Source organism: Qipengyuania sp. (genome assembly GCF_048550555.1).
GTDB lineage: Bacteria > Pseudomonadota > Alphaproteobacteria > Sphingomonadales > Sphingomonadaceae > Qipengyuania.
On the sequence record NZ_JBLYYF010000015.1, the window covers coordinates 53,134 to 107,041 of the forward strand.

Sequence of the window (53,908 nt, forward strand, 5' to 3'; positions counted from 1 at the left end):
CCCAGTGCCAGCCGTCGCCGCGCTTCTCGCGCTTCCACAGCCAGGCAGCCGACTTGAGGTGGTCCATCAGATAGTCGGCCGCCGCGAAAGCGCCGCGGCGATGGCGCGCGGCAGCGGCGACCAGCACGATCGCCTCGCCCGGCACCATGACCCCCACGCGGTGCCAGACGAGCGCCCCGTCCAGCGCGAAGCGCACCTGCGCGGATTTGGCCAGTTCCTCCATGCCGGGCAAAGTCAGCGGCTCGTAATGCGTCAGTTCGAGCGCCCTGACATCGCCTTCGGGCCTCACCTTGCCGAGGAAGGAGACGATCCCGCCCGCCTCGCCATGCGCGGCATTGAAAGCCGCCAGTGCCTCCCCGACCGACAGCCCCCGGTCGAGCAGCCGGACGTCGAGCGGGGTCGAGAGGGCTAGCCTAGCCACCGCTGACCGGGGGCAGCAGCGCGACTTCGTCGCCATCGCGCGCGTCGAGCCGGGTCTTGTCTGCGAGGACCTTGCCGCCGCAGGCGACATGAACGCGGGAGTCATCCAGGTGCTCGGCTATCTCGGGGCCGACCGCCGCGAGCAGGCCTCTCCAGTCGAGCGGGGCCGGTACCTCGCGCTCCTGCTCGCCCGCGAGATCGCGCAGCGGCCCGAGGAAGAGGATGCGCACGCCCACGGCTCAGGTCTCGAGATACTGGCCGGTGACGCCGGAGGCCCGGGCGAGATAGATTTCGGTCGCATCCACCGCGTCGCCTTCGCCCGCGACCATGTTGATCCGTCGCGGCGCATGCTTGCGCGCCAACCCGGCGACCACGGCGAGACGCCATTCGCGATGGGTGTGATCGGCGGTGCCGACTTGCACCATCACGTCTTCGCCACGGCCCAGCACGCTCTCGACATGCGCCAGCCAGTGCTGGTGGAAGACGCCCGCGGCGGCGAGCGGGTCGTCGGGCAATCCGTCGACCGCGATGCGCTTCATTCGGGCCGCTCGCGATGCAGCGTGATGCCGATCTTCTCGTCCGCTTCGGCGATGGCGAGCTTGACGATCTTGACCGTCACCGCCTCGATCCGCTTGTCCTGCAGGAACAGCGTCTCGCAGACATGATCGGCGACCGCCTCGATCAGCTTGAAGTGCACGCCTTCGGGCAGCGCCTCCGATGCGGCGAATTTCAGATCCATGTAGTTCTTCGAATGATCGAGCGAGGTCTCCGGATCGTAGCGGTGCAGCGGCTTCATCCGTACCTGGATGGTGAAGCGCAGCGGCTGCGGGCGGCCGGTCTCTTCCGAATAGATGCCGGTGAGCACGTCGTGCTCGAAATCGGCCACCTCAAGGATCAGCGAATCGGTCATGGCGGGCGCCTTAGCGCGGATTGGACCAGCGCGCGAAGATCGCGGTGGGCAGAAGCCGGCCCGAGCCGTCCTCTTCCACCGCGAGATCGCCGTGTTGGATCGACCCGGGCATGCCGGCGAAAACCTCTTCCAGCAACCCGCCAAGCGCAAGGCTGCTCATCCGCACGGCGTAGACGGTGAGGAAGAGGAAGCGGCTGTTTTCGTCGAGCAATTGGCGGCAATCGGAAACGAGGCCGGGCAGCCCCTCTTCGAGGCGCCAGACCTCGCCATCGGGGCCGCGCCCGAATTTGGGTGGATCGAGGATGATCCCGTCGTAGCGTCGCCCGCGGCGCACTTCGCGCGCGGTGTATTTCATCGCATCCTCGACGAGCCAGCGGATCGGGCGGTCGTCAAGCCCGGCGAGCGTGGCATTGGCGCGCGCCTGCGCGACCGATTTCTTGCTCGCATCGACATGGGTGACCCGCCCGAAGCGGCTCAGTGCCTGCGTGCCGACGCCGGTATAGCCGAACAGGTTCATCGTCTCTGCATCACTGGCATCGCCCAGTTGGGCGCCCATCCACTCCCACACGGGAGCCATGTCGGGGAAGAAGCCGAGGTGACGAAACGGAGTGCATTGCGCGGTAAAACGGGCGTCCTCGCCCCAGCCGAGCTCCCAGCCTTCGTCGGGCACCGCCTTCGCATACTGCCAGCGCCCGCCGCCGTCCTCGTCGCTGCCGGGGACGAACTCGCCATGCGCGTCCCACGTTTCGAGCCGTGGCGACCACATCGCTTGCGGTTCGGGCCGGATGAAGCGATAGGAGCCGTAGGACTCGAACTTGCGGCCGTGCCCGCTGTCGAGCAGGCGATAGGCATCCCAGCCCTTGCCCACCATCAGAACGGGATCGCGAACCAGCTCCGCCATCAGGCGGCATGCCCCAGGATATGCTCGCGCACCGCCTCGTAAGTGCCGGGAAGCTCGGTATAGGCTTCCTCGCGCGCGAACAGGTCGCCCACCCGCGCGGGCAGCGCGGGTCGCGTGCCGGTCGCACGTTCGACCGCATCGGGGAACTTGGCCGGATGCGCGGTCGCCAGCGTGACGACCGGAACATCGGAGGGCACATCGGCCTGGAGCGCGGCGTGGAGCCCGATCGCGGTGTGCGGGTCGATCGTCTCGCAGCAGGATTCATAGGCCCAGCGAATCGCCTGCGCGGTTTCGGCCTCGTCGGCGCGCGCGCTGGTGAAGAGCGCCGCTGCGCCCTCGCGCTGGGCATTGGTCAGCTGCATTGCCCGGCTCGCCTCGAAGCCGCGCATCTGCTCGGCCAGCGCCGCGCCGTCGCGGCCGCCGACATCGAACAGCAGCCGCTCGAAGTTCGAGCTAACTTGAATATCCATGCTCGGCGCGGCGGTAGGGGTGACGCTGCCGGTCGAATAATCGCCGCTCGACAGTGCGCGGTGGAGGATATCGTTGATATTGGTGGCGACGATCAGTTGCTCGATCGGCAGGCCCATCCGCGCCGCCACATGGCCGGCGAAGATGTCGCCGAAATTGCCTGTCGGCACGCTGAAGGCGAGCTTGCGTTCGGGCCCGCCCAACCGCAGCGAGGCGGCGAAATAATAGACCACCTGCGCCATCAGCCGCGCCCAGTTGATCGAATTGACCGCGCCGATGCGATGCTTGGCGGTCACACTCTCGTCGGCGAAGATGCGCTTCACCATCGCCTGCGCGTCATCGAACGATCCGTCGATCGCGATGTTGTGGACGTTGGGCGCGCGCACCGTGGTCATCTGGCGACGCTGGACATCGCTCACCCGCCCCTTGGGGTGGAGCATGAAGATTTCGACCCGGTCGAGCCCCGCCACCGCATCGATCGCCGCGCTGCCGGTATCGCCGCTGGTCGCCCCGACGATCGTCAGCGTGCCGTTCTCGCGCGACAGGAATTCCTCGAACAGCAGGCCGAGCAATTGCAGCGCCACATCCTTGAAGGCGAGCGTCGGCCCGTGGAACAATTCGAGCAGCCACTGCTGTTCGGTCAATTGTACCAGCGGTGTGACCGCCTTGTGGGCAAAGCGGGCATAGGCTTCGGAGGTCAGTTCGCGCAGCTTTTCGGGTGTCAGGCAGTCGCCGACGAAGGGCTGCATCACGCGCGCGGCGAGCTCGGGATAAGGGAGGCCGCGCATCGCCGCGATCTCCTCGGCCGAGAAATGCGGCCATTCCTGAGGCACATAGAGGCCGCCATCGCTGGCCAGCCCGGCGAGCGTGACGCCGGCGAAATCGAGCGCAGGCGCGCTGCCGCGGGTGGAGAGGTATTTCATCGCGACACGCGGTTAGCGGGCGACGTCCGTGCGGGCAAGCAAGCCGGCCTAGTCGGTGGGTTGCTTTTCCTTGTCGTCGGCCGTTTCGAGGCCGCGCTTGAGGCGCGCCAGCCCCTGCACCGCCTGCGCCGCATGGGGGCCGATCCAGCGCTCGTGAATATGGTGGATCGGCATGGCGTCGAGGTGATTGAAGCGCTCGCGCCCCTTGCGCACCGGGACCACCAGCCCCGCTTCCTCGAGCACCCGCAAGTGCATCATCACCGTGGTCCGGTCGAGCGCGGGAAATTCCACGCAGAGCTGCTTGGTGGTCAGCGGGCGCGGGCGGATCGCGTCGCAGATCGCCCGCCTGACCGGATTGGCCAGCGCCTTGAACACTCGGTCGAACTGCTCTTCGGTTGACATGTTAGCTTTTTATAACATAAAGAATCGCTCGGCAAGAGGAGCCGCCCATGGAACTCAGATATTGCGTCTTCGCCCACATCGCCAAACCCGCTCACGAGGTGTTCGAGGCAGTCGCCGACCCGGAAAAGCTGTCCTGCTACTTCACCACCGGAGGCGCCCAGGGGCGGCTGGAGGAAGGTGCGACGGTGATGTGGGATTTCCAGGATTTTCCAGGCGCTTTTCCAGTGGATGTGATCGAGGTCGTGGCCGACGAACGGATCGTGCTCGAATGGAAGGCCAACGAACCCGACGCGGACTACAATGTCACGGTCACGATGACTTTCAAGCCGGTCGATGGCGACGCCGGGCGAACGCTGGTGGAGATCGCCGAGGAAGGCTGGCGCGAGACCGAGAGCGGCCTCAAGGGCAGCTATGGCAATTGCATGGGCTGGAGCCAGATGCTCGCGGCGCTCAAGGCCTGGGTCGAATACGGCATCAACCTGCGCGAGGGCATGTACAGATAGCCTAGCCTCGACTCCTGCGACGCAGCGCGAGGAGGTAGATCACCAGCGCGGTCAAGGCGAAGAAGAACCACTGACCGGCGTAGGCGAGGTGATTGTTCGGCAGGTCGCGCGGGTCCGGCGGCGCGAGCGGTTCGAGCCCCTCCGGCGGATCGGTCGCGACGATCCGGCCATTGGGCGCGATGATCCCGCGAACCTGCCCGCCGCTCCAGGCGATCGGCGCCGGATCAAGCGAAAATCCGAGGTCGACGGTGGCCGTCTCCCCACCGGCAAGCGCGCAGGATACGCGCTGGGCCACCCCCTTCTCTCCCCGCTGGCTGGTGCCCGCCACGGTGGTCGCTCCGCTGGCGGAAAGGCAGGTGACCGACGTGCGGCGATAAAGCACCGCGTCGCGCCGGGCGGGATCGCGCGGATAGTCGACCTCGGTCGGGATCGTCAGCGCCCGTTCGGCATGCGCGATCAGCGCTTCCTTTTCATCCTTGCGGCCCAGCTGCCAGATGCCGAGCGCGATCATTGTGGCCACCGCGCCGGCGACGAAGACGCTGGCTATGAGCGGAAAGCGCATCACAGGTCCTTACTGCCCGCCTCGCGGGCATCGTTGCGATATTCGCTCGCGAGCAGCCACGCCTTGGTCACGCGCAAGCCGCCGATCACCAATGCGACGGTCAACGGTACCCACAGCAGCGCATGCACCCACCACGGCGGCTCGAACGACAATTGCACCCAGATTGCCAGCCCCACGGTGATCGTACCCACGACGAGCGTTACCAGCGCGGCAGGACCGTCGCCGACGTTGAAGCGCGTATAGTCGAGCCCGCAGGCGTCGCACTTGTCAGAAAAGGCGAGCATGCCGCCGAACATCGTCTTGGCCCCGCAGCGGGGGCACGAACCGAGAAGGGCAGCCTCGGCCAGAGAAGTCTCGGTGCCGGGCTGCCCTTCGCGTGTTTCGGGATTGTCCGAAGACATCAGTGGATGGCTGCGCCCCACCCGCCCCAGACATAGACGGTGACGAAGAGGAACAGCCACACCACGTCGACGAAGTGCCAGTACCACGCAGCCGCTTCGAAGCCGAAGTGCTGGCGCGGGGTGAAGTGGCCCTTGTAGGTGCGCACGAGGCAGACGATCAGGAAGATCGTGCCGACCAGCACATGGAAGCCATGGAACCCGGTCGCCATGTAGAAGGCCGAGCTGTAGGTGTTGCCGCCGAAGCCGAACGGCGCATGGGCGTATTCATAGGCCTGGATGGCGGTGAACAGCGCGCCGAGCACGATGGTCAGCCACAGGCCCTTCTTGAGACCTTCGCGATCGCCGTGGATCAGGCTGTGGTGCGCCCAGGTCACGGTGGTGCCCGAGCACAGCAGGATCAGCGTGTTGAGCAGCGGCAGGCTGAACGGATCCATCACCGCTTCGATCGCCTTGGGCGGGAACACCCCGCCGACGACGTCGGACAGCTCGCTCGGGAACAGTGCGAAATCGAACCAGCTCCAGAACCAGCCGACGAAGAACATCACTTCCGAAGCGATGAACAGGATCATGCCGTAGCGCATGTGCAGCTGCACCACCGGGGTGTGATCGCCGCGCTGCGCTTCCTTCACGATGTTCGAGAACCAGCTGAAGAAGGTCGCGATGAGGCCGGCGATGCCGAGGCCGAGCACGAGATGCGCGCTCGCCATCTCGTGCATGAACAGAACCATGCCGCTGGTGAAGGTCAGCGCCGAAATCGAGCCGATCAGCGGCCAGATATCGGGTTCGAGGATGTGATATTCGTGATTGACGTTGCCAGCCATTGTACTCGCGTCCTGGGTTTCGCTTTGCGGGTGCCCTTAATGCGCCATTGCGCGCGGGTCTAGGGGCTACTCGGCTAAATCCAGCGCCCGGTGAAAAGTATAGGAGAGGGTGATCTGCTCCACCCCTTCCATATTGGGGTCGTCGAGCGCCTTGGGATCGACGTAGTAGAGCACCGGCATGCGCACCTGCTGCCCCGGCTCGAGCACCTGCTCGGTGAAGCAGAAGCACTGGATCTTGTTGAAATAGGGACCGGCCTGTTCGGGCTCGACATTGAAGGTCGCGGTGCCGGTGATGCGTTGGTCCGAATTGTTCTTCGCGATATAGATCGCCATGTCGCGCTGGCCGATGGTGACCGTGTCGGTGGGGTGCTCCGGATGGAAGGTCCAGGGCATGTCCGAGGCGGTGTTGCCATCGAAGCGGATCGAGATGGTGCGGGCACCTGCGCTGTCGGCGAAGCGGGCGGCCTCGGCCGCGTCGCTTTCGCTGGCGACCTGGGTCGTACCGGCAAAGCCGGTTACCTGGCAGAACATGCGATAGAGCGGGACGGCGGCAAAGCCGAGCGCGAGCATGCCGAGCGCCATCAGCACGGCGAACACGGCGGTGCGGTTCTTGCGCATGTCGAGGGTCGATACACTCATGTCGGGCCTCACATCCGTGCGATGGTAATCACGTAGAACAGGACCGCCAGAAACAGCAGGATGCCGCCGACCACGAGGTTGCGGCTCTTCTGGCGACGGCGGTATTCGGCTTCTTCTTCGGGGGTCATGCGATCCATCCGTTGTGGGCCAGCGCCCGGTCCACCACCAATGCGGCGAACAGGGCGAAAAGGTAGATGATGCTGAAGCCGAACAGGCGCTTCTCGGGCTTCATCGTGTCGGTCTCCCCGGTCTGCCGGAAAGCGACCGGAAGCGAAAGCGCAAGGAAGGCAAGCGACAGTGCGAGCGCCGCAATGCCGTAGACATAGCTCGTCCCGCCGATGAACCATGGCGCGGCGGCGACCGGGACCAGCAGCACGGCATAGGCGAAGATCTGGCGGCGGGTCGATTTCTCGCCCTTGACCACCGGCATCATCGGGATGCCGACGTTGGCGTAATCGGTCTTCACGAACAGCGCGAGCGCCCAGAAATGTGGCGGCGTCCACATGAAGATGATCAGGAACAGCAGCACCGGCATCAGCGTGATGTGGCCGGTCACCGCGACCCAACCGATCAGCGGGGGAAAGGCCCCCGCCCCACCGCCGATCACGATATTCTGCGGCGTGCGCGGCTTGAGCCAGATGGTGTAGACGACCGCGTAATAGAGGATCGACAGGGCCAGGATCCCGGCCGAGAGCCAGTTGACGCCCAGCCCCATGATCACGACCGAGGCGGCCGAGATCAGCACGCCGAAATCGCGCGCATCGGTGCGCTGCAGCCGTCCGGCAGGAAGCGGCCGCTTGCTGGTCCGCTTCATGCCGGCGTCGAGGTCGGCTTCCCACCACTGGTTGAGCGCCGCCGCCCCGCCCGCCCCCAGGGCGATACACAGGATGGCGGTGAAGCCGAGCACGGGATGGATGCTGCCGGGTGCGGCGAGCAGGCCGCACAGGCCGGTGAAGATCACCAGGCTCATCACGCGCGGCTTGGTCAGCGCGAAGAAATCGCGCCAGTCGGCAGGCAGGGCTAAGGAGGTGGTGGAATCGCTCATCGGGGAATGGCCGCGCCTATAGCCACGGCGGCGTCAAAGGGGAAGCGGGCGCGAAAGGTGACACGAAGTATACGCCAAAACGGCAGACGGTCGCTGCGCTTTCCGTGATCGGAGCGCACGCGCGGTGTTGACGCTCCCGAGCATGAGGCGGGAGAAGGGGCATGGTTGCTGCCATCGACGGGAGCCTACCACATCACCGGGCATGTAGGAAAATGCGAAGGGTGTGCCGCCCTTTCATCGAAGTCCGCTAACGACCCGATAGCGGACGTTCCGCTAAGGCTCTGATTGCTGATATTTTGATGCAGCGCTGGCTCGCACTTCGTAGCCCGAGGGTGTGCGCACAAGGTCCTGAGTCAGAGGGATTGTGCCACTCGGCATGATTGGCAATGAGGCGGTTGCGGGCCAATCAAGATTGATCCTCTGCATCAACGTTTCACGAAATTGATTTGAGCGACTTGGGTCTTGGCCCCTCGGAAATGAAATCCAAACGCGTCCGATCCGATCCTGAAAGTCCATGGCCGATGCCATTAGTTCCTCGTCATCGCCTCGCCATACTGATGCGTTGAACGTAATAGGTGACACTTCGGACATGGCCTCTAGTTCGGTCCGAGTTGCCGCGTCGACGTGGTAGCCTTCGGCCTCTCCGACCTCCGCCAGCAACGCCAAAAATTGCTCTTTGTCCTCAGAAGTAGGGAGCGGAACTTCATATGCTGCGACCGTTCGATTGCTCTCCGGTTGCGCGACCGGACCACAAGCAGCCAAAGCGGCCAACGCGTGGAGAACCAGGGTGGCGAAGCGGAACATAGCCAGCACTTTCCGCGAAATGCTCAACCAAAGCAATGTCCGCTTTCCACCCCAATAGCAGACATCAAGCGCGTTAAGCGGGCAACCGTAGCCGCGCCAGCCAATCGATCAGGATGCGATTGACCTCGTCCGGGCGCTCCTGCTGGGTCCAGTGGCCGACGCCCTCGAGGATATGGCCCTCAACCTGCGGCGCGAACAGTCGCATCATTCCCACAGGGTCGGTAACCGCGCCGAACAGGAAGGTCGCCGGATCGCGCGTCCCGCCGATGAACAGGGCAGGCTGTTCGATCAGCTTGCCCGCCCAGCCCTGCAACCAGGCATAATCCGCCTCGTGATTGCGATAGCGGTTGAGCGGGCCGCGGAAGCCCGATGCCTTGAACTCGGCTTCGTAGAAATCGAGGTCGTCCTCGGTGAGCCAGGAAACGGGTTCGGGATCGGGCAGCCCTTCGAGGAAACTCGCGCCGTGCGGCTTGTTCCAATAATCGCCCGGCGGCACGTCGCCGCTGATCGAGTACATCATCCGCTCGACGAAATCCCGCGGGTCCTTCTCCGCCTCGGCCTCGGCGACGCCGGGTTCCTGGAAATATTCCTGGTAGAAGAACCGCCCTTGGCTGGTGAAATGCTCGCGAAAGACCTCGGTGAAGGGCCTGGAGGGCACACCCGCGAAGGGGACCGAGAGCCCGGCCACCGCGCGAAAATCCTCCGGATGGGTGAGCGCCGAATTCCACACGATCGGCGCCCCCCAATCGTGCCCTATGAGGATCGCCTTGTCGTCGGGGGAAAGCGCCCGGCGCAGGCCGACGAGGTCGCCGACGATGTGCTCCATTGCATAGGCGTCGACCGGTTCGGGCTTGTCCGAGCCGCCATAGCCGCGCACGTCGATGGCGCAGGCGGTGAAACCGGCGTCCGCGACGGGGCCGATCTGGTGCCGCCAGCTGTACCAGCTTTCGGGAAAGCCATGGACCATGATGGCGAGCGGCCCTTCGCCCTCCACGGCGCAGCGCAGGCTGACCTCGCCCGTATCGATCGTGCGCATTCGCGGCATTGGCTCATTCCCCTCGGACATGAAAAAACGGCCGGTCCACCATGGGACCGGCCGCTCTTTTCTGTCCAGTCTTTCGACCGCTCGCGTTACGCGGGCTTGGGATCGCTCAGGTGATCGTGAGCCGTATGATGATCTTCGATCACCGGCAGGGTCGAGAACTGGTGGAACGGCGGCGGGCTCGACAGGCTCCATTCGAGCGTCGTTGCACCGGCACCCCACGGGTTGTCGCCGACCTTCTTGCCCGCCGTGAAGGCGTAGACGAGGTTGATGAAGAAAAAGATCATCGATCCCGCCATGATGACGTAGCCGAGCGAGCTGATCTCGTTCCAGTAGGCATAGGCATCGGCATAGTCCGGATAGCGGCGCGGCATGCCCTGCAGACCGAGGAAGTGCTGCGGGAAGAAGATCACGTTCACGCCGATGAAGAAGCCCCAGAAGTGCAGGTGGGCCAGCAGCTCGGAGTGCATCTTGCCGCTCATCTTCGGGAACCAGTAATAGAAGCCCGCGAAGAGCGAGAACACCGCACCCATCGACAGCACGTAGTGGAAGTGCGCCACCACGAAGTAGGTGTCGTGGACCACGTCGTCGACGCCGCCATTGGCGAGGTAGACGCCAGTCACGCCGCCGACGGTAAACAGGAAGATCATGCCGATCGCCCAGACCATCGGGCTCTTGAACTCGATCGAGCCGCCCCACATCGTCGCGATCCAGCTGAAGATCTTCACGCCGGTCGGGACTGCGATGACCATGGTCGCCGCGGTGAAGTACATCTTCGTGTTCACGTCGAGACCGACGGTGTACATGTGGTGCGCCCACACGACGAAGCCGACGACACCGATCGCGACCATGGCATAGGCCATGCCGAGGTAGCCGAAGACCGGCTTGCGGCTGAAGGTCGAGACGATCTGCGAGATCATGCCGAAGCCCGGCAGGATCATGATGTAGACTTCGGGGTGGCCGAAGAACCAGAACAGATGCTGGTAGAGGATCGGGTCACCGCCGCCCGCCGGATCGAAGAAGGTCGTGCCGAAGTTGCGGTCGGTGATCAGCATGGTGATCGCGGCCGCGAGAACCGGCAGGGCCAGCAGCAGGAGGAAGGCGGTAACCAGCACCGACCACACGAACAGCGGCATCTTGTGCAGGGTCATGCCCGGCGCGCGCATGTTGAAGATGGTGGTGATGAAGTTGGTCGCCCCGAGGATCGAGCCGGCACCGGCAAGGTGGAGCGAGAAGATCGCGAAATCGACCGCCGGGCCCTGGCTGCCGGTGGTCGAGAGCGGGGCGTAGACGGTCCAGCCGGTACCCGCGCCCGGACCCGTGCCGCCGGGCACGAAGAGCGAGAACAGCAGCGAGCAGAAACCGGCAACGGTCAGCCAGAAGCTGATGTTGTTCATCCGCGGGAAGGCCATGTCGGGCGCGCCGATCATCAGCGGCACGAACCAGTTGCCGAACCCGCCGATCATCGCGGGCATGACCATGAAGAAGACCATGATCAGGCCGTGGGCGGTGATGAACACGTTCCACATGTGGAGGTTCTGGTCCATCTGCGAGGGATCGGCACCGAAGAAGGGCGCGACCTGGTTGAGGACCTGGAGACCCGGCTCGGCGAGCTCCCAGCGCATGATGCCCGAAATCGCGCCACCGACGATGCCGGCGATGATCGCGAAGATCAGGTAGAGCGTGCCGATATCCTTGTGGTTGGTCGACATGAACCAGCGCGCGAAGAAGCCGGGCTTGTGATCGGCGTCGTGCGCATGGACCTCGTGGTGGGCCTCGAAGTGGTCGGCGGTGGTTGCCATCGTGCTGTACTCTCGAGCTAAACGATTATCTTAAGCGGCCGGCGCGGCGGGGGCCGCATCGGCTTCGGCGCCTGCCGGTTCCTCGGCCGGTGCAGCCGCGGGAGCCGCGTCCGCGGCGCCGGCGACCGTGCCGCCCTGCGCCAGGACCCAGGCGTTGTACTGATCCATCGGCAGCGCCTCGACCGCGATCGGCATGTAGCCGTGGCGCGCGCCGCACAGTTCCGAACACTGGCCGTAATAGACGCCGGGCTCGTCGATCAAGAGCAGCTTTTCGTTCAGACGGCCGGGAACGGCGTCGAGCTTGAACCACAGGCTCGGCACGGCGAAGGAGTGGATCACGTCGGCAGCGGTGGTCTGCAGACGGATCGGCACGCCGGCGGGCACGACCATGCGATTGTCGACCGCCAGCTGGTGCGGCTCGCCCCTGGCGTCGGCCTCGTCCTTGCTCAGCATGTTCGAGACGACTTCGAAGTCGCCGTTGTCGGGGTAGGAATAGCCCCAGTACCACTGATAGCCGGTCGCCTTGATGGTGATCGCATCCTTGGGCGGCGTCTTGTACTGCGCGCTCAGCAGGCCGATCGACGGAATCGCGATGCCCAGCAGCACCAGCGCCGGCACCACGGTCCAGATCACCTCGATGAGCGTGTTGTGGCTCGTCTTCGAAGGCACCGGATTGGCGCGCTTGTTGAACTTGACCACGACGATCACGAACAGGATCAGGACGAACAGGCTGATGATCGCCATGACCCAGACGAGACCATGGTGCAGCGCATTGGCCTGGTGGCCGATCGGCGAGAACTGCGGCTGGACATTGATACCGCCGTCGACCGGCATGCCCTTGCCCGGAGTCGATTTCATCGGCGTGTAGGAACCGGCTGCAGCAGCGGGGGCCGCATTCTCGCTCGATGCTTCGGCGTCGGCGGCCGGCGCGGTCTGTTCGAGCTGCGCGGTCGCCGTCGCGTCGGCGGCATCCTGCGCCATCGCGCCCGGTGCGCCGAAAGCCAGCATCGCGGCCATCGCCAGGCTGGCTACAATCCGGTGGAACCCGTTGAGGGAGCCGAGAATTTTCATCGTCTTGGCACTCTTTCGTGTCGTGTCTCGATCCGGGCGTCCCGCATTTGCGAATCCCGCGTCCACGGCGGAACACGCCCCTGTGGCAGGGCCCGATTGCGCCCGCCCTATAGGCAGGGATTGCGCCAGCCTCAAGCGGGTGGCGGATAAAAATGTGCAAGCGCCTTTGCCTCTTGCGCAAACGCGCGCGAGGCGCTTTGGACGCAAGCACCATGACCGACGAAGAAATCCTCCACGAGTTCCGTGCCAGCGAAGCGCTGCTCGAAGGCCACTTCAAGCTCTCGAGCGGGCGCCACAGCGGCCACTACCTGCAATGCGCAAGGGTCTTGATGAACCCCGAGCGCGCCGGACGCCTCGCCTTCGCGCTCGCCCAGAAGATCCCACGCGACATCCGCAGCCAGATCGACGTGGTCGTCAGCCCGGCGATGGGCGGGATCATCATCGGCCAGGAAATGGGCCGCGCGCTGGGCAAGGATGCGATGTTCCTCGAACGGCCCGAGGGGACATTCCACCTTCGCCGCGGTTTCCGGCTGGAAGCGGGCGCCAAGGTCCTGATGGTCGAAGACGTGGTCACCACCGGCCTCTCCAGCCGCGAGGCGATCGCGGCCGTCGGGCGCGAAGGCGGCGAAGTGATCGCCGAAGTCGCACTGGTCGACCGCTCGAACGGCGAGGCCGACCTCGGCGTGCCCTTCTTCCCGCTGGTCGACATCAACTTCCCGACCTACGCCGAAGGCGAGATACCGGACGAACTAGCGGCCATCGACGTGACCAAGCCCGGGAGCCGCAAGGCTTGAAGTGGGCTCATGCCCTGCTGGCCGCCACTGCGGTGGCGAGCTGCGCCCAGCAGGTGCCGGATAGTCGCAATCTGTCGGCTCCGCTTCCCGACCCGCTCGAGGCGCGTCTCCGCTCCGTCGAGCATGTTCTTGAGAATGCCGGTTTTAGTGGCGAGTACGCGGTCACCAAGTCGGGTCTGGGCACGGCCACGAGGTCGATCGGGATGGCGGATGGCGCAGAACGGCCATGGCCATGGGCTTCGGTCACCAAGCAGGTGGTCGCGGTAATGGTCATGCAGCAGGTCGAAGCCGGGCAGCTGGGGCTGGACGAGCCGGTCGCGCGCTACATCGCCGAGGCCGAAGGGAACGTCGCTTCTCCGACGATCCGGCAGTTGCTCCAGCATCGTTCGGGCCTGCGAAATTCCGATGATTCCGAGCCGGACAAGGACGGCGTACCATCGTTCTATACGGACGGGCCGACCGGTCTGTCGTGGTGTCTGCAGGGCCGCGCCTCGCCGCCCGAAGAGGGCTGGCGCTACAACAATTGCGATTACGTCCTGCTCGGCACGGTGCTCGAGAGGGTCGGCGGACAGACGCTGGACGATCTGTTCCGCAATGCGATTGCCGAGCCTGCCGGGTTGCGCGGAACGCGTTTCCTAGGTGCAGACGAAATGCGCGAGATTGCCGCCATGTCGGATGATTTCACGCAGCAACTGCCCCGATACGGTGCGGCAGGCGCGCTGGTCGGGCCGGTTTCGGACATCATCCGCTTCGATGCGGCCCTGCTCGACGGAACTCTCCTGAGCGAAAGGTCGCGGGCCGTCTTGTGGAACGGCGAGCCGCAGCTTGGCTACATGGCGCTGGGACAATGGGTGTTCGAAGCACCGCTGGGTTGCGACGTGCCCTTGCAGATCGTCGAGCGACGCGGCAATATCGGCAAGTATCAGGTTCGAAACATAATTCTCCCTCAGAACGGCACAATGTTCGCCCTGGTCACGGCAAACGGCGAATTCGATTTTGGGGAGATCTGGACAGGCAGCGGGCCCATGTACGATGTGCTCGGCGTGGTGGCTTGCCGATGAGCCACCCCCTGCGCCTGGGCGTGAATATCGACCACGTTGCCACCATCCGCAACGCGCGCGGCGGCGATCATCCCGACCCGGTGCGCGCGGCGGAAATCGTCGCGGCGGTCGGCGGCGACGGGATCACCGCCCATCTGCGCGAAGACCGGCGGCACATCCGCGACGATGACCTCAAGCGCATCCAGGCGGCGACCGACCTGCCGCTAAACCTCGAAATGGCCGCAACCGAGGAAATGCTCGCGATTGCGCTGGCGCACCAGCCGCATGCCGCCTGCATCGTCCCCGAAAAGCGCGAGGAGCGCACCACCGAGGGTGGGCTCGATGCCGCTGGCCTCCACAACCAACTCGCGCCGATCGTGGCGAAGCTGGCGGACAATGGCATCCGCGTCTCGCTGTTCATCGAGGCCAGCGAGCGGCAACTCGACGCCGCCGAGCGCCTGCGCGTGCCGGTGGTAGAATTCCACACCGGCGAATATGCCCATGCCGGTCTCGACGGCGACAGGGATCGCGAAGCGAAGGAACTCGAGCGCATCGCGGCGATGTCGAAGCTGGCGCGCGACATGGGGATCGAACCGCATGCCGGCCACGGCCTCACCTATGACAACGTCAAGCCGATTGCCGCGATTGCCGAACTCGCCGAGCTCAATATCGGTCACTATCTCGTCGGCGAGGCGGTGTTCGTCGGGCTCGAGGCGGCGGTCCACCGGATGCGCCAGCTGATGGACGAGGCGCGGTGACACAAGCCACCCAAGCGAGCACCTGGGCATATTGGTTCGCCTTTATCGCGGCTGTCGTGCCCCTGGCCTACTGGCTTTTCGTGTCCTTTTACGCGGTATTCTTCTTCGGCGTCGCTCCTCCCTGGGCGCTGCCTCTCGCCATCGTCGCGTGCGGGGTGCAGATCGTCGGCCTGAGCGTGGCTCAGGCGCAGATGACGAGCGGTGCGATTGGCCCAGCGACGAAGCGGGCCGCAGCGCATGCCATCGGCTTCTGGTCGCTCACGATCGCCTTCGTATTGCTGGCATGGAAATGACGTCATGATCATCGGCCTCGGCTCGGACCTCTGCAACATCGAGCGCATCCAGAATTCGCTCGACCGCTTCGGCGAGCGGTTCGAACACCGCGTTTTCACCGAGATCGAACGCGCCAAGGCACGGCGCCGCCCCTTCACCATCGCCGGCACCTACGCCAAGCGCTTCGCCGCCAAGGAAGCCTTCTCCAAGGCGGTCGGCACCGGCTTTCGCCGCGGCGTCTTCATGAAGGACATCGGCGTGGTCAACGCGAAATCGGGCGCGCCGACTCTGGCGCTCACCGGCGGCGCGGCGATCGTGCTTGCGGAAATGGTGCCGCAGGGCCATGAGGCGCGCATTCATCTTACCCTCACAGACGATCATCCATGGGCCCAGGCCTATGTCATCATCGAGGCCCTACCCAAGTGACCACCGGCGCCACGGCAGTGAACAAGTCTCCCGAAACCGAATCCGACAAGAAGGTCGACTGGATCGCGGAAATCCGCGGCCTCGCACTGATGCTGCTGGCGGTCTTCGCCTTCCACAGCTTCGTCGCCAAGCCGTTCTACATCCCGTCGGAATCGATGATGCCGAATCTGCTGGTCGGCGACCGGCTGATCGTCAGCAAGTATCCCTATGGCTGGAACTGGAGCTCGATTAGCTTCCATCTCGCCCCGCGCGGGCACTGGCGGCTGTTCGGCGGGACCCCGGAATATGGCGACATCGTCATCCCGGTGCATCCCCAGAAGGACGAGGATTACATCAAGCGGGTCGTGGCCCTGCCGGGCGACCGACTCGCCGTGCGCAACGGCCAGATCATTCTCAACGGCACGCCGGTCGAACAGAAGGTCGAACCCGCGCTCGACCTGCCGCTCGATGCCAACTCGCGCTGCGACGGTTTCGGATTCGACGATTTCCGTGCTGCGACCGCCGACGGCAAGCGTGTCTGCCGCGTGCCCGTTCTGCGCGAAACGCTGCCCAATGGCGCCACCTATCTGGTGATCGACCACCAGAACCAGGAACTCGACAACTTCCCCGAGATCACCGTGCCCGACGACGCCGTCTTCGTCATGGGCGACAATCGCGACCACTCGGCCGACAGCCGCGAACTCGACAATTCGCGCGGACTGCTCGGCCCCGTACCGCTTGAGAACATCGGCGGACGGGCCGAATTCATCACCTTCTCGCTCGACGGCACGACCACGCTGAACCCGATCAGCTGGTGGACCAGCCTGCGCGAGGGACGGGCATGGTCGACGCTGCGCCCGGCCATCGCGGAACGAAAAGCCGCTCCCGAGCGCTAGGGCTCTGAAGCAGGGGACGCGCATGGCCGACGAGACACAGGGCAGCACCAACCAGGATCTCGGCACCAGCCCCTCGCGGATCAACAACCCGCGTATCCGCCACGAAATGTCGCGCGCCATCGTGTGGGTCACCGTGATCGGCACGGTCGCGCTGGCGGTATGGATCGCACGCCCGCTGCTGGTGATCTTCGGGGCGATGGTTTTCGCCTCGATGATCGACGGCGGCGCTCGCCTGCTCGGCCGCGCGCTTTCCATCAGGCGCAGCTGGCGTGTCGCGATCGTCCTCGCTGCCACGACCGCCTTCATGCTCTGGCTCGTCTATTTCGCCGGTTCGACGATCTCGCAGGAAGCCGCGCAGTTTCCCGCCATCATCGAGCGCCAGCTGGGCGAGCTGTTCGCCTGGGCCCGCTCGCAGGGATTCCAGATCGACCAGTCGCAGCTGCAGAACTACCTCGGCAATATCGGCAGCGGGATCAGCACCGTCACCAAGGCGCTCGGCGGAATTCTGGGCGGCGCGGCCACCATGCTGCTGATCGTTGTGATCGGGATCTATGTCGCGGTCGATCCGCAGCTCTACGAACGCGGGGTCGCCTGGATGCTTCCGCGCGAACATCGCGACCGGTTCTACGTCAACACCGCGCGCATGGGCCAGACCATGCGGCGGCTGATGGCGGGGCGTCTGCTCGGCATGGTGGTCGAAGCGCTGTTCACCTATGTCATGCTCGGGGTGGTTGCCCCGCTGGTCGGTATCGGTGCGGTTCCGATGGCCGCCCTGCTCGCGATTCTCACGGGACTGCTCGCCTTCGTCCCCAATCTCGGCGCGATCATCTCGGGCGCGCTGATGGTGCTGGTCGGATTTTCGGGCGGAGTCGAGATGGGGATCTACACTATCTTCGTCTATTTCTTCGTCCAGAACTTCGACGGCTATATCGTCATTCCCATGATCGCCAAGAAGACGGTCGATCTGGCCCCGGCGCTGGTGCTCGCCTTCCAGCTGATCATGGGCATCCTGTTCGGCATTCTCGGCCTGTTTCTCGCCGATCCGCTGCTGGCGATGATCAAAGTCGCGCTCGAGCGTCGGGCCGAACAGGCGGACGAAAACCAATCGGGAGAAGCTGTCAGCAATGGCGCGTAAGTTCCTCTATTTCGTGGCGGTGTGTATCGTGCTGGTCATCGCCGCAGCCATCGCCCTGTCGATCTGGTCGCGCGAGGCGACCGAGATCGCCTTCGTTCCGCGCGGCGAATTCGTCGAACAGCAACCGCTGGCGGACAATGCCTATCAGGACCCGGGCATGTGGTATTCGCGCCCCGGCATCGGGCCGAGCGATCCCGCGCGCTACCAGCCCGCGGTCGCCGAGAGCGCGCCCGACCCTGCCGGGCAGGACGCTTCGCCCGAGGCCCCCGCCGCCGAGCAAAGCCTCGGTGCACCCGCCCCCACCGCGACGCTCGGATCACGCACCGGCGAAGCCGCGGAGCCCGACGAGCTGCCGAAGTTCGCGGTCTTCTTCGTGCCCCCGACCAGCTATACCAAGGGGGCGCTGGGCGACTGGAACGCGGCGCTGAACGATGCCGATACCGACCGGCTCGCCGCGGTCTTCCTGCGCGGGCTCGCCAGTCCCTTCAATCGGGCCGACGAGCTGTGGGCGCCCAAGTACCGCCAGGCAGCGGTCGGCGCCTTCCTGACCGACAAGCCCGAAGCCACCATGGCGATCGATGCCGCCTATGCCGACGTCGCGCAGGCGTTCGACTATTTCCTTTCGAGCGTCGACGAGGGCAAGCCGATCGTGCTCGCGGGCCACAGCCAGGGTTCGACGCACATCCTGCGCCTGCTGCGCGAAAAGGTCGCGGGCACTCCGCTCGAGGCGCGCATCGCCGCCGTCTACGCACCCGGCTGGCCGATCTCGGTCGAGCACGACCTTCCCGCCCTCCCCGTGCCAGCCTGCGCGACTCCAAACCAGGCCGCATGCCTCGTCGCCTACGCAAGCTTTGCCGAAGACGGCGATCCCGGCCAATTGCTGCGCCGCTACGCCGCCACGCCGGGCCTGGATGGCGAGGCGCGCGGCGAGGAGGACCCGATCGTCTGCGTCAACCCGCTGACCGGTACCAGCGGCGGTTCGGCCGATGCTTCGGCCAACCTCGGGACGCTGGTGCCGAGCGGGGACCTCGCTACCGCCGAACTGGTGGCGAAGGCTGTTCCGGCCCGCTGCGACGCGCGCGGCCTGTTGCGCATCGGCGACCCGCCCGAACTGGGCGAAGGCGTGCTGCCCGGCGGCAACTACCACGTCTACGACATCCCGCTGTTCTGGAAGAACCTGCAGGAAGACGTCATCGCGCGGGTGAAGGCATGGACGGCGGCACGGGCATCGTAACCGATAATGCGCTGACCTACGGCGACGCGCTGCCCGATGGCGGCGCGCTGCTCGGTCTCGATCTCGGCACCAAGACGATCGGTGTCGCCACCTGCGATGCGGGGTGGCGTTATGCGACCGCGGGGAAGACCATCGCGCGAAGCAAGTTCACCAAGGATTGCGGGGCCTTGCGCGCCATCGTTGCCGAGCGGTCGATCAAGGGCGTGGTGATCGGGCTGCCGCGCAACATGGATGGCAGCGAAGGGCCGCGCGCGCAGGCGAGCCGCGCCTACGCGCGCAACCTCGCCCAATCGCTCGATCTGCCCGTGCTGCTGTGGGACGAGCGCTGGTCGACGTCGAGCGCCGAAGCGGCGATGATCGGGCAGGACATGAGCCGGGCGAAGCGCGCGGACAGGATCGACAGCCATGCCGCGGCGGTAATCCTGCAGGGCGCGATAGACGCGCTGGCGGGCGGGGGGCTATAGTCGCAGCCGCCATGCGGCTGATCGATGCTCTCCGGCACCTCGCCCTGGGCGAAGGGTCCGATCCCGATACCGGGCTGGCGCATCGTGACCGCTCGCTGTCGCGCGCACTGGCCATCCTCGGCACGATCTTCCTGCTGCTGGGCTTCGGCCTCTTCGCCCTTCTCTACGGCTGAAGCGCGGCCCGGCGCAGACGCGCTTCCCCGGCCAGCATAAGGTTTCCGGCCCGTTCCGCCTCGCGCCACAGGCGATCGCGGTCCGCGTCGCTGTCGAGCAGGCTGCAGCGTGCCTCGAAACTGGCCAGGCGCATGCGCGCGCTGGGATGCGTCCGGCCGAAGCACTCGGCAAGGTCGAGCGCCTCGGCATCGCCCAGCGCCACCGCGCAGCGCAGGAAGGTCTCGCTGGCGGAGGGATTGAGGATGCGCGCCACAGCCTTGCGTCCGAGATCGAAGCCGTATTGGTCGAACCAGTCCTGCCCCGCATCGACCCGCATGACATTGAGCGAGACCGAAGTGGTCACCGGTGGAAGCTGCGCATGCACATCGACATGCGCGCGGTAGTGCATGAGCTTGCCTTCATGGAGCGCGCTGCGCTCGACGAAGTGCAGCGGGGCCTGCTCGCCGGAGAAACCGGTGATCGCCTCGTAGTCGATCTCGTAATAGTCGCTGCGATAGCCGGGTCCGAAATAGCCGGCGGTGAGAAAGTGGAAATTGTGGTCGTGCGGGATCCCGTAGACGAAACTGTGCGCCCCGCTGGCGCGAAAGCAGCTCTCGTCCTCGCTCGGCCAGATATTGGCGCGCAGGAAACAGCCGCCCCGCAGTGGCGAGAGCACGATCGCCTGCGGGCCGTAGGCGCTCTCCTCAAAGCTGTCGCGATGCCGCTCCTGCAATTGCGCGACCAGCAGGTCGCCGAGGAAATGGCGGTTGTTCGCCAGCCGCTCGAGCGCCGCCGCTGCTTCCAGAGTACTGCCCTCGTCGTGCGGATCGAAGCCTTCCGCCAGCGCATCGATCGTCTCCGCAAGGCTGGCGCCGTCCGCCTGGCTAGCGGCGATCACGCGGGGCATGGCACAGGCTCGATGCCGGCAAGTTGCGGGTGCGTTGCGATCAGCTCCGCGCGCAGGTTCCGCGCGGGTCGTGCCAGCGGATCGGCGCGGTCATCGGCAATGCTCGACAGCACGCGAAGGCCCGCGGCGGTGTCGAGCGCCAGGCATTCACGCAGAGCCTGCCATCGGAAATGCTCGCTGCCGCCCCGGGCGTCCAGGGCCACATCGGCAAGCACCGGCGCGGCATCGCTGCATCCCATGCGTCCGAGCAGCGCCATCATCAATTCGTGCTGGCTTTCTCGCCGGTCTCCGCTCGCACGATGGAGCAACCTTCCGGAGGGAAGAGCGAACCGGCGGGTCGGAAGCGGTGTCTCCGCGAAGCGGATGAGGCGCAGGATGAGCAATCGCCCGCGCACCGTGCGGAGGACCTGCGATCGGGCGGAACCGCACAGGGCGATCACGGAAGTCTCGGCAACCTGCTGACGACGTTCCATAATCGTCGCATGCGCCTCGCTCTCGCTGGCGATTTCGAGCAGGCCGAGCTCGCCTCCCCCCGCCAATACGACGTCGTGCCGCTCCGCATCGGGGAATGTCGCGCTTGCGGCGTCGCCGCTCTGCGATCCCCCTTCATACAGGGCCAGCCCGAGTGTCGCGCGCCCCTTTCCGGCAATCTGCAGGTAGTGAAAACCGGGGCCGGACTGATGACGAAAGGCGAGTTGCGCCAAGGGATAGGCGCGCTGCACCCGCACGATGCGGCGGACAAATGGTTCAATCGCCCCTCGCGGGGTCCCGCCCGCCGCGAACAGCAACGCGAGATGAGTGCAGTCGGAGAGCGGAGTCCCCGTCCCGTAGGACTCGAGGTCGGTCAGGACAGGGGCCAATGCAGGATCGTGCCGGCATTGTCGCACCACCTCGGCCACCGCCTCGCGCATGACGCGCTGCGCGGCATGATCACCGCGCAGCGCACCGATCTGCGGATCGATCTGCATCGCCCCGCCTGCGGGTCAGAGCAGCATGTCGATCAGCGAATGGTCGTAGACATAGACCATGATGGCCACGATCGTGTCGTCCGACCCGCCCGCCGACAGGCTGCCGAACAGTCCCGTCGCCACATCCAGCTCGGGCAGGCTGCCCAGATCGATCTTGGGAAAATCCATCGACTCCTCCTTTGTCCCGGCAGCCATAGAACCCCCTGTCCCCGTCTGCCGCAAATCAGGCTGACGGAGCGTGGCGGGAAGATGTATTTAAAGGATTGTAAGGTCTGCGGCCGCGCGGCTATCGCAGCCCGCAATGAGCGAGCAGGAGCGCAAATTCGACCCCGCCAAGGCGACGTCCTTCTTCGCCGGGCGGGGGCATTCGGGCTGGCTGGGGTTGAAATATTCCGACCATGGCGACGACTGGGTCGAACTGGAGCTTCCCTGGCGCGAGGACCTGCTCGGCGAAGATGGCCAGCGCGTACTCGCCTCGGGCCCGATCCTCAGCCTGATGGACATGGCCAGCGGCATGGCGATCTGGCGCGCGATGGACGACTTCGCCGCCATCGCCACGCTCGACCTGCGTGTCGATTACGTCCGTCCCGCGCGCGAAGGCGCGAGCGTGTTCGGCCGCTCGCAATGCTATCGCATCACCCGCAGTGCCGCCTTCGTCCGCGGCCTGGCGCATGACGGCGATGCCGACGACCCGGTGGCGCATATCCAGGCGGTCTTCATGAAAATCGCACCCACCGCGAGGCTCTGAGATGGCGGACCATCCCGATATCGAAGCGCTCACCCCCTATGCCCGCTCGCTCGGCATCACGCTCGATAGCTGGGAGGATGGCACGCCTACGCTTTCGGTAGCGTTCGACGAGACGGTCGAAGGGCGACCCGACCATTATCACGGAGGGGCAACCGGCGGGTTGCTCGAGACCGCGGGCTATGCCGCGCTGCGCGCCGAGCTCGCGCGCCAGGATCGCGCCGCGCTGCTCAAGCCGATCAACATCACCGTGCAATATCTCGCCGCGGGCAAGAGCCGCACGAGCTACGCGCAGGGGCGCATCACCAAGCTCGGCCGGCGCAGCGCCAACATCACCGTCGAAGCGTGGCAGGACGACCGCAGCCGTCCGATCGCCACCGCGGTGATGAACGTCTTCATGGCCGAACCCGCAGACTAGTTGCGCGGCTCCTGCGTCGCGGCCTCCTCTCGGCGATTGCGCGCTTCCGCGCGCCGTTCGTCCGCGCGCCGGCGGGCGTCCTCGATCGCCGCCTGATCGACCGTGACCCCTCCATCGCCGATCGAGATGTCGAGCGGAACGCCGTCGATCTCGGTCGAGAGCACCGCCTCGCCGTCGCGGATGCGGAGGCGCGAATTGCCGTCGCCCAGCGGGATGTCCTCGAGGTCGGGCACGTCGAGCGGCTCGATCGGGCCGCCCGGATCGTCCTGCTCGCGCGGTTCGGGACGGCTCGGCGCGGCCTTCACGTTCATCGCGCGGTTCATGAAGTCGCGCCAGATCCGCGCGGGCAGCCCGCCACCGCTGATTGCGCCCTTTAGTGGCGAGTTGTCGTCATTGCCGATCCACACCCCGACCACCAGGTCGCCGGCATAGCCGACGAACAGCGCATCGCGATTGTCCTGCGTGGTCCCGGTCTTGCCGAAATTCGGCCCGCGCAGCATGGCCGCACGACCGGTGCCGTCGTTGATCGCCGAGCGCAGCATCGCTTCCATCGCCCGCTGGGTCGAGGAGGAGAAGCTCGAGGGCCCGTCCCATATGTTCTCGAAGAAGCCGCGCTCGGGCCGGGCGAAGGCATGCGGCTCGATCGGATGCTCGTTCGCCGCCACCGCGGCATAGGCCGAGGTCAGCTCGAGCAGCGACATGGTCGAGGTGCCCAGCGCCAGGCTCGGATCGCCCTTGGCGAGCGGCGAGGTGACGCCGAGATCGCGCGCGGTGGCGATGACCTTGTCGCTCCCCACCTCGCCGAGCAGGCGGACGGCGGCGACATTGCTTGAGCGCGCGAAGGCTTGCTCGAGCGTCAGGCTCTCCGAATAGCGCCCGCCCGAGTTTTTCGGGCGATAGCTGCCTTCGGTAATCTCGGTATTGGCTATCAGGTCGTCGGGGCTCCACCCGGCGCGCAGCGCGGCGAGATAGACGAACAGCTTGAAGGTCGAGCCCGGCTGTCGGCGCGCCTGCGTCGCGCGGTTGAAGGGCGATTGCGCGTAATCCTTGCCGCCGATCATCGCCACCACCTCGCCATTGCGGCGCATGGCGACGAGCGCCACCTGCGCCTCGCCCAGCGGGGCGCTCTGCGTCACCTGCCGCGCGATGTTCTGCAGGCGGGAATCGAGCGTGGTGGTCAGCGTCTGCCGCGAATAGCCCGCCTCGGTCTGGTCGCGCGCCTCGGGCAGCGCCCAATCGGCGAAATAGGTTCCGGTCGGCAGGTCGTTGCGCGTGCGCACGTCGAGCGCGGGCGGCTTCATCGCGCGCCCCTCCGCCTCGGTCAGGTAACCCGCGGCGACCATCGATTGCACCACCAGCGCCATGCGCTTGCTCGCCCGGTCGTAATGCTGCGTGGGGGCATAGGCGCTTGGCGCCTGCAGCAGCCCCGCGAGCATGGCCGCCTGGTTGGGTTTGAGGTTTTCCGGCTTGCGGTAGAAATAATGCAGGCTCGCCGCGCGCAGGCCATAGACGTTGTCGCCGAAATAGGCGTTCGAGAGGTAACGGCCGAGGATCTCGTCCTTGGTCAGCCAAGCTTCGAGCCAGAAAGCGATCAATGCCTCGCGCGCCTTGCGCGTCAGAGTACGCTCGGGCGTGAGGAAAGTGAATTTGGCGAGCTGCTGGGTGATCGTGCTGCCCCCGCCCGTCCCCGTGAAGGCGGCGCGGGCGATGCCGCGCGGATCGACCCCCCAGTGCGAATAGAAGCGCCGGTCCTCGGTCGCGAGGAAGGCCTCGACCACGTGCGGTGGGAGCTTCGCCACCTCGACCGGTTCGTCGGTGATCGCGCCGTTGCGCGCGATCGGCGTGCCGTCGGCGGCCAGCAGTGTGATCTGCGGCGCGGCGATGGGCTCGAGCGATTTCGAGAGCGGCGCGGTGATCGCCAGCCAGGCGAACAGCGCCATGAACAGCGCAAGCACGCCCGCGACCAGCCGTACTGCCCACCAGCGCTTGCGCCGTCCGCGCCAGTATTCGCGCTGCCAGAAGCGCAGGCGCTTGCGCTCCTCGGCCTCCAGAGCAGTGTCGAGCCGGTCGAGACGGTCGTCCCAATCGTCGTGGTCGAGCGCCTCGTGCGTCGCGTAATAGCCGCGATGCGCGGGGAGGTCCGCCTGCGGTTCGCTCTTGCGCCGGAAGGAATCGAAAACGCCCATGGCCTACTGTGTTAACGTAACAACACAGCTATGCATAGGGTACGCCCGATGAACCCTGCTTTACGACGCTTTGCCGACCACGCTCTCGGGCAGGTCCTCGCCGAACACGCGCTGGTAGTATTCGGCCACCAGCATGCGCTCTTCCTCGTCGCATTTGTTGAGGAAGCTGAGGCGGAAGGCGAAGCCGACATTCTTGAAGATGGCGTAATTCTGCGCCCAGGTGATGACCGTACGCGGGCTCATCACCGTGCTGATGTCGCCATTGATGAAACCCTGGCGCGAAAGGTCGGCGACCTTGATCATGTCGGCCAGGATCTCGGGATCGATGTCGGGGTTCTTCGCCTCGACGATCTTCTGCTCGGTCTCGGCAGGCAGGTAGTTCAGGCCGACGACGATGTTCCAGCGGTCCATCTGGCCCTGGTTGATCTGCTGCGTCCCGTGATAGAGCCCGCTCGTGTCGCCGAGGCCGACCGTGTTGGCGGTGGCGAAGAGGCGGAAGCCCGCATCGGGACGGATCACGCGGTTCTGGTCGAGCAGCGTCAGCTTGCCCTGCTGTTCGAGAACGCGCTGGATCACGAACATCACGTCGGGGCGACCGGCGTCGTATTCGTCGAACACCAGCGCCACCGGGTGCTGCAGCGCCCAGGGCAGCAGGCCCTCGCGGAATTCGGTGACCTGCAGCCCATCGCGCAGCACGATCGCGTCGCGCCCGACGAGGTCGATGCGGCTGATATGCGCATCGAGGTTGATCCGCACGCAGGGCCAGTTGAGGCGCGCGGCGACCTGTTCGATGTGAGTCGACTTGCCGGTACCGTGATAGCCCTGCACCATGACGCGGCGATTGTGGGCGAAGCCGGCCAGGATCGCGAGCGTGGTATCCGGGTCGAAGACATAGGCCTCGTCGAGATCGGGAGTGCGCTCGTCCGGCTTGCTGAAAGCGGGCACCTGCCAGTCGATATCGATCCCGAATGTCTCGCGCACATCGACGGTGGTGTCGGGCGCGGGAAGCACGGTTTTGGCGGAGGCGTCGAAGGTCTTGTCGGTCATATCGTTCATCGCGTCTGGCGGGTTAGACGGATGGATAGGTAGCTGCAAGCAACGAAATCGCTGGGCCGCCCAAGCCCCGCTCGACTCGCCGCCCGCGCGGTCGCATAGTCGGCGGCGATGCTTCCGCCCACGCCGCTGTCCGAACGCTTTCGCCGCAAGCTCGTCGAGCGGGTGCGCGGCGTGTTCAACGACGTGCAGAGCGGGCAGCAGCCGGTGCCTCCCTCGGACGAGGCGCTGTTCGAACGCGACAGCCCGATCCGCATGGTCCATGCCGATATCGTGGCGATGATGGTCGGCGGGATCCGCGGCCTGCTGCTGCAGATGCTCCACCCCCATGCGCTGCAGGGCGTGCTCGACCATTCGAACTTCCGCAGCGACATGCACGGGCGCCTGCGCCGCACCGCGCGGTTCATCGCCGTGACGACCTTCGGCCATCGGGACGACGCGCAGGCGGCGATCGAGCGGGTCAATCGGATCCACGCCGCCGTCGGGGGAGTGCTGCCCGACGGTAGGCCCTATTCGGCCACCGATCCGCGCGTGCTGGCCTGGGTCCACGTCGCCGAAGCGACCAGCTTCCTCGCGGCCTATCTGCGGCATGTACGCCCCGACATGCCCGGCAGCGAGCAGGACGAATACTACCGTCAGTTTGCCACCATCGCCCATGCGCTCGGCGCGGACCCCGTCCCGACCGATCGCAGCGAGGCCGAGGCGATTTTCCACGAACTGCGCCGCGACCTGGCGACTTCTCCGGCGGCGCGCGAGATAGCCGATCTCGTGCTCAACCAGCGCCCCCCGGGCGCGCCGCCGGCCGTGCAGGCCCTGCTCGGGGCGGAGGCGGTCGCGCTGGTGCCGCCCTTCGCCCGCTCGATGCTCGGCCTCGAGCGTCCCGGCTTGGCGGGCATTCCGGTGCGTGCCGCAACCTGGGGCATGGGCCAGACGCTGCGCTGGGCCTTCCGCCAGAACTGATCGATTCGACCGGGTGACGGAACCCTTCGCCGATCGCAGCTTGCCGACATACCAACCGGTTGGTATGTCGGCGCGGTGATCCCGAATCGACCTTTCCGTCCCGCTCCGCAGAATGCGCGAGATCGCCTGCTCGAAGCGGGCGTGAAGTTGATCCGCGCACAGGGCTTCTCCGCCACTTCGGTCGGCGAGCTGTGCGCCGAGGCCGGCGTGACCAAGGGCGCCTTCTTCCATCACTTCGCATCCAAGGAAGCGCTGGGCGCCGAGCTTGCCGCCTATTGGAGCCGCTCGACCTCGGGCTTCTTCAGCGATGCGCCCTTCCGCCAGATCGAGGATCCGGTCGAGCGCCTCCTCGGCTATCTCGACCTGCGCATCGCGCTCATCGGCGGGCCGGCCGAGGGCTTCAGCTGCGTCGCGGGCACGATGATCCAGGAGAGTTTCCGGACCAGCGAGCCGATCCGCGCTGCCTGCCGCGACAGCATCCTCGGCAATGCCGACCTGTTCGTCGAGGACTTCGCCGAAGCGATCGAAACATACGGCCTCGATGCCGACGCCAAGAGCCTGTCGCTGCACATGCAGGTGGTGATCCAGGGCGCCTTCATCCTCGCCAAGACGCAGGACAGCGACGATGCCGCCGCCGCCATGGCGCGCGACAGCCTGATCCATCTCAAACGCTACCTCGGACTACTCTTCGGAAAGAAGGAAACCCGCCAATGACCAAGATGATATTCGTGAACCTTCCCGTTGCCGATGTGGCGAAATCGACCGCCTTCTACGAAGCTCTCGGTTTCGAGAAGAACGAGAAATTCTCCAGCCCGCAAGGTTCGGGCATGATCTGGTCGGAAGCGATCCACGTCATGCTGCTCGACCACGCGTTCTACGCGACGTTCACCGACAAGAAGATCATCGACGCCCGAACCACCAGCGGGGTGCTCAACTGCCTCTCCTTCGACAGCAAGGCGGCTGTCGATGCGATCCACGAGGCCGCGCGCGGCGCCGGTGGCAGCGAACCGCGCGCCATCGAGGACCAGGGCTTCATGTACGGCGGCGCTTTCGAAGACCCCGACGGCCACATCTGGGAGACCATGTGGATGGATCCGGTCGCGGTCGAGCAGGGTCCCGAGGCCTTCATGGAAGCCGCGGCGGAGTAGAGGCCGATGTCGATGATCGACCCGGAAGCCGACCTCGAAATCAGCGGCTATCGCTGGGTGCCCGGCTTCGCGCAGGGCTTCGTCCGCGACCTGCGCCCGCGCTGGGCCTGCGAGGAAGCCGGCATTCCCTATCGCGAACGCCTCGCCAATGTGGCCGACAAGCCCGCATGGCTGGTCGAGGGCCAGCCATGGGCCCAGATCCCGATCATGCGCGATGGCGATCTGACGCTGTTCGAAAGCGGCGCCACGCTGCTTCATCTCGGTGAACGCAGCGACGCGCTGCTGCCCGCCGACCCGCAGGCGCGCGCCGATGCGATCTCGTGGCTGTTCGCCGCCTTCAACACGGTCGAGCCGCCGATCTTCGAACACGGCAATATCTCGCTCTTCGCGAAGGACGAGGAATGGGCGAAGCTGCGCCGACCCAGTCTCGAGGAATTCCTCGGCAAGCGGCTCGCCCCGCTCGAGCGCAGGCTGGCGGCCCAGGACTGGCTCGGCGACAGCTTCACGATCGCCGACATCGCCATGGTCACGACGCTGCGCGCACTCGGCGGCAGCCGCGTGATGGAGGATCACCCCGCCGTCACCGCCTATGTCGCGCGCGGCGAGGATCGCCCCGGCTTCCGTCAGGCCATGGCCGACCATCTGGCCGCCTTCGCCCGCCATCCCGACAACAAGGACTGAGGAGAGAGACCATGTATGTGAACGGATTCGTCATCGCCGTGCCCGAAGGCAACAAGCAGGCCTATATCGACGTCGCCGAGAAGTTCTGGCCGATCGCCAGGGAGTTCGGCGCGCTGAGCCAGGTCGAATGCTGGGAAGCCGATGTGCAGGACGGCAAGACCACCGATTTCCGCCGCGCGACCAAGGCCGAAAAGGGCGAGAGGATCGTCTTCAGCTGGGTCACTTGGCCCGACAAGGCGACCGCCGATGCCGCCAACCAGAAGATGATGGAAGATCCGCGCATGGAGGATTTCGGCGAGATGCCGTTCGACGGACCGCGCATGGTCTATGGCGGGTTCGAACCGATCGTCGAGAAGAAGGCATAGGAGCGGGACCATGGCGAACGAGGACCGCGGCGCCTTCATCTGGTACGAGCTGATGACCGATGATCCGGCATCGGCGCGCGCCTTCTACAAGGCGGTGGTCGGCTGGGACATCGATCCTGGGGGCAATGCGATGCCCACCGGCACCACCTATCGCATGATCGGTCGCAGCGATGGCGGCCACGCTGGCGGCGTGCTCGAGATCGGCGAAGACATGAAGGCCGATGGCGCGAAGCCGGTGTGGCTGGGCTATGTCCACCATCCCGATGTCGATGCCGCGGTCGAGGCTTTCACCGCGGCCGGCGGCGCGATCCACCTGCCCGCCATGGACATGCCCGGCGTGGGGCGGATCGCGATGGTGTCCGACGCGCAGGGTGCGACGCTCTACCTCATGACGCCCACCCCTCCGCCTGGCGATCCCGACGCGACAAGCGACGTGTTCGATTACGCGCTGCCGCAGCGCTTCCGGTGGAACGAGCTGTGGACCACCGATCCGGAAGCCGCCACCGCACACTATACCGGGGTGTTCGGCTGGAAGCAGGAGAATTCCATGCCGATGGGCGAGATGGGCGACTATCGCTTCATCGAGCGCGACGGCGGGATGATCGGCGCCATCGCGCAGGCGCAGCCCGGCGGCGAAGGGTCGCGCTGGCAGTATTTCGCCGGCGTCGACGATATCGACCGCGCCTGCGAGGCGGTCACCGAGCATGGCGGCACCCTGCTCGGCGAACCGCAGCAGATCCCCGGCGGCGAGTATTCCGTCTATGCGCACGACCCCTCGGGTGCGACGATCGGACTGGTCGGACCGCGACGATAGCGTTTGCCTCGACTCGCCACTCGTGTTCTACAGATGTTCTCACATTCTCAGGAGAGAACGCATGGCCCGCTTCACATTTTTCACCAATCCGATGAGCCGCGGCCAGATCGCCCGCTGGGCGCTGCATGAAGTCGGGGCGGAATACGACACCGAACTGGTCGACTGGCAGGCCAAGCCTGCGGATTTCGTCCGCGCCAATCCGATGGGCAAGGTGCCGACGCTGGTCCACCACCATGACGGCGACCACATCCACGTCGTCACCGAAGCGGCGGCGATCTGCCATTATCTCGCCGAAACGCATCCCGACGCGGGCCTGCTGCCCGAAGAGCACGAGAAAGCGGATTACTTCCGCTATTTCTTCTTCGCGGCAGGACCGGTCGAGCAGGCGGTCACCGCCAATGCGATGGGTTGGCAGGTGCCCGAGGAGCGCACCGGCATGGCGGGCTTCGGCACTTACGAGCGCACGGTGGACACATTCGAGCAGATGTTCGCGGACCGCGATTTCGTCTGCGGCGACCGCTTCACCATGGCCGACGTCTATGTCGGCAGCCAGGTCGACTGGGGCCTCAGCTTCGGCTCGATCCCCACGCGCCCGGCCTTCGAGGCCTATGCCGCGCGCTTGCGCGAACGCCCCGCCTACAAGGAGGCAAAAGCCATCGACATGACGCTGATCGAGGAGAGCCGGAATGGTTGAAAAACTGACCACCGTGCTGTGGTACGACGGCGACGCCGAGGTCGCCGCGCGCTTCTATGCCGAGACCTTCCCCGACAGTTCGGTCGGGGACGTCTTTCGCGCCCCGTCCGACTTCCCCAGCGGCAAGAAGGGCGATGCGCTGACGGTCGAGTTCACCGTGCTGGGCCGCGCCTTTTCGGGCCTCAATGGCGGCGACATGTTCAAGCCCAACGAGAGCGTCAGCTTCATGGTCGTGACCGAGGACCAGGCGGAAACCGACCGCTATTGGGACGCAATCGTGGGCAATGGCGGCCAGGAAAGCGCCTGCGGCTGGTGCAAGGACAAATGGGGCTTCAGCTGGCAGATCACCCCGCGCACGCTGCTCGAATCGCAAATGGCCGGCGGCGACGAGGCCCGGCGCGCTTTCGAGGCGATGATGGGCATGACCAGAATCGACGTCGCGGCGATCGATGCTGCACGCAGGGAGAGCTGAGCCGTGCCGCGCAAGATTACCGGCGGCGTGTTCCTCTCGCTCGACGGGGTCATGCAGGCCCCCGGCGGCCCGACGGAAGATCCGACGGGTGGCTTCGACGAAGGTGGCTGGGTGTTCAAGATCTGGGACGAGGAAGTCGGCGAGACCATCGGCTCGCTCTTCGCGGGCGACTACGACCTCCTCCTCGGTCGGCGCACCTACGACATCTTCGCCGCCTACTGGCCCTATGCCGAGGGCGACAACAAGCCGATGAGCGAGGCCTTCGGCAAGGCCGGCAAGCATGTGCTGACGCGCGGCGGGCAGGACTTGCCGTGGGAGAACAGCCATCGCCTGCGCGGCGTGGAGGATGTCCGCAAGCTCAAGGCCAGCGAGGGCAACGACCTCGTCATCCAGGGGTCGAGCACGATCTACCCCGAATTGCTGGCAGCGGGACTGATCGACGAGCTGGTGCTGATGACCTACCCGGTCATTCTCGGTTCGGGCAAACGCCTGTTCGGTGTCGGCACTCCGGTCGAATTGTTCGAGGTGCTCGACCACCGCGTGACCGCCCGGGGAACCGTGGTGACCCGCTATCGTCCCGGCGGCACGCTGCCACCCTACCCGCCCGAGGGTCCGATCCCCGCGACCAGCGACCGCGAGGTCGCACGGCAGCGGCGCATGCGCGAGGGAAACTGGTAGTGCTCGAACTCTACGGCCACCTGTTCTCGTCCTATACGTGGAAGCCGCTGATAGCGCTCTACGCCAACGGCACCGAATTTACCTTCCGCGAAATCGGCGCCGGGTTCGACGACAGCAATGCGGTGGTTCACGCGGCACACCCGGCGGGCAAGTTCCCCGTGATGACCGATGGTGAGACGAGCGTGATCGAGGCGACCGCGATCATCGAATATCTCGCGGTTCATCACCCCGGACCGGCTCCGCTGATCCCCGCCGACCCCGCCGAAGCCGTCCGCGCGCGCATGCTGGACCGGGTGTTCGACAACTATCTCCAGGGCAATTTCCAGCGGATCGTCGGCGCCTATCTCTCGAACACCGACGTAGGCGACACGCCCGTCGTCGGCGAACCCAACCTCGCCGAGGTGGAAGCGGGCGCGGCGGGCTTGCGCCGTGCCTATGCCTGGCTCGAACACTGGCTGGCGGACAATGCTCTGCCGCGGCATGTCTCGCTGGTCACCTGCGCGGCGGCCCCGGCACTGTTCTATGCGGACTGGTGCGATCCGATCCCCGCCGACTGCCCCCGCCTGATCGCCCTGCGCGCCGAGCTGCTGGCCCTGCCGGAAGTGGCCCGCTGCGTGGACGACGCCCGGCCATGGCGCGAATATTTCCCGCCGGGAGCACCCGATCGGGACTGAATGACGCTTGTGCGCTCTGTACAATTCACTCAGTCCGAAGGCGTAAATCGTTGGGCGGGCAGACCCGCGATGGGGTTACGCCTGCTGTACTGGCTGTGCGTGGCCTGGCCGCTCGCCTGGCTGGCGGGGCGCGCATCGCCTAACCGATTGCGCGCGATTTCCTGAGCGTCTGGTAGGCTTCGACCACCCGGTTGAGCCGGCTTTCATATCGCCGGTCGCCTCCATTGCGATCGGGGTGATAGCGGCGGACGAGCTCCGAATAGCGGCTGCGCAGCCGGCGGCGGTCGGTGTCCAGCCCCAGCCCCATGGTTTCCAGTGCCTCCGCCTCCTCTTTCGAGAATCGCCCGTCCATCGCCATGTCGGCTTCGCGCCGGGCGCGGCTCTTGATCCCCGCCGCGCGCGCCGAGATCGCCTCGAGCGGGTCGTCGTAATCGGCCCAGCGCGGCATTCCGTCGACCCCGCCGGTCGGGCGGAAACTCGGGCTCTCGGTCCGCCAGCCCGATCCCGGGGCCTGCGCATGGTAGATTTCCTCCGCGCTCATCCCCTCGAACCAATCGTAGCCGGAGTTGAATTCGCGGACGTGGTCGAGGCACAGCCAGCGCCACTCGCCGGGCCCGTCGAAACCGTGCCCGCGCCCGCCCGGAGCCCGGAATTCTCCGGGCTGCTCGCAGGTCGGATGCGCGCATGTGCGGCCCGTATTGTCATATCGTCCGTGGAACTTCGTCTGGCGCATTCGCACTAGAATGGGGAGCCAACTGCGCTAAGGAAACCCTTGGGAAGGAGATTCGAACGCGTGTCAGGACCAGTCCAGCAGGAAATGGAACGCCTCTTGACCGAGGCTTTCGCCCCCACCAGGCTCGAGGTGATCAACGACAGCGCCAGCCATGCGGGCCATGCGGGCGACGACGGCAGCGGGGAATCGCATTTCACCGTGGTGATCGAGGCACCCGCCTTCGCCGACAAGTCGCGCCTCGAACGCCAGCGCATGGTCAACCGGGCGCTGGGCGACATCCCGGGCGAGCGGGTTCACGCCCTCGCCATCCAGGCATCAGCACCAACCAGCTAGGAGACGCGCGACCATGAGCCAGATCGAACAGGTCCTGACCCCGACCACGCACGATCTCGGCCAGTTCGAAGTCCGACGCGTGCTGCCCTCGCGGCCCCGCAGCATGGTCGGGCCGTTCATCTTCGTCGACCAGTTCGGCCCCGCGCAGCTCGATCTCGGCAACGGCATGGATGTCCGCCCGCATCCGCATATCAATCTCGCCACGGTGACCTGGCTGTTCGAGGGCGCGATCGATCATCGCGACAGCCTCGGCAGCTTCGCCACCATCCGGCCGGGGCAGGTGAACCTGATGACCGCCGGGCGTGGCATCGTCCATTCGGAGCGTTCGCCCCAGAGCGAGCGCGCCACCGGCCCGAGACTCTTCGGCATGCAGACCTGGCTCGCCCTGCCCGATGGCCGCGAGGAGATCGATCCGGCGTTCGAGGCGGTGAGCGACCTGCCGGTGATCGAGGACGGACGCGCCAAGGCGATCGTCATCATGGGCGAGCTGTGGGGCGAGCGGGCCACCACCACCACCTATGCCGACACGATCTACGCGGAAATCCACCTGGCCCCCGGCGGCGCGATCCCGATCGAGGACGAGGCCGACGAGCGGGCGGTCATGCTGGTCGAGGGCGAGGCCACGATCGACGGGCACTCGCTGGCGCGCTACGAACTTGCGGTTCTCCAGCCGGGCCGCGACATGACGCTCGAGACCAAGACCGGCGCGCGGGTCATGCTGCTCGGCGGCGAAGCCTTCGAGACCAAGCGCCACGCCTGGTGGAACTTCGTCAGCTCGAGCCGCGAGCGCATCAATCAGGCCAAGGACGACTGGCGCGCCGGGCGCTTCCCGAAGGTCCCGGGCGACGAGGCGGAGTTCATCCCCCTGCCCGAGGGCGCACCCAAGACCGTTACCTATCCGTGAGGGAGAAGAGATGATTTTCGACGGCAAAACCGCCTGGATTACCGGCGCGAGCAGCGGCATCGGCGCGGCGCTGGCGCGCGAATGGGCTGCGCGCGGCGCGCGTATCATCCTGTCGGGCCGCGACGAGGATCGCCTCGCCAGGGTGGCCGCGGACATCGCCACCGACACGCTGGTGCTCCCCTTCGATGTGCGTGACGAGGACGCCATGCGCGCGGCGACCGACACGGCGATCGGCTGGCAGGACGGTGTCGACATCTTCGTCGCCAATGCCGGGGTATCGCAACGCAGCGCGGCGCTCGAGACCGAGATGAGCGTCTATCGCGAGATCATCGACATCGACCTGACCGCCCAGATCGCCGCCACACAGGCGCTGCTGCCGCATCTGGTCGAACGTGGGAGCGGGCACCTGCTGTTCATCAGCTCGATCGCGGGCAAGGTCGGCGTTCCCATGCGCACCGCCTACTGCGCCGCCAAGTTCGGACTGATCGGCTACGCCGATGCGCTCCGCGCCGAGCTCTCGCAGCAGGGCGTGTCGGTCCATGTCGTTTGCCCCGGCTCGGTTGCGACCGACGTCAGCCGCAACGCGCTGACCGCCGACGGCAGCAAGCGCGGGCGCAGCGACAAGGTGATCGACAACGGCATCGCCCCCGCCGAGGCGGCGCAGCGGATCATCGACGCGGTGGCCACGGGTCAGCGCGAGATCGTGGTCGCCGAGGGCATGGAGCAGGCCATGGGCGAAATGCGCCGCACGCCCGACCAGCTGCTCGACCAGGTCGCCGGCATGGTTGCGGCGGGCTACATGGAAAAGATGAAGGCGGAGGCCTGAGCATGACGCTCGAGCAGAAGCGCGTCGATCTGGCCAACGGCATCCACCTCGACGTAGTCGACGAGGGGCCGCGCGACGCGCCGGTGCTGATCTTCCTCCACGGCTTCCCCGAAAGCCACCGTACCTGGCGCCACCAGATCGCGCATTTCTCCGATCACTTCCGCTGCATCGCGCCCGACCAGCGCGGCTATCGCGGATCGTCCAAGCCGCAGGAGGTCGAGGCCTATACGCCCGACAAGATGGTCGGCGACGTCTTTCTCCTCGCCGATGCGCTGGGCGTCGACAGCTTCACCATCGTCGGCCACGACTGGGGCGGCGCGATCGCGTGGGGCGTGGCCTATGGCGGCATGGCGAACGGCCGCGTGACGCGCGCGATCATCGCCAATGCGCCGCATCCGGTGCTGTTTCCCAAGCTGCTCTACACCAACCGCCAGCAGCGCGAGGCGAGCCAGTATTTCCGCGACTTCCGCGATCCGGCAAACGATCCGATGATCCGCGAATACGGTCTCGCACCGATGCTGATGAAGGCTTTCGAGGGGCGCGAGGTGACGACCAGCATGGAGCCCGAGGAGCAGGCGCGCCTGCTGGAGGATTGGGCCGATCCCGAGGCCGCCTTCGGCATGCTCAATTACTACCGCGCCAGCCCGATGGCGGTGCTGCCGCTCGATGCGCCGTACGAATTGCCCGAAGAATACCAGCCCTTCCCGCTGCCAAAGCTGACCATTCCGACGCTGGTGATCTGGGCGATGGAGGACCCGGCGCTGCCCCCTGCCAATCTCGACGGGCTCGACGAGGTGATCGAAAATCCGGAGATCGTGAAAGTCCCGGGATGCGGGCATTTCGTCCAGTGGGAAGCGCCCGAAGCCTTCAACGCAGCAGCCGACGCCTTCCTGTCACGAACGGCCTGATCAGCCCTTCCAGTCGATCCAGCTGCCGTGCGGATGCGCGGTGGCGAGCCTGCGACGCATGTCGCCGTGCGGCCAGTAACTCACCGTCAGCTCGTGCCGGTGCGTGTCGCGGTTGGCCTCGAGGCTGACCCAGGCGAGCGGCGTCTGCTCGCGCGCCCTGTGCCCGGCCTCTTCCATCAGCTCGACGATCTGGTCGCGTTCCTCGCGCGGGACATACTGCCACACGACCGAGTGCATCAGCACCCGCGTCGTGCCTTCCTGCTGCGGCCGCTCGAGGCGATCGCGCAGGAAATCGACCGCGCGCATCCGGGCGATTTCGGGCGGGAAGACGTTCGCCGCCTCGATCGCCGCGTCGAGCCGGGCGAAACGTTCGGTGAATTCGGGCCAGATATAGGCCTTGAGGCGCAAGGCCTGTGCCTCGTCGGTCAGGTCGACCGGGGCGACATCGCACCCCTCCGCCCCGACGATGTCGTAGCCTTCCGCCGGTGGAGGGGCGCCACGCCACTCGGGCTTGAGCTGCATGCGCGCATTCTTCGGCCCGATCCGGACTCCTCCGAGATCGTAGCGAAAGCGGCGCATCATCAGGTTGACACCCGCACTTGAGCCGATTTCGAGAAGGTCGAAATGCCCGGGCAGTCCGTGATCCACCAGCCACAGGAAGGCCGCGGCGAAACCGGCCGAGCGACCGGCCTCGTTGGTCTGCGGCGGGCCATCGAGCCACGGCATGAGGAACGGCTCGTGCCGCTCGATCGCGTCGGCGATCAGCTCGGTTGCGTTGGTCGGACCCAGCCCTTCGTAAATCGGCGCCAGGCTCGGTTCGTCTCCGCGCAGGTGAAGCGCATGCAGCCCACCCGCCACGCGCAAGGGCAGCGCATCGGCGAGCGCCGGTCCCGCCCAGCGGCGCACGCGGCGCATCACTGCACCGCCACGGTCGCTGTCGAGCAGTTCGCATAGCGCCTGACATACCAGCGCCGTGATCGGCGCGCCGTTGTCGCGGCAATAGGCGACCTGGTTCTCGAAGGCCCGAGCCACAGCCTCGGGTCCGGTGGCCCCCGGCTTGATCACGACATATTCCGCCTGGTCGATCGGCATTGCCCTTTCCAAGCCCGCTGCCTATCTGCGCATCCCATGAACGATTGCCTGACCTTCGCTGTTCCCAAGGGGCGCATTCTCGACGAAGCGCTGCCCGTGATGGCTCGTGCCGACGTGGTGCCCGAGGATGCGTTCCACGACAAGGCCAACCGTTCGCTGACCTTCGCGACGACGCGCGAGGACATGCGGTTGATCCGCGTGCGCGCCTTCGACGTGGCGACCTTCGTCGCGCATGGCGCGGCCCAGCTTGGTATCGTCGGCTCGGACGTGATCGAGGAATTCGACTATGCCGACCTCTACGCGCCGGTCGATCTCGACATCGGGCACTGCCATCTCGCGGTGGCCGAACCCAAGGAAGGCGCCGCCAGCGTCGACGGGGCCAGCCATCTGCGCGTCGCGACCAAATATCCCAATCTGACCCGCCGCCATTTCGAGCGGCAGGGAATCCAGGCCGAATGCGTCAAATTGAACGGGGCGATGGAAATCGCCCCGGCTCTGGGCCTTGCGGGCCGGATCGTCGACCTGGTTTCGAGCGGCACCACGCTGCGCGAGAACGGGCTGGTCGAAACGAGCCGCATTCTCGACATCTCGGCACGCCTGATCGTCAACCGGGCGGCGCTCAAGACCGATCCGCGCGTGGCCGCGCTGGTCGAGGCCTTCCGCGCCGATGCGGCGCGGCGCGAGGCCGCCTGATGCAATTGCTGCACACCAAGGACGAGGACTTCGCGAAGAAGTTCGATCGGATCGTCCGCGATCGCCGCGAAAGCGATGTCCAGGTCGGGCGCGATGTCGCCACGATCATCAACGAGGTGCGCGAGCGCGGCGACGAGGCGCTGGTCGACTACACCGCGCGCTTCGACGGCCACGGCCTTGGCGAGGATGGCGACTGGCAGATCACCGCTGAGGAATGCCGGGCCGCGCATGAGGCGCTCGATCCCGCGCTGCGCGACGCGCTCGAACTCGCGGCGGCACGCATCAGCGCCTATCACGAAGGCCAATTGCCTGCCGACCGCGACTATACCGACGACATCGGCATGCGGCTCGGTGCTCGGTGGAGCGCGGTCGATGCGGCGGGTCTCTACGTCCCGGGCGGACGCGCGGCCTATCCTTCTTCGCTGCTGATGAATGCCATCCCCGCCAAGGTGGCGGGGGTCGAACGGCTTGTCGTGACCACGCCCTCGCCCAAGGGAGAGGTCAACCCGCTGGTCCTCGCCGCGGCGCATATCGCCGGGGTCGACGAGATCTGGCGCATCGGCGGGGCGCAGGCGGTGGCCGCGCTCGCTTATGGCACCAAGCGGATCGGCAAGGTCGACGTGATCGCAGGGCCGGGCAATGCCTGGGTCGCCGAAGCGAAGCGCCAGCTCTACGGCGTGGTCGGCATCGACATGGTCGCGGGGCCGAGCGAAATCCTCGTCATCGCGGACAAGGACAACGATCCCGAATGGATCGCCGCCGATCTCCTGAGCCAGGCCGAGCACGATCCGACCAGCCAGTCGATCCTGATCACCGACAGCGAAAGCCTTGCCCGGCAGGTCGAGGATGCGGTCGACCTCGCGCTGATGAAGCTGCCGACGGCAAAGACCGCCAAGGCCAGCTGGGATGCGCACGGCCTGATCGTGGTGGTCGACAGTCTCGTCCAAGCCCCCGCCCTGTCCGACCGCCTCGCGGCCGAGCATGTCGAGCTGATGGTCGACGATCCGCAGGCGCTGTTCGACCGGCTCCGCCACGCGGGCAGCGTGTTCCTCGGCCGCCACACGCCTGAGGCTGTGGGCGACTATATCGCCGGACCCAACCACGTCCTTCCCACCGGCCGCCGCGCCCGTTTCGCCAGCGGCTTGTCGGTCCTCGATTTCATGAAGCGCACCAGCTTCATCGATGCCTCCGAAGCCGCGCTCGCGGCGATAGGCCCGGCGGCGGTAAGGTTGGCGGAGGCGGAAGGCCTCCCCGCGCACGCCCTGTCGATTTCCACGAGACTGAAATGACCCAGAACCCCAAATCCCAGGCACGCAGCGCCGCCCGCCTCGGTGCCGTCCAGGCGCTCTACCAGCAGCAGATGGAAGGCACCAAGCTCGCCAAGCTGCTCGACGAATTCCACCAGCACCGCCTCGGCCGCGTGATCGAGGACGAGGAATATGCCGAAGCCGATGTCGATTTCTTCGACGACATCGTCAGCGGGGTCGAGGCCCGGCGTGGCGAAATCGACGAGAAGCTGACCGCGCGCCTCGCCGAAGGCTGGACGCTCGCGCGCTTGGACAAGACCATGCTCCAGATCCTGCGCGCCGGCGCCTACGAACTGATCGCCCGTCCCGACGTGCCCAAGGCCAGCGCGATCAGCGAATATGTCGATGTCGCCAAGGCCTTCTTCGACGATCGCGAGGCGAAATTCGTCAATGGCATCCTCGACGCGGTCGCCAGGGAAGCCGGGCGCTAACGGCGAACAACGATTCCATTGCGGGCGCTTTGCCAACCGCTATCTTCCGCGAATGACCGATGCAGAAGCCAATCTTCGTGATGCCGTCGAGCAAAACTACTCGGCGTTCGCGTGCATACCTCGCCCAGTGAACCTTTGTACGTCGCCCTATCGCGATGCAGACAAAATCTGGCAAACACTCACGTCGGCACCACTACGCGAACTAGGAGATAAGCAGATCGGCCCTTATTGTGGTTGGGCGATAACAACAGTAGGCGACGACCGCGCTTATCGGCATTTTCTGCCTCGCATCTTTGAGCTTTCAGTTACAAACCCATCTTGGCTGGGAACAGAGCCGCCAATCATAGCCGAAAAGTTGAACTTGGCTCATTGGCGATCATGGCCAAGCGATCAACAGGCATCGGTTCTCCAATTTTTCTACTCCGCCTTTCTCGCAGAGCTTGAGAAGCATCCCGACGAGGGAATAGGTGCGCCCGAATGGATCTGCGGACTTGTGACCCTTGGTGAACCGGCATCACGCGTGATGGAGCGGTGGATCGCTTCCCCCGCGCTAAATGCGCAACTTCAGATGGCATCCTTCATTGTCGATCAGGCAAGGGATTTGAGCTTGTGGGCGAAGGTAAGCGGTCCGTTCTGGGATGACGTGAGCGTAGATGTCCGTCGAGAACTGGCTGAACACCTTAGGGCGGACCAGACGAAGCGCTACTTGCATGCAGCGGCGGGCAATGTTTCAGCTGAAGACCGGTCTGCCCTTTTGGAACCCGCGCTCTCGGAAATCGAGAAGTTCTGATGCCTGCCTTGCACCGACTTGCAGACATCCCTCCTGTGGCGCGCTAGGCCCATAGCATGAACGAAGGCACCTTCGTCTCGGCGCTGCGTGCGCTGGCCGATGATCCCGCGGCGCGCGGGCTCGACGACGATGCCGCGGTTCTCGAATTCGGCGGCGAGAGCCTCGTCGTGACGCATGATACGCTCGTCCAGGGCGTGCATGTCCGCGAGGACGAGGACCCGGCCGACATCGCCTGGAAGCTGGTCGCGGTAAACCTGTCGGACCTCGCCGCCAAGGGCGCCGAGCCGCTCGGCGTGCTCGTCTCGCACATGCTCGGCGAAGGCGACGAGCGGTTCGTGAGGGGGCTGGGCGAAATACTCGCAGCCCATGACGTCCCGCTGCTCGGCGGCGACACCGTGCGTGCCGAGGGGCGTCGCAGCTGGGGGTGCACCGCCATCGGGCGCGCGACGCACACGCCGGTTCCCGACCGCCGCGGGGCGCAAGTCGGAGACGCGGTCTATGTCACGGGCGTGCTGGGCCGAGCGATGCTCGGGCTCGAGGATCGCGGCTCGGGCAGCGCGAACGACTTCGCCTACCGTCGCCCGCAGCCGCTGCTCGCCGAAGGCCGGATGCTGGCGCCCGTCGTGACGGCGATGATGGACGTCTCCGACGGGCTGCTGCTCGATTGCTGGCGCCTCGCAAGGGCGAGCCGATGCACCATCCAGCTGGAGCGCGACAGCATCCCCGTCGCCGACCCAGGCCGGGCGGACGACTGCATGCGCTGGGGCGACGACTACCAATTGCTTTTCACCGCACCCGCCGATGCGGCGCTGCCCGTCGCCGCCGCCTGCATCGGGCGGGTCGAGAACGAGGGCGGTGATGTCCTCCGGCTCGACGACGAGATCGTCAGCCCCGAAGACGGCCTCGGCTACCAGCACTGAGCGCTTGCGCGGGAGGCGGTCGATATGCGCGGATTGCTGCGCAATTCGGCCTTGTCACGCAACATAGGCCCCTTATACCCACGCCTCACATGCTTCCGCGTTTCCCGCGCAGGATAGCACAGATATATAAACCAATCGGGAGGGGAATTTTTCAGTGGACCTTGTTCTCATAGCAATTGTGCTGGGACTGCTTGCCGTCGTCTACGGCTTCGTCACCAGCCGCCAGGTGCTCAGTTCCGGCGCCGGCAACGAAAAGATGCAGGAAATCGCCGCCGCCATCCAGGAAGGCGCGCAGGCCTATCTCAAGCGCCAGTACACCACCATCGCCATGGTCGGCGTGGTCGTCGCGGTGCTCGTATTTTTCTTCCTCGGCGTCATTCCGGCAATCGGCTTCGTCATCGGAGCGATCCTTTCGGGCGTGGCGGGCTTTATCGGGATGAACATCTCGGTCCGTTCCAACGTCCGCACCGCCGCTGCGGCGCAGAGCGGTTTGCAGCAGGGCCTCACCCTCGCCTTCCGCGCCGGTGCCATCACCGGAATGCTGGTGGCGGGCCTCGCGCTGCTCGCGATCGCATGCTTCTTCTGGTATCTCGTCGGCCCCGCAGGACATGCGGCCAATAGCCGTGAAGTGATCGACGGCCTCGTCGGCCTCGCTTTCGGCGCCTCGCTGATCTCGATCTTCGCGCGTCTGGGCGGCGGTATCTTTACCAAGGCCGCCGACGTCGGCGCCGACCTCGTCGGCAAGGTCGAGGCGGGCATCCCCGAAGACGATCCGCGCAACCCCGCGGTGATCGCCGACAACGTGGGCGACAATGTCGGCGACTGCGCCGGCATGGCTGCCGACCTGTTCGAGACCTATGTCGTCACCGTCGGTGCGACCATGGTTCTCACCGCGCTGCTGATGAAGGGCTTGGGCGACCTGCTGATGCCGATGATGGCGCTGCCGCTGCTGATCGGCGGCGCGTGCATCCTGACCTCGATCATCGGCACCTATTTCGTCCGCCTCGGTGGCGGGACCAACGTCATGGGCGCGATGTACAAGGGCTTCCTCGTCACGGCCGTGCTGTCGATCCCGCTGATCTGGCTGGTCATGCAGTTCGCGCTGGGCGACCTCAACGCCGTCATCGGCGGCGAAGTGGTGGCCGATGCGGTTGCCGTGCCGACCGCGGATGGTCTCGAGGTGGCGGGCGCTGCCGAAGTGGTCGGCGGCTTTACCGGCATGTCGCTGTTCTGGTGCGCATTACTCGGGCTCGCCATCACCGGCCTGATCATCTGGATCACCGAGTATTACACCGGCACGAACTACCGTCCGGTCCGCTCGATCGCCAAGGCTTCGGAAACGGGCCATGGCACCAATGTGATCCAGGGCCTCGCGATCAGCCTCGAATCGACCGCGCTGCCGACGCTGGTGATCGTCGCAGGCATCATCATTGCCTACTCGCTCGCGGGCCTCATCGGCATCGCCTACGCGGCGACCGCGATGCTGGCGCTGGCGGGCATGGTCGTGGCGCTCGACGCCTACGGCCCGGTGACCGACAATGCCGGCGGCATCGCCGAAATGGCCGGTCTCGACGACTCCGTGCGCGAGAAGACCGACCTGCTCGACGCGGTCGGCAACACCACCAAGGCGGTGACCAAGGGTTATGCGATCGGATCGGCCGGCCTTGCCGCGCTGGTGCTGTTCGCCGCCTATACCACCGACCTGCGCGAATTCTTCCCGAGCCTGACGGTCGATTTTAGCCTCGAGAATCCGTTCGTGATCGTCGGCCTGCTGCTCGGCGCGCTGCTCCCGTACCTGTTCGGCGCGATGGGCATGACCGCCGTGGGCCGTGCCGCTGGCGACGTGGTGGTCGACGTGCGCGAGCAGTTCGCCAACGATCCCGGGATCATGGCGGGGACGAGCCGTCCCAACTATGCCCGCACGGTGGACCTGGTCACCAAGGCGGCGATCAAGGAGATGATCATCCCCTCGATGCTGCCGGTGCTCGCGCCGATCGTGGTCTATTTCGTGATCACCGCGATCGCCGGGCAGGCGAACGGCTTCGCCGCGCTCGGTGCACTGCTGCTCGGCGTGATCGTCGGCGGGCTCTTCGTGGCGCTTTCCATGACCGCCGGCGGCGGCGCATGGGACAACGCCAAGAAGTACATCGAGGACGGCAACCATGGCGGCAAGGGCTCCGATGCCCACCACGCTGCCGTGACCGGCGATACCGTGGGCGATCCCTACAAGGACACTGCGGGTCCGGCGGTGAACCCGATGATCAAGATCACCAACATCGTCGCACTGCTGCTGCTGGCAGCGCTCGCGGCAGGCTGATCGGTCGATCATCCGGGCCAATCGGGGCGGCGGCATCCGCGGGTGCCGCCGCCCCTAATCTTTTCAGCGCATTAACCAGCTTTAAGCGCCTGGGCCCTATGGGTGCCTCCTTAAAGGAGGGAACCCTTGTCGAATATCGCCGACCTCATCGACGCACCGAAAACCGGGGCGCCTGCGCGGCCCCTCGGGCCTGCGCCGCTCCCGGACGGCTTTTCCGTCGCGCCCTGGCAGGCGATCATCCACCCCCTGCTCGCTGCGGGATGGGCCGATCTCGCGCGCGACGCGGCCACCGCCAATCCCTTTCTGGAGCACTGGTTTCTAGCCCCGTCGCTCGCCCAGTTCGATCCGGACGGGCAAGTCCTGCTCGCGACGCTGGTCGAAGATGGGCGGCTGGTCGCGCTCATGCCGCTTTGGCGCGACACCGACTACACCGGGCATTACCTGCCGCATCTGGCGAACTGGATTCATCCCAACTGCTTCTGCGGCGAGCCGCTGGTGGCGCGCGGTCGCTCGAGGGCCTTCTGGGACCAGCTCCTCGCCTGGTGCGATCGCAACCAGCGCGCGAGCCTGTTCCTTCACCTCGCCTGCCTGCCGACCGATGGCATGGCTTTTGGCGCGTTGCGCGATCTCTGCGCAAAATCGGGCCGCAGCTTCGCACCGGTCAAGCTGTTCGAGCGGGCCGCGCTGCGCAGCGGCGCTTCGCCAGAGGAGCACCTCTCGCGCACGCTGGAAAGAAAGCGCCGCAAGGAACTGGCGCGCAAGCGCCGCAGGCTCGAGGAACTCGGGACGCTGGAATTCTCGCGCAGCGCCAACTCCGAGGGAATCGAGGACTGGATCGACGGCTTTCTCGCGCTCGAACGGTCGGGCTGGAAGGGCGAACAGGGATCATCGCTCGCGAGCGCGCCCGAGACCGAGGCCCTTTTCCGCAAGGCCGTGCACGGAGCAGCGGCCGAAGGTCGGGTCGAACGGCTCGCCTTCTGGCTCGACGGCAAGCCGATCGCCATGCTGTGCAATTTCGTCGCGCCGCCCGTCAGCTTCGGCTTCAAGACCGCATTCGACGAGGCCTATCGCAAATATTCGCCGGGAATGCTGCTGCAAGTCGAAAATCTCGCCCTGCTCACCCGTTCCGAGATCGAGCTGTCCGACAGCTGTGCGGTGCCGGGCAATCCGATGATCGAACATATCTGGTCGGACCGCCGCGAGATGGCGATGGTTTCGATCGGCATCGGCGGAAGACTGCGGCGCGCCATCGGGGCTGTTCTCACCGGGATCGAGCTCCGCCGCGAGGAGGCACGGCAATGACCGTCCACGATCCGAGACTGTTCGACACCGCCACGAGCGTGTTTCCGCGGCAATCGCGCGCCGCCTTTGCCCGCGCCTATCCGGAAACCCCGCACAAGCTCCGCCACACGCTGCAGGACGATCCGCGCATGGCGCTCGATGCGCTGGCCGCGCTCGCCGAAGCCCTTCCCGGGAGTTCGATCGAATACAATCGCGGCAAGCTGCCGATCGGCATCGACGGCAAGCCCGGCGCTACCGGCCTCTCGATCGGCGAAACGATCCGTCGCATTGCCACCAGCGACAGTTGGGCGGTGCTGAAGAATATCGAACAGGAGCCGACTTACCGCGCATTGCTGATGGACCTGCTCGACGAGCTGCGCCCCGTAATTTCGGCCACCACCGGAGAGCTGCTCACCCCTCAGGGCTTCATTTTCGTATCGAGCCCCGATGCGGTCACGCCCTATCATTTTGACCCCGAGCACAACATCCTGCTGCAGCTGAGGGGCAGCAAGGTGATGACGCAGTTCCCGGCGGGCGACGCGCGCTATGCCCCCGACGAGGTCCATGAAAGCTACCATCTCGGCGGCCCCCGCGAACTGCCCTGGAACGACGCGTGGCTGGCCGACGGCACGCCCTTCGCGATCGGTCCGGGCGAGGCTCTCTACGTGCCGGCGATGGCACCGCATTTCGTGCGCAACGGACCGCAGAGCTCGATCTCGCTGTCGATCACCTGGCGCAGCGAATGGAGCTATGCCGAAGCGGGCGCACGGTGTTTCAACGGCACGGTGCGCAAGCTCGGCCTGTCGCCCCGCCCGCCGGGCCGCTGGCCCGCGCGCAATCGGGCGAAGTCGCTTGCCTATCGGGCATGGCGCAGGGCATCGGGGCCGCGTAGCTGATCTCGGGATGGGAGCGAAGGTGTCTGGGGAAGGAAGGCTCGACCAGGCGGCGATCTGCGATACGCTCGCCGAGGCGGGCGCACCGCATCGCGCCTTCCTGCGCGGTGCGTGGTTTGCCGATGCGCCCATCCGGTTCGCGGTCCGCACGGGAGACGGGTCGCCGTTGGCCGCATTCGCACTGGTCGAGCGCCGCAAGGGGCCGCTCGCCCTGCGCGAAGTGGGCGGCTGCTACTGGCCGTTCCGCGGGATCCCGGCGGCGCCCGATACAACGCCCGAAGACCTGGCGGGAGCCCTCGCCGCGCATGCCGGCGATCTCGGCCGCATCTGGCGGCTCGGTCCCGCCGAAGCGGGCGATCCCGCGCACCAGGCGCTCACCGCCGCCGCCCGGCTTGCGGGTTGGCGCGTCCTGACCCGCCGGCTCGGCACGGTCTTCGAACTCGATCTCGCCGCGCTCGCCACATCGGGCGAGTGGCCCTCCGCCAAGACGCAGCGCAAAAATCGCTGGCGCAAGCGTCGGCTCGAGGAGGAAGGCGGCGCGCTGCGCACCGAGGTCTTCACCGGTCGCGACTGGACAGCCGGACAGCGCGACGCGATGGCCGCGATCGAGGCCGCCAGCTGGCTCGGGACGCTCGCGGATGGCGGCGACACCAAGTTCCGCGACCCTGCGATGCGCGCCTATTGGGAATCGCTGTGCAGCGACCCCGTCCTCGCCGACATGCTGTTCGGCAGCGTGATGTGGATCGGCGACGTGCCCGCAGCCTTCACCTTCGGCGTCGAGGCGGGCCGCGTGCGCTATTACATCGCCAACAATTACGACGAGCGCTTCACCAATTTCGGGCCCGGTCGCGTGCTGCTCTACGAGGATTTCGCCCGCGCCGCCGAGGCAGGCGTGAAAACCATCAGCTGGGGCCTCGGCGACGCCGGCTACAAGAGCGAGATGGGAGCGCAGGCGGGGCCTCAAATGGTCGACCTGCTGTTCGTGCGGGGCCGCATTCCCGCAGCGCTCCTCCGTCGCTGGTGGGAGCGCCCGGCATGAACCGCTCGGCGGCAGTCATAGCCGCAGCCGCGGTGCTGCTGGCGCTCTTCGCCGGGCTGGCAGTCTACGAATATGCGGCCTTCGGCTGGCATTTCGCGCGCGAGGAGGTGCCCGGCACGAGCGCGTGGCACTGGCTGCGTACCCTGCTCATCGCGCTGGCCTCGCTGGGATTGATAGCCAGCCTTTCGCGCATGCCGATCGCCGAGCGATCCACCGCCGAGGTCGGCGTGCGAGCCACCCTCCTCGCCTACGGCATTGCGCTGCTGGCGGTGGGCGCAACGCTGGTGCTGGTCGCCGATCCTCCGCTCTACCAGCGCATCACCAACGAGGATTCCGCCGTCGAGTGGGGCACCGCGCTCGCCCTCTTCCTCGCCTGCGGCTTCATGGCCCTGCGCCAGCGCCAGCTGGTGCGCGAACCGATCGGCACGCCGTGGCGCTGGCTCCACGTCCTGTTCGGGCTCGGCTTCATCGCGCTGTTCTTCCTCATGGGGATGGAGGAGGTCAGCTGGTTCCAGCGTCAGATCGGCTTTGCCACGCCGGCCAGCGTCGCGGCGGAAAACTGGCAGGGCGAGTTCAACCTCCACAATCTCCAGACCGACGTAACCGAGTTTGCGCTCTATTCGGCCACCGGCGTGTTCCTCATGCTGCTCCCGCTCGTGCGCGAACGGCTGGCCACATGGCCGCTCGTCGTGCCGGTGCTCCCCCTCCTGCCCGACCGGACCGTGGCCGCGCTCTCGGCACCGATGCTGGTCTTCACCTACGGCCACTGGGACCTCCCGCCGGTCCAGGCGGCGTTCTGGACCGGCCTCTTCGCCTGCATCCTCTTCGCCCGTAGTGCCGGTGCGCGGGGCGAGCGCCTCATGTGGTCGCTGCTCGCCGCGCTGGTCGCGCTCGGCCAGTTCGTCCACCTTGCCTTCGGCCACACGATGATCGCGATCTTCGACAGCACCGAATACCGCGAGTTCTTCATCAGCATCGGCCTCGCCGCCTATGGCTGGCGGCAATGGCGACACGGCGAGCGCTTGACGCAAACGTAAACCGCCCGCAAAGCCCGGGGGTGACCGAACCAGAAACCCCCGACCAGCTCGTCGCCGGCCTCGTCCGCCTGCTGACCGTCACCCGCACCGGCGAGGACGCATTCACCGGCCGCAAGCAGCCCGGCGGCGTCGGCCGCGTGTTCGGCGGCCAGGTTATCGCGCAGGCGCTCCAGGCGGCACAGGCGACCGCGCCCGAGGGGATGGAGGCGCATTCGCTCCACGCCTATTTCCTCCGCGGCGGCAAGGAAGGCCTCGACATCGCCTATCGCACCGCGCGCGATTTCGACGGGCGCAGCTTCGCCAACCGCCGCGTGGTGGCGAGCCAGGAGGACGAGGACGGCTCGACCCGCCCGATCCTCAACCTCACCGCCAGCTTCCAGCGCCCCGAGGACGGCCTCAGCCACGACGACGTGATCATGCCCGAGGTCGCCCCTCCCGAGGAGCTCGAGAGCGACATGGCGGTGCGCGCCAGCGTGGCCGAGCGCGCCGGCGAGCGGATGAGCGAGGCGCAGCGCGCGCTGTTCCTGCGCCCGCGCCCGATCGACATGCGCAGCTGCGGCCCGCTCCACTGGATGAACCGCGAGCCGAGCGAACCGCGCGCGCACAGCTGGTTCCGCACCGTCGCCCCGCTGCCCGACATCGCCGGGAATGCCGCGCTCCACCGCGCGGTGATCGCCTATGCCAGCGACTACACGCTGCTCGGCACCAGCGCGCTGCCGCATGGCCTCAGCTGGATGCGCGGCGAGCTGGTCGGCGCGAGCCTCGACCACGCGATCTGGTTCCACCGCCCGGCGCGCGCCGACGAATGGCTGCTCTACGCGACCGACGCCCCGTGGAGCGGCGGCGGACGCGGCTTCAACCGCGGCCGCATCTTCAACCGCGCGGGCGAGCTGGTGGCGAGCGTCGCGCAGGAGGGCATGATGCGCAAGCGCAAGGCGAAGGTGTGACTTTCGCGGGACCGCGGACGCGGTCTGCGAAAACCGTGACTTTGGCGTGAAAGCCGCGGTGACCGCGGGGTTGCGGCGGCGCGGATGTGGCTTGCGGAAACGCGAAGGCCACAGGAGCTAGCCCCCCGCCAGCGCCGCCTCGATCGCGGCGAGCGGGACCAGCTTGAAGTTCTGCGCACGCCCCTCGTTCACGCCGTCCTGCGCCACGAACAGCCCGCCGGGGAAGGCCGGGCCGAAATCGCCCGCCATCGCCTCGATCCCGTCGGTTTCCTCGGTGCTGCCGACGATCCCCGCGGCGATGCGGAAGCGGCCGGCGGGGGTCATTTCGGGCAGCGCATAGCGCATGTAGCTGTTGTCGCCCTGGCTCGAGGCGTAAAGCCAGCCGCCCTCGGCGCCGGCGGGCACGAGCGCCAAGCCTTCGAGGTCGGCGACCAGCTGGCGGCCGTCGACCCTGGCGACGAGTTCACCCGCGGTCTCGCCCTTACGGAAGCGCCAGATGCCGGTGGCTTCTTCGCCGATATAGAGCGTGCCGTCGCGGGGATCGACCACGCAGCCCTCGGGCTGGCTGGCGACATGCATCGTGCGCAGTTCGCGCGCGGAGAGGGCGGCGCCCAGTGTAATCTCCCATTCGCCGATCCGCCCGCTCTTGGGCGCGGTATAGACGATCAGGCTGTCGCCGCGGCGCGTGCCGCAGATGCCATAGGCCTCGCCCGGGCCAGAAGCGACGCGGCCGAGTTCGGTGAGCGTGGCGGTGGCTGTGTCGAGCCGGTAGAGCGCGATCTTCGCCTGCGCGGGATCGCTGCGGTCGCTGGCGAAGACGATCACCCCGGCCGCGCCCATGTCGACGAGGTCGACATTGTTGAGCGCGGGATGCGGGGTGAAGCCCTTCACTTTGCCGTCGAGCCCGTAGACGTAGAGCCCGCCCTTCTTGTCGGTCGCGACGATCAGGCTGTCCGCCGGCGAGGCCGCGTTGCGCCAGATCGCCGGATCGTCGGCTGCATCCTTGTTGGCCGTGGCCACCGGCTCGGTCTCGCCTACGGCCAGGACCGGCGCTGCGGGATCGCCCGCCACCGGGATCGTTGCGCAGGCGGCAGCGATCCCGAGACTGGCGATGGCGAAGATTGGGAAACCCCCGCGCATCAGAAGTTCACCCTTACGCCGCCCTTCATCGTCCAGTTGTATTCCTCGTATTGATAGAGGTTCTGCCGATTGCCGAGCGTATTATAGGCGAAGTACTTGGCATTGTTGATGTTCACCCACTCGTAGAAAATCTGGATCTGGTCGGTGAGGCGGAACTTGGCCGACAGGTCGAGCTGGAAATGATCGTCGACATAGCGATCGTATTCCGCCTCGCCTGCCAACTCGTCGAGATACTTGTCGCGATAGGTGCCCGAAAGGCGGATATCGATCGGGCCCTTGTCGTAGCCTAGCGAGAGGTTCGCGGTGTGCTTCGCCGTAGCCGGGAGCCGGATCTTGCGGGGATCGGCGATATCGCCGTCGGTGAAGATCGTACCGGTAGCATCGGTGTAGGTGTAATTGGCGTTCACGACGAAGCCGTCGAACGGTACGGGCAGGAAGGTGAAGGCCTGCGCGAAGCCGAGCTCGATGCCGAACACTTCGGCCTTGTCGCCGTTCAGCGGAATTGTCGCCTCGTCGAAAGCGATCCCGCGATAGACACCGTTGAACGGCGGATCGCCCGCATCGAAGCTGGCATCGACGATGTAATCCTCGATGCTCTTGTAGAACACCCCGGCGGTCAGCGCGCCCGTGCGGTTCATGTAGTATTCGATCGAAGCGTCGAAATTCCAGGCCTTGTAGGGCTGGAGATCGGGATTGCCGAATTCGCCTTCGCGCTCGTCGTCGTCGTTCTGCTCGACCGCAAAGCGCGGGGCGAGCTTCGACAGCTTCGGCCGCACCAGGCTGCGATAGCCCGCGGCGCGCAGGACGAGGTTGGGCGAGGCTTCGAAGCGCAGGTTGAGGCTGGGCAGCCAGGTGCCGTAATCCTTCTCGACCGTGACCGGCGCGACGATGACGGTGTCGTCACCGGCCGGGCTGCCGTCGGGCAGCGTGCCGTCCTCCTCGACCAGCGTGACGAGATTGCCGAGGATATCGTTCGACGTGTGTTCGTAGCGCAGACCGGCGATGACGCGCAGCGTCGCGCTGTCCCAGCGACCGAGCAGATAGCCCGCCATCACGTCTTCGCTGACGGCGTAGTCCTCGACCGCCGAATCGAACGCGCTGTCGACTCCGACGAATTCGAAGTCGGCGAAATTGTCGCGGAAATAGTCGCTTGCGCCGGTGAAGCTCGGCACCGGGTCGATCGCGGTCAGGCGATAGGTCTGGCTGCCGAGCACCTGGTCGAGCGTGAGCGCGCCGTTCTCGTAGAATTCGACGGTCTTGTCGTAGCGCTTCTCGCGCCAGCGACCCTTCAGGCCAGCCTGGACGGTGAATTCGCCGCTGCCCATGATGAAGCGGCGGCCGAAGTCGAGCTTGGCCGCCCATTCCTCGTCGCGCGCGTCGGACAGCGCGGTGTATTCGATGTCGTTGAGCTCGTATGCGGCCGGGTCGTAGAAGCTGCCCGGATCGGCGTTGACGGTATAGAGCGGGACGCGCGGATCGGTCAGGTCGAAGCCGATCTCGAGCCCGTCGCCGTCGAAGCGCTGGCGGAATTCGGCGGGATCGACGCTGCCGTCCTCGCGCTCGCTCGCGCGGGCATAGCTGGCCGAATAATCGGCGAACCAGGTGCCTGTGTCGGTCTTGCCACCGGCGATGACCGACCAGATGCGCTGGCGTTCGAAACGATCCTTGATGTCGCGCTCGACACCGATTCGCTGGCGGACCGTGTCATCCGGATCGTCGCTTTCGGGATCGTCGATCTCGGCATCGTTGAATGTGGCGATGCCGTTGGCGATGCCGGTCGGGCCGTAATCCTCGAAATCGCCCATGTCGAAGGTCAGCCGGCGACGGTATTCCTGGTCGTCGAACTGGCTCCACGTGCCCTTGACATAGAGCTCGGTGCTGTCGCCGGCGCGAAGATCGAGGCCCAGCGTCCCGCTGATGCGCTCGCGCTCGACGTCGTAGTCGCGATATTGCAGCTCGAGCGGGACGATCGCACCGCCCTCGTCGATCCAGTCATCCGCCTCGATATTGTCGGTCTCGAACTCGCGCTTGTAGTAGGAGACGCCCCCCGAGATGCCGACGTTTTCGCTCAGCAGCGTCGCAAAATCGAACGAGGCCTTGGGCGAAAGATGATCGGCATAGTCGTTATAGCTGCCCTCGAGCTTGAGCGAGAACAGGTCCTTCTTGCGGGAGAAGGCGCTGGTGGTCTCGATCTCGATCGACGCGCCGATCGTATCGGCATCCATGTCGGGTGTGAGCGACTTCTTCACCTCGATCGATTCGATGATGTCCGATGAGATCACGTCGAGCGCGACCGAACGAACGTCGCTTTCGGGCGCGGGCAGGCGCACTCCGTTGAGCGACGTCGCGACGAGTTCGGGATCGAGACCGCGGACCGACACGAAGCGGCCCTCGCCCTGGTCGTTGAGGACGTTGACGCCGGGCAGGCGGCGCAGGCTTTCGGCGACGTTCTGATCGGGGAACTGGCCGATCGCGTCGCGCGTCAGCACATCGGAGACGCCGTCGGCTTCCTTCTTGCGCGACAGGGCGCTGGAGAGATTGGCGGCCTGGCCGATGACGAGGATTTCGTTTTCTCCGAACCCGGTCATCGCGATATCGGCGCGGACCGCGCCGGTCGCCGGCACGCTCACGGTGCGGCGCACGGTTTCGGCTCCGACATAGCTGATCTCGAGCGTGTATTCGCCTGCGGGAACGTCGGCGAAGATGAACGACCCGTCACGGTCGGTGGTCGTGACCCGATCGAGTTCGACGATGCGTACCTGTGCGGCGCGAAGCAAAATGGTCGCACTGGCATCGGCCACAGACCCGACAACGTCGCCGGCCGTGGCGACGGCGGGAACGGCGACGGCCGCGATCGCAGCGCCGGCAAGAAGTGTAGTTCTCATGTTCATGATTGCCCTCCAGATATTGAGGGCCGATTAGGCCGGTCGTTTGACCGGATGACTTCTACTGCGGGTCGATCTCATGGCAGATTGCCGGTTTGTGACGCGAAAATGTCATCGCGAGATCACCGCTCGGTCATCAAGGCATCTCGCACCCGCAAAAAACAACAAGCCAAACCGGTGATTTGTCGCTATAGGCGCGGCACCCCCGTGCGCCCCGAGCCGTGCCCCCCGCATCGCCGCGCCGGACAAGATACGAGATTCCATGGCTTTCGATACCCTCCCGCCGATCCTCGGCGAAGCATTGGCCGCACGCGACTACGATGCGCTCACCCCCGTCCAGCAGGCGGTCACCGCACCCGATGCGCAGGGCCGCGACCTGATCGTCTCGGCGCAGACCGGCAGCGGCAAGACCGTCGCCTTCGGACTCGCGCTGGCCGACCAACTGCTCGCCGACCTCGGCGCCGCGCCGCTGGTCGAGCGCCCGCTCGCGCTGGTCATCGCCCCCACCCGCGAACTCGCGCTGCAGGTCAGCCGCGAGCTCGGCTGGCTCTATGCCGGCGCGCATATCCGCATCGCCACCTGCGTCGGCGGGATGGACGCGAGCAAGGAACGCCGCAATCTGCGCGGCGGCCCGGCGATCGTCGTCGGCACCCCCGGGCGGCTGCGCGACCACCTCGAACGCGGCGCGCTCGACCTCTCGGGTCTCGCCGCGGTGGTGCTCGACGAGGCCGACGAAATGCTCGACATGGGCTTCCGCGAAGACCTCGAGGAAATCCTCGACGCGACCCCCGAAACGCGCCGCA

The 53,908-nt window shown here is 66.2% G+C and carries 64 protein-coding genes (2 of these 64 running past the window's edge); 39 read left to right on the forward strand and 25 right to left on the reverse strand.

Annotated elements, in window-relative coordinates; genetic code table 11:
- The 7 genes in view from ACN4E0_RS02770 to ACN4E0_RS02800 are tightly spaced (at most 48 nt apart) and all read right to left on the reverse strand, a layout consistent with a single transcriptional unit that may run on beyond the window.
- Positions 1-421, reverse strand: partial view of a molybdenum cofactor biosynthesis protein MoaE gene (locus ACN4E0_RS02770; protein ID WP_419565314.1) — the 5' portion only. Its footprint begins 47 nt before the window's first position; 421 of the gene's 468 nt are visible here — the first part of the coding sequence; its start codon is at positions 419-421; its stop codon lies off the left edge, out of view.
- The gene (locus ACN4E0_RS02775; RefSeq protein ID WP_419565316.1) at positions 414-650 is read right to left on the reverse strand and encodes a MoaD/ThiS family protein; all 237 of its coding nucleotides are present in this window, start codon (positions 648-650) and stop codon (positions 414-416) included. The genes ACN4E0_RS02770 and ACN4E0_RS02775 overlap by 8 nt, the downstream gene beginning before the upstream one ends.
- 9 nt (positions 651-659) lie before the next feature.
- Entirely contained in the window at positions 660-959 is a 300-nt protein-coding gene (locus ACN4E0_RS02780) for a Rossmann fold domain-containing protein (RefSeq protein WP_419565318.1), read from the reverse strand.
- A complete protein-coding gene (locus ACN4E0_RS02785) occupies positions 956-1,330 on the reverse strand; it encodes a dihydroneopterin aldolase (RefSeq protein WP_419565320.1) in 375 nt (124 codons plus the stop codon). Before ACN4E0_RS02785 ends, ACN4E0_RS02780 begins: the two co-directional genes overlap by 4 nt.
- Positions 1,331-1,340: 10 nt before the next feature.
- Positions 1,341-2,231: a class I SAM-dependent methyltransferase gene (locus ACN4E0_RS02790; protein ID WP_419565322.1), complete on the reverse strand. Its 891-nt coding sequence runs from the start codon at positions 2,229-2,231 to the stop codon at positions 1,341-1,343.
- On the reverse strand, positions 2,231-3,622 hold the full coding sequence (thrC, locus tag ACN4E0_RS02795) for a threonine synthase (protein WP_419565323.1): 1,392 nt from the start codon (positions 3,620-3,622) through the stop codon (positions 2,231-2,233). Before thrC ends, ACN4E0_RS02790 begins: the two co-directional genes overlap by 1 nt.
- Positions 3,623-3,670: 48 nt before the next feature.
- Positions 3,671-4,024: an ArsR/SmtB family transcription factor gene (locus tag ACN4E0_RS02800; protein WP_419565325.1), complete on the reverse strand. Its 354-nt coding sequence runs from the start codon at positions 4,022-4,024 to the stop codon at positions 3,671-3,673.
- 47 nt (positions 4,025-4,071) lie between these two features.
- Here ACN4E0_RS02800 and ACN4E0_RS02805 point away from each other — a divergent pair, with 47 nt between their 5' ends.
- Positions 4,072-4,527 carry an SRPBCC family protein gene (locus ACN4E0_RS02805; RefSeq protein WP_419565328.1) on the forward strand — a complete coding sequence of 152 codons (456 nt, stop codon included), beginning with the start codon at positions 4,072-4,074 and terminating at the stop codon, positions 4,525-4,527.
- A 1-nt stretch (position 4,528) separates the two neighbouring features.
- Here the strand turns inward: ACN4E0_RS02805 and ACN4E0_RS02810 are convergent, their stop codons facing one another.
- From ACN4E0_RS02810 to coxB, 9 genes are all read right to left on the reverse strand, one after another.
- Positions 4,529-5,089 carry an SURF1 family cytochrome oxidase biogenesis protein gene (locus ACN4E0_RS02810; RefSeq protein ID WP_419565330.1) on the reverse strand — a complete coding sequence of 187 codons (561 nt, stop codon included), beginning with the start codon at positions 5,087-5,089 and terminating at the stop codon, positions 4,529-4,531.
- Entirely contained in the window at positions 5,089-5,490 is a 402-nt protein-coding gene (locus ACN4E0_RS02815) for a DUF983 domain-containing protein (RefSeq protein WP_419565333.1), read from the reverse strand. The genes ACN4E0_RS02810 and ACN4E0_RS02815 overlap by 1 nt, the downstream gene beginning before the upstream one ends.
- Entirely contained in the window at positions 5,490-6,311 is an 822-nt protein-coding gene (locus ACN4E0_RS02820; protein ID WP_419565335.1) for a cytochrome c oxidase subunit 3, read from the reverse strand. The genes ACN4E0_RS02815 and ACN4E0_RS02820 overlap by 1 nt, the downstream gene beginning before the upstream one ends.
- Before the next feature lie 66 nt (positions 6,312-6,377).
- The gene (locus tag ACN4E0_RS02825; RefSeq protein WP_419565337.1) at positions 6,378-6,950 is read right to left on the reverse strand and encodes a cytochrome c oxidase assembly protein; all 573 of its coding nucleotides are present in this window, start codon (positions 6,948-6,950) and stop codon (positions 6,378-6,380) included.
- Positions 6,951-7,074: 124 nt separating this feature from the next.
- Complete coding sequence (locus ACN4E0_RS02830) at positions 7,075-7,995, reverse strand: heme o synthase (RefSeq protein WP_419565339.1); 921 nt, start codon at positions 7,993-7,995, stop codon at positions 7,075-7,077.
- Positions 7,996-8,268: 273 nt separating this feature from the next.
- Entirely contained in the window at positions 8,269-8,799 is a 531-nt protein-coding gene (locus ACN4E0_RS02835) for a hypothetical protein (protein ID WP_419565340.1), read from the reverse strand.
- Positions 8,800-8,872: 73 nt separating this feature from the next.
- Positions 8,873-9,844 carry an alpha/beta fold hydrolase gene (locus ACN4E0_RS02840; protein WP_419565342.1) on the reverse strand — a complete coding sequence of 324 codons (972 nt, stop codon included), beginning with the start codon at positions 9,842-9,844 and terminating at the stop codon, positions 8,873-8,875.
- Between the two features lie 86 nt (positions 9,845-9,930).
- Positions 9,931-11,643 carry a cytochrome c oxidase subunit I gene (gene ctaD / locus ACN4E0_RS02845; protein WP_419565344.1) on the reverse strand — a complete coding sequence of 571 codons (1,713 nt, stop codon included), beginning with the start codon at positions 11,641-11,643 and terminating at the stop codon, positions 9,931-9,933.
- A gap of 30 nt (positions 11,644-11,673) precedes the next feature.
- Positions 11,674-12,714, reverse strand: coding sequence for a cytochrome c oxidase subunit II (gene coxB / locus ACN4E0_RS02850; protein WP_419565345.1), 1,041 nt, complete (start codon positions 12,712-12,714; stop codon positions 11,674-11,676).
- A 212-nt stretch (positions 12,715-12,926) separates the two neighbouring features.
- Between coxB and pyrE the strand changes: the two genes are divergently transcribed.
- Genes pyrE through ACN4E0_RS02900 form a run of 10 tightly spaced genes read left to right on the forward strand, consistent with a single transcriptional unit; the run spans position 12,927 to position 19,886 of the window.
- The gene (gene pyrE / locus ACN4E0_RS02855; protein WP_419565347.1) at positions 12,927-13,508 is read left to right on the forward strand and encodes an orotate phosphoribosyltransferase; all 582 of its coding nucleotides are present in this window, start codon (positions 12,927-12,929) and stop codon (positions 13,506-13,508) included.
- Positions 13,505-14,569, forward strand: a complete 1,065-nt coding sequence (locus tag ACN4E0_RS02860; RefSeq protein ID WP_419565348.1) for a serine hydrolase domain-containing protein — start codon at positions 13,505-13,507, stop codon at positions 14,567-14,569. Before pyrE ends, ACN4E0_RS02860 begins: the two co-directional genes overlap by 4 nt.
- A complete protein-coding gene (locus ACN4E0_RS02865; protein WP_419565349.1) occupies positions 14,566-15,306 on the forward strand; it encodes a pyridoxine 5'-phosphate synthase in 741 nt (246 codons plus the stop codon). Before ACN4E0_RS02860 ends, ACN4E0_RS02865 begins: the two co-directional genes overlap by 4 nt.
- Positions 15,303-15,599: a hypothetical protein gene (locus tag ACN4E0_RS02870; protein WP_419565351.1), complete on the forward strand. Its 297-nt coding sequence runs from the start codon at positions 15,303-15,305 to the stop codon at positions 15,597-15,599. The genes ACN4E0_RS02865 and ACN4E0_RS02870 overlap by 4 nt, the downstream gene beginning before the upstream one ends.
- Positions 15,600-15,603: 4 nt before the next feature.
- Positions 15,604-16,005, forward strand: coding sequence for a holo-ACP synthase (gene acpS, locus ACN4E0_RS02875; protein WP_419565352.1), 402 nt, complete (start codon positions 15,604-15,606; stop codon positions 16,003-16,005).
- On the forward strand, positions 15,963-16,880 hold the full coding sequence (gene lepB, locus ACN4E0_RS02880) for a signal peptidase I (RefSeq protein WP_419565354.1): 918 nt from the start codon (positions 15,963-15,965) through the stop codon (positions 16,878-16,880). Before acpS ends, lepB begins: the two co-directional genes overlap by 43 nt.
- Before the next feature lie 22 nt (positions 16,881-16,902).
- On the forward strand, positions 16,903-18,015 hold the full coding sequence (locus ACN4E0_RS02885) for an AI-2E family transporter (protein ID WP_419565356.1): 1,113 nt from the start codon (positions 16,903-16,905) through the stop codon (positions 18,013-18,015).
- Positions 18,005-19,249: a DUF3089 domain-containing protein gene (locus tag ACN4E0_RS02890; protein ID WP_419565358.1), complete on the forward strand. Its 1,245-nt coding sequence runs from the start codon at positions 18,005-18,007 to the stop codon at positions 19,247-19,249. The genes ACN4E0_RS02885 and ACN4E0_RS02890 overlap by 11 nt, the downstream gene beginning before the upstream one ends.
- The gene (ruvX, locus tag ACN4E0_RS02895) at positions 19,225-19,713 is read left to right on the forward strand and encodes a Holliday junction resolvase RuvX (RefSeq protein WP_419565360.1); all 489 of its coding nucleotides are present in this window, start codon (positions 19,225-19,227) and stop codon (positions 19,711-19,713) included. The genes ACN4E0_RS02890 and ruvX overlap by 25 nt, the downstream gene beginning before the upstream one ends.
- 11 nt (positions 19,714-19,724) lie before the next feature.
- Entirely contained in the window at positions 19,725-19,886 is a 162-nt protein-coding gene (locus tag ACN4E0_RS02900) for a hypothetical protein (RefSeq protein ID WP_419565363.1), read from the forward strand.
- Here the strand turns inward: ACN4E0_RS02900 and ACN4E0_RS02905 are convergent.
- From ACN4E0_RS02905 to ACN4E0_RS02915, 3 genes are read right to left on the reverse strand one after another with little or no spacing between them, the layout of a single operon-like run.
- On the reverse strand, positions 19,877-20,773 hold the full coding sequence (locus tag ACN4E0_RS02905; protein ID WP_419565365.1) for a transposase: 897 nt from the start codon (positions 20,771-20,773) through the stop codon (positions 19,877-19,879). The two genes, ACN4E0_RS02900 and ACN4E0_RS02905, sit on opposite strands and share 10 nt — an antisense overlap.
- Complete coding sequence (locus ACN4E0_RS02910; protein WP_419565367.1) at positions 20,761-21,741, reverse strand: hypothetical protein; 981 nt, start codon at positions 21,739-21,741, stop codon at positions 20,761-20,763. The genes ACN4E0_RS02905 and ACN4E0_RS02910 overlap by 13 nt, the downstream gene beginning before the upstream one ends.
- 15 nt (positions 21,742-21,756) lie before the next feature.
- A complete protein-coding gene (locus ACN4E0_RS02915) occupies positions 21,757-21,909 on the reverse strand; it encodes a hypothetical protein (RefSeq protein ID WP_419565369.1) in 153 nt (50 codons plus the stop codon).
- A 133-nt stretch (positions 21,910-22,042) separates the two neighbouring features.
- Here ACN4E0_RS02915 and ACN4E0_RS02920 point away from each other — a divergent pair, with 133 nt between their 5' ends.
- Together ACN4E0_RS02920 and ACN4E0_RS02925 are read left to right on the forward strand one after the other, a co-directional pair.
- Positions 22,043-22,489, forward strand: a complete 447-nt coding sequence (locus tag ACN4E0_RS02920; protein ID WP_419565371.1) for a PaaI family thioesterase — start codon at positions 22,043-22,045, stop codon at positions 22,487-22,489.
- A 1-nt stretch (position 22,490) separates the two neighbouring features.
- Positions 22,491-22,904: a PaaI family thioesterase gene (locus ACN4E0_RS02925; protein WP_419565373.1), complete on the forward strand. Its 414-nt coding sequence runs from the start codon at positions 22,491-22,493 to the stop codon at positions 22,902-22,904.
- On the opposite strand, the gene ACN4E0_RS02930 is transcribed toward ACN4E0_RS02925, so the two are convergent.
- Both ACN4E0_RS02930 and cobS read right to left on the reverse strand, forming a co-directional pair.
- Positions 22,901-25,090: a transglycosylase domain-containing protein gene (locus ACN4E0_RS02930; protein WP_419565375.1), complete on the reverse strand. Its 2,190-nt coding sequence runs from the start codon at positions 25,088-25,090 to the stop codon at positions 22,901-22,903. The two genes, ACN4E0_RS02925 and ACN4E0_RS02930, sit on opposite strands and share 4 nt — an antisense overlap.
- Positions 25,091-25,150: 60 nt before the next feature.
- The gene (cobS, locus tag ACN4E0_RS02935; protein ID WP_419565377.1) at positions 25,151-26,146 is read right to left on the reverse strand and encodes a cobaltochelatase subunit CobS; all 996 of its coding nucleotides are present in this window, start codon (positions 26,144-26,146) and stop codon (positions 25,151-25,153) included.
- 108 nt (positions 26,147-26,254) lie between these two features.
- Between cobS and ACN4E0_RS02940 the strand changes: the two genes are divergently transcribed.
- The 10 genes from ACN4E0_RS02940 (at position 26,255) to ACN4E0_RS02985 (ending at position 32,629) form a co-directional block, all read left to right on the forward strand.
- Positions 26,255-27,103 carry an oxygenase MpaB family protein gene (locus ACN4E0_RS02940; RefSeq protein ID WP_419565380.1) on the forward strand — a complete coding sequence of 283 codons (849 nt, stop codon included), beginning with the start codon at positions 26,255-26,257 and terminating at the stop codon, positions 27,101-27,103.
- 75 nt (positions 27,104-27,178) lie between these two features.
- Positions 27,179-27,817, forward strand: coding sequence for a TetR/AcrR family transcriptional regulator (locus ACN4E0_RS02945; RefSeq protein WP_419565383.1), 639 nt, complete (start codon positions 27,179-27,181; stop codon positions 27,815-27,817).
- A complete protein-coding gene (locus ACN4E0_RS02950; protein WP_419565386.1) occupies positions 27,814-28,251 on the forward strand; it encodes a VOC family protein in 438 nt (145 codons plus the stop codon). Before ACN4E0_RS02945 ends, ACN4E0_RS02950 begins: the two co-directional genes overlap by 4 nt.
- 6 nt (positions 28,252-28,257) lie before the next feature.
- Complete coding sequence (locus ACN4E0_RS02955) at positions 28,258-28,932, forward strand: glutathione S-transferase family protein (RefSeq protein ID WP_419565389.1); 675 nt, start codon at positions 28,258-28,260, stop codon at positions 28,930-28,932.
- A gap of 11 nt (positions 28,933-28,943) precedes the next feature.
- On the forward strand, positions 28,944-29,297 hold the full coding sequence (locus ACN4E0_RS02960) for a DUF1428 domain-containing protein (RefSeq protein WP_419565392.1): 354 nt from the start codon (positions 28,944-28,946) through the stop codon (positions 29,295-29,297).
- A gap of 10 nt (positions 29,298-29,307) precedes the next feature.
- Entirely contained in the window at positions 29,308-30,111 is an 804-nt protein-coding gene (locus ACN4E0_RS02965; protein WP_419565394.1) for a VOC family protein, read from the forward strand.
- A gap of 61 nt (positions 30,112-30,172) precedes the next feature.
- Complete coding sequence (locus tag ACN4E0_RS02970; RefSeq protein ID WP_419565397.1) at positions 30,173-30,805, forward strand: glutathione S-transferase family protein; 633 nt, start codon at positions 30,173-30,175, stop codon at positions 30,803-30,805.
- Positions 30,798-31,277 carry a VOC family protein gene (locus ACN4E0_RS02975; RefSeq protein ID WP_419565399.1) on the forward strand — a complete coding sequence of 160 codons (480 nt, stop codon included), beginning with the start codon at positions 30,798-30,800 and terminating at the stop codon, positions 31,275-31,277. The genes ACN4E0_RS02970 and ACN4E0_RS02975 overlap by 8 nt, the downstream gene beginning before the upstream one ends.
- Positions 31,278-31,280: 3 nt before the next feature.
- Positions 31,281-31,955 (forward strand): dihydrofolate reductase family protein, encoded by a 675-nt coding sequence (locus ACN4E0_RS02980; RefSeq protein ID WP_419565401.1) that lies wholly within the window; start codon positions 31,281-31,283, stop codon positions 31,953-31,955.
- A complete protein-coding gene (locus tag ACN4E0_RS02985) occupies positions 31,955-32,629 on the forward strand; it encodes a glutathione S-transferase family protein (RefSeq protein WP_419565404.1) in 675 nt (224 codons plus the stop codon). Before ACN4E0_RS02980 ends, ACN4E0_RS02985 begins: the two co-directional genes overlap by 1 nt.
- Positions 32,630-32,768: 139 nt before the next feature.
- Here the strand turns inward: ACN4E0_RS02985 and ACN4E0_RS02990 are convergent, their stop codons facing one another.
- Positions 32,769-33,362: a J domain-containing protein gene (locus tag ACN4E0_RS02990; protein ID WP_419565406.1), complete on the reverse strand. Its 594-nt coding sequence runs from the start codon at positions 33,360-33,362 to the stop codon at positions 32,769-32,771.
- A gap of 60 nt (positions 33,363-33,422) precedes the next feature.
- Here ACN4E0_RS02990 and ACN4E0_RS02995 point away from each other — a divergent pair, with 60 nt between their 5' ends.
- The 4 genes from ACN4E0_RS02995 to ACN4E0_RS03010 are packed head-to-tail and all read left to right on the forward strand — an operon-like array spanning position 33,423 to position 36,333.
- Positions 33,423-33,695: a BolA family protein gene (locus tag ACN4E0_RS02995; RefSeq protein WP_419565408.1), complete on the forward strand. Its 273-nt coding sequence runs from the start codon at positions 33,423-33,425 to the stop codon at positions 33,693-33,695.
- Between the two features lie 13 nt (positions 33,696-33,708).
- On the forward strand, positions 33,709-34,599 hold the full coding sequence (locus tag ACN4E0_RS03000; protein ID WP_419565410.1) for a pirin family protein: 891 nt from the start codon (positions 33,709-33,711) through the stop codon (positions 34,597-34,599).
- A 10-nt stretch (positions 34,600-34,609) separates the two neighbouring features.
- On the forward strand, positions 34,610-35,425 hold the full coding sequence (locus tag ACN4E0_RS03005) for an SDR family NAD(P)-dependent oxidoreductase (protein ID WP_419565411.1): 816 nt from the start codon (positions 34,610-34,612) through the stop codon (positions 35,423-35,425).
- A gap of 2 nt (positions 35,426-35,427) precedes the next feature.
- A complete protein-coding gene (locus ACN4E0_RS03010) occupies positions 35,428-36,333 on the forward strand; it encodes an alpha/beta fold hydrolase (protein ID WP_419565413.1) in 906 nt (301 codons plus the stop codon).
- On the opposite strand, the gene ACN4E0_RS03015 is transcribed toward ACN4E0_RS03010, so the two are convergent.
- Positions 36,334-37,425: a DUF2332 domain-containing protein gene (locus ACN4E0_RS03015; protein ID WP_419565415.1), complete on the reverse strand. Its 1,092-nt coding sequence runs from the start codon at positions 37,423-37,425 to the stop codon at positions 36,334-36,336.
- A gap of 36 nt (positions 37,426-37,461) precedes the next feature.
- Here ACN4E0_RS03015 and hisG point away from each other — a divergent pair, with 36 nt between their 5' ends.
- From hisG to ACN4E0_RS03070, 11 genes are all read left to right on the forward strand, one after another.
- The gene (hisG, locus tag ACN4E0_RS03020; RefSeq protein WP_419565417.1) at positions 37,462-38,118 is read left to right on the forward strand and encodes an ATP phosphoribosyltransferase; all 657 of its coding nucleotides are present in this window, start codon (positions 37,462-37,464) and stop codon (positions 38,116-38,118) included.
- The gene (hisD, locus tag ACN4E0_RS03025; RefSeq protein WP_419565418.1) at positions 38,118-39,407 is read left to right on the forward strand and encodes a histidinol dehydrogenase; all 1,290 of its coding nucleotides are present in this window, start codon (positions 38,118-38,120) and stop codon (positions 39,405-39,407) included. Before hisG ends, hisD begins: the two co-directional genes overlap by 1 nt.
- The gene (nusB, locus tag ACN4E0_RS03030; protein WP_419565419.1) at positions 39,404-39,856 is read left to right on the forward strand and encodes a transcription antitermination factor NusB; all 453 of its coding nucleotides are present in this window, start codon (positions 39,404-39,406) and stop codon (positions 39,854-39,856) included. The genes hisD and nusB overlap by 4 nt, the downstream gene beginning before the upstream one ends.
- A 52-nt stretch (positions 39,857-39,908) precedes the next feature.
- Positions 39,909-40,646, forward strand: coding sequence for a hypothetical protein (locus ACN4E0_RS03035; RefSeq protein ID WP_419565421.1), 738 nt, complete (start codon positions 39,909-39,911; stop codon positions 40,644-40,646).
- Positions 40,647-40,702: 56 nt separating this feature from the next.
- Entirely contained in the window at positions 40,703-41,566 is an 864-nt protein-coding gene (thiL, locus tag ACN4E0_RS03040) for a thiamine-phosphate kinase (protein WP_419565423.1), read from the forward strand.
- Between the two features lie 154 nt (positions 41,567-41,720).
- Positions 41,721-43,883: a sodium-translocating pyrophosphatase gene (locus tag ACN4E0_RS03045; RefSeq protein ID WP_419565424.1), complete on the forward strand. Its 2,163-nt coding sequence runs from the start codon at positions 41,721-41,723 to the stop codon at positions 43,881-43,883.
- Positions 43,884-44,009: 126 nt separating this feature from the next.
- The gene (locus ACN4E0_RS03050) at positions 44,010-45,185 is read left to right on the forward strand and encodes a GNAT family N-acetyltransferase (protein ID WP_419565426.1); all 1,176 of its coding nucleotides are present in this window, start codon (positions 44,010-44,012) and stop codon (positions 45,183-45,185) included.
- The gene (locus tag ACN4E0_RS03055) at positions 45,182-46,060 is read left to right on the forward strand and encodes a transcriptional regulator (RefSeq protein WP_419565429.1); all 879 of its coding nucleotides are present in this window, start codon (positions 45,182-45,184) and stop codon (positions 46,058-46,060) included. The genes ACN4E0_RS03050 and ACN4E0_RS03055 overlap by 4 nt, the downstream gene beginning before the upstream one ends.
- A 19-nt stretch (positions 46,061-46,079) precedes the next feature.
- Positions 46,080-47,096, forward strand: a complete 1,017-nt coding sequence (locus ACN4E0_RS03060) for a GNAT family N-acetyltransferase (RefSeq protein WP_419565431.1) — start codon at positions 46,080-46,082, stop codon at positions 47,094-47,096.
- A complete protein-coding gene (locus tag ACN4E0_RS03065; protein WP_419565434.1) occupies positions 47,093-48,133 on the forward strand; it encodes a hypothetical protein in 1,041 nt (346 codons plus the stop codon). The genes ACN4E0_RS03060 and ACN4E0_RS03065 overlap by 4 nt, the downstream gene beginning before the upstream one ends.
- Positions 48,134-48,153: 20 nt before the next feature.
- Complete coding sequence (locus tag ACN4E0_RS03070; protein WP_419565435.1) at positions 48,154-49,080, forward strand: acyl-CoA thioesterase; 927 nt, start codon at positions 48,154-48,156, stop codon at positions 49,078-49,080.
- Positions 49,081-49,197: 117 nt separating this feature from the next.
- Here ACN4E0_RS03070 and ACN4E0_RS03075 read toward each other — a convergent pair whose 3' ends face one another.
- Together ACN4E0_RS03075 and ACN4E0_RS03080 are read right to left on the reverse strand one after the other, a co-directional pair.
- A complete protein-coding gene (locus ACN4E0_RS03075) occupies positions 49,198-50,220 on the reverse strand; it encodes a phytase (protein WP_419565438.1) in 1,023 nt (340 codons plus the stop codon).
- Positions 50,220-53,111, reverse strand: a complete 2,892-nt coding sequence (locus ACN4E0_RS03080; protein WP_419565440.1) for a TonB-dependent receptor — start codon at positions 53,109-53,111, stop codon at positions 50,220-50,222. The genes ACN4E0_RS03075 and ACN4E0_RS03080 overlap by 1 nt, the downstream gene beginning before the upstream one ends.
- A 256-nt stretch (positions 53,112-53,367) precedes the next feature.
- On the opposite strand from ACN4E0_RS03080, the gene ACN4E0_RS03085 reads away from it, so the two are divergent.
- Positions 53,368-53,908, forward strand: the 5' portion of a protein-coding gene (locus ACN4E0_RS03085) for a DEAD/DEAH box helicase (RefSeq protein ID WP_419565441.1). It continues 1,253 nt past the right edge of the window; 541 of the gene's 1,794 nt are visible here — the first part of the coding sequence; its start codon is at positions 53,368-53,370; the stop codon falls past the right edge of the window.

What these genes read in the sequence shown, in the direction of transcription:
- ACN4E0_RS02780 (WP_419565318.1), bottom strand. Translation starts at nt 959, where the DNA reads ATGAAGCGCATCGCGGTCGACGGATTGCCCGACGACCCGCTCGCCGCC.
- ACN4E0_RS02785 (WP_419565320.1), bottom strand. Translation starts at nt 1,330, where the DNA reads ATGACCGATTCGCTGATCCTTGAGGTGGCCGATTTCGAGCACGACGTG.
- ACN4E0_RS02790 (WP_419565322.1), bottom strand. Translation starts at nt 2,231, where the DNA reads ATGGCGGAGCTGGTTCGCGATCCCGTTCTGATGGTGGGCAAGGGCTGG.
- thrC (WP_419565323.1), bottom strand. Translation starts at nt 3,622, where the DNA reads ATGAAATACCTCTCCACCCGCGGCAGCGCGCCTGCGCTCGATTTCGCC.
- ACN4E0_RS02800 (WP_419565325.1), bottom strand. Translation starts at nt 4,024, where the DNA reads ATGTCAACCGAAGAGCAGTTCGACCGAGTGTTCAAGGCGCTGGCCAAT.
- ACN4E0_RS02805 (WP_419565328.1), top strand. Translation starts at nt 4,072, where the DNA reads ATGGAACTCAGATATTGCGTCTTCGCCCACATCGCCAAACCCGCTCAC.
- ACN4E0_RS02810 (WP_419565330.1), bottom strand. Translation starts at nt 5,089, where the DNA reads ATGCGCTTTCCGCTCATAGCCAGCGTCTTCGTCGCCGGCGCGGTGGCC.
- ACN4E0_RS02815 (WP_419565333.1), bottom strand. Translation starts at nt 5,490, where the DNA reads ATGTCTTCGGACAATCCCGAAACACGCGAAGGGCAGCCCGGCACCGAG.
- ACN4E0_RS02820 (WP_419565335.1), bottom strand. Translation starts at nt 6,311, where the DNA reads ATGGCTGGCAACGTCAATCACGAATATCACATCCTCGAACCCGATATC.
- ACN4E0_RS02825 (WP_419565337.1), bottom strand. Translation starts at nt 6,950, where the DNA reads ATGAGTGTATCGACCCTCGACATGCGCAAGAACCGCACCGCCGTGTTC.
- ACN4E0_RS02830 (WP_419565339.1), bottom strand. Translation starts at nt 7,995, where the DNA reads ATGAGCGATTCCACCACCTCCTTAGCCCTGCCTGCCGACTGGCGCGAT.
- ACN4E0_RS02835 (WP_419565340.1), bottom strand. Translation starts at nt 8,799, where the DNA reads ATGTTCCGCTTCGCCACCCTGGTTCTCCACGCGTTGGCCGCTTTGGCT.
- ACN4E0_RS02840 (WP_419565342.1), bottom strand. Translation starts at nt 9,844, where the DNA reads ATGCCGCGAATGCGCACGATCGATACGGGCGAGGTCAGCCTGCGCTGC.
- ctaD (WP_419565344.1), bottom strand. Translation starts at nt 11,643, where the DNA reads ATGGCAACCACCGCCGACCACTTCGAGGCCCACCACGAGGTCCATGCG.
- coxB (WP_419565345.1), bottom strand. Translation starts at nt 12,714, where the DNA reads ATGAAAATTCTCGGCTCCCTCAACGGGTTCCACCGGATTGTAGCCAGC.
- pyrE (WP_419565347.1), top strand. Translation starts at nt 12,927, where the DNA reads ATGACCGACGAAGAAATCCTCCACGAGTTCCGTGCCAGCGAAGCGCTG.
- ACN4E0_RS02865 (WP_419565349.1), top strand. Translation starts at nt 14,566, where the DNA reads ATGAGCCACCCCCTGCGCCTGGGCGTGAATATCGACCACGTTGCCACC.
- acpS (WP_419565352.1), top strand. Translation starts at nt 15,604, where the DNA reads ATGATCATCGGCCTCGGCTCGGACCTCTGCAACATCGAGCGCATCCAG.
- lepB (WP_419565354.1), top strand. Translation starts at nt 15,963, where the DNA reads ATGGGCCCAGGCCTATGTCATCATCGAGGCCCTACCCAAGTGACCACC.
- ACN4E0_RS02885 (WP_419565356.1), top strand. Translation starts at nt 16,903, where the DNA reads ATGGCCGACGAGACACAGGGCAGCACCAACCAGGATCTCGGCACCAGC.
- ACN4E0_RS02890 (WP_419565358.1), top strand. Translation starts at nt 18,005, where the DNA reads ATGGCGCGTAAGTTCCTCTATTTCGTGGCGGTGTGTATCGTGCTGGTC.
- ruvX (WP_419565360.1), top strand. Translation starts at nt 19,225, where the DNA reads ATGGACGGCGGCACGGGCATCGTAACCGATAATGCGCTGACCTACGGC.
- ACN4E0_RS02900 (WP_419565363.1), top strand. Translation starts at nt 19,725, where the DNA reads ATGCGGCTGATCGATGCTCTCCGGCACCTCGCCCTGGGCGAAGGGTCC.
- ACN4E0_RS02905 (WP_419565365.1), bottom strand. Translation starts at nt 20,773, where the DNA reads ATGCCCCGCGTGATCGCCGCTAGCCAGGCGGACGGCGCCAGCCTTGCG.
- ACN4E0_RS02910 (WP_419565367.1), bottom strand. Translation starts at nt 21,741, where the DNA reads ATGCAGATCGATCCGCAGATCGGTGCGCTGCGCGGTGATCATGCCGCG.
- ACN4E0_RS02915 (WP_419565369.1), bottom strand. Translation starts at nt 21,909, where the DNA reads ATGGATTTTCCCAAGATCGATCTGGGCAGCCTGCCCGAGCTGGATGTG.
- ACN4E0_RS02920 (WP_419565371.1), top strand. Translation starts at nt 22,043, where the DNA reads ATGAGCGAGCAGGAGCGCAAATTCGACCCCGCCAAGGCGACGTCCTTC.
- ACN4E0_RS02925 (WP_419565373.1), top strand. Translation starts at nt 22,491, where the DNA reads ATGGCGGACCATCCCGATATCGAAGCGCTCACCCCCTATGCCCGCTCG.
- ACN4E0_RS02930 (WP_419565375.1), bottom strand. Translation starts at nt 25,090, where the DNA reads ATGGGCGTTTTCGATTCCTTCCGGCGCAAGAGCGAACCGCAGGCGGAC.
- cobS (WP_419565377.1), bottom strand. Translation starts at nt 26,146, where the DNA reads ATGAACGATATGACCGACAAGACCTTCGACGCCTCCGCCAAAACCGTG.
- ACN4E0_RS02940 (WP_419565380.1), top strand. Translation starts at nt 26,255, where the DNA reads ATGCTTCCGCCCACGCCGCTGTCCGAACGCTTTCGCCGCAAGCTCGTC.
- ACN4E0_RS02950 (WP_419565386.1), top strand. Translation starts at nt 27,814, where the DNA reads ATGACCAAGATGATATTCGTGAACCTTCCCGTTGCCGATGTGGCGAAA.
- ACN4E0_RS02955 (WP_419565389.1), top strand. Translation starts at nt 28,258, where the DNA reads ATGTCGATGATCGACCCGGAAGCCGACCTCGAAATCAGCGGCTATCGC.
- ACN4E0_RS02960 (WP_419565392.1), top strand. Translation starts at nt 28,944, where the DNA reads ATGTATGTGAACGGATTCGTCATCGCCGTGCCCGAAGGCAACAAGCAG.
- ACN4E0_RS02965 (WP_419565394.1), top strand. Translation starts at nt 29,308, where the DNA reads ATGGCGAACGAGGACCGCGGCGCCTTCATCTGGTACGAGCTGATGACC.
- ACN4E0_RS02970 (WP_419565397.1), top strand. Translation starts at nt 30,173, where the DNA reads ATGGCCCGCTTCACATTTTTCACCAATCCGATGAGCCGCGGCCAGATC.
- ACN4E0_RS02975 (WP_419565399.1), top strand. Translation starts at nt 30,798, where the DNA reads ATGGTTGAAAAACTGACCACCGTGCTGTGGTACGACGGCGACGCCGAG.
- ACN4E0_RS02990 (WP_419565406.1), bottom strand. Translation starts at nt 33,362, where the DNA reads ATGCGCCAGACGAAGTTCCACGGACGATATGACAATACGGGCCGCACA.
- ACN4E0_RS03000 (WP_419565410.1), top strand. Translation starts at nt 33,709, where the DNA reads ATGAGCCAGATCGAACAGGTCCTGACCCCGACCACGCACGATCTCGGC.
- ACN4E0_RS03005 (WP_419565411.1), top strand. Translation starts at nt 34,610, where the DNA reads ATGATTTTCGACGGCAAAACCGCCTGGATTACCGGCGCGAGCAGCGGC.
- ACN4E0_RS03010 (WP_419565413.1), top strand. Translation starts at nt 35,428, where the DNA reads ATGACGCTCGAGCAGAAGCGCGTCGATCTGGCCAACGGCATCCACCTC.
- ACN4E0_RS03015 (WP_419565415.1), bottom strand. Translation starts at nt 37,425, where the DNA reads ATGCCGATCGACCAGGCGGAATATGTCGTGATCAAGCCGGGGGCCACC.
- hisG (WP_419565417.1), top strand. Translation starts at nt 37,462, where the DNA reads ATGAACGATTGCCTGACCTTCGCTGTTCCCAAGGGGCGCATTCTCGAC.
- hisD (WP_419565418.1), top strand. Translation starts at nt 38,118, where the DNA reads ATGCAATTGCTGCACACCAAGGACGAGGACTTCGCGAAGAAGTTCGAT.
- nusB (WP_419565419.1), top strand. Translation starts at nt 39,404, where the DNA reads ATGACCCAGAACCCCAAATCCCAGGCACGCAGCGCCGCCCGCCTCGGT.
- ACN4E0_RS03035 (WP_419565421.1), top strand. Translation starts at nt 39,909, where the DNA reads ATGACCGATGCAGAAGCCAATCTTCGTGATGCCGTCGAGCAAAACTAC.
- thiL (WP_419565423.1), top strand. Translation starts at nt 40,703, where the DNA reads ATGAACGAAGGCACCTTCGTCTCGGCGCTGCGTGCGCTGGCCGATGAT.
- ACN4E0_RS03055 (WP_419565429.1), top strand. Translation starts at nt 45,182, where the DNA reads ATGACCGTCCACGATCCGAGACTGTTCGACACCGCCACGAGCGTGTTT.
- ACN4E0_RS03065 (WP_419565434.1), top strand. Translation starts at nt 47,093, where the DNA reads ATGAACCGCTCGGCGGCAGTCATAGCCGCAGCCGCGGTGCTGCTGGCG.
- ACN4E0_RS03075 (WP_419565438.1), bottom strand. Translation starts at nt 50,220, where the DNA reads ATGCGCGGGGGTTTCCCAATCTTCGCCATCGCCAGTCTCGGGATCGCT.
- ACN4E0_RS03080 (WP_419565440.1), bottom strand. Translation starts at nt 53,111, where the DNA reads ATGAACATGAGAACTACACTTCTTGCCGGCGCTGCGATCGCGGCCGTC.